This window comes from Ruegeria sp. BHSC029 (assembly GCF_059613085.1).
In genome coordinates this window covers 1-56766 of record NZ_JBXWRU010000005.1, presented here as the reverse complement: position 1 = coordinate 56766, position 56766 = coordinate 1, and the positions used below count along the sequence as shown (strand labels likewise).

The following is a 56766-nucleotide window of genomic DNA, read 5'->3' as shown; positions in this document are numbered from 1 at the left end:
ACGGGGCAAAGCTTACCGTCAGTCACCCGGTCGCCGTGGATCCTCCGCAACGGGCCGCAGTCCAAAAAACAAGACGAGGCCGGGGCATGGAACCCACCCTATTCGCGTTCATCTGGAAACATTCCAAGAAACAGCAGTTCATTCTTCTGCTGTTGACCGTACTTTCGTTTCCGTTTCTCTATGCCTCGCTTGAATTGCCCAAGCAGATCATCAACGACGCCATCGGCGCGACCGGAAACACGGTAACGCTGTTCGGCACGAAGGTGACCCAGGTCCAATACCTGCTGATCCTGTGTTTTGCGTTCTTGGGAACCGTCCTGGCTGGCGGCCTCATGAAGATGCGCATCAACACCATGAAGGGGATCCTGGCCGAACGCATGTTGCGTCGGCTCAGATTCACCCTGATCAGCCGGATGCTGCGCTTCCCCAAACCGTATTTCTCGACCACAAGCCAGGGCGAGCTGGTGTCGATGATATCGTCCGAAGCGGAACCGATGGGTGGACTGATGGGCGACGCGATCGCCCAGCCGGTTTTTCAGTTCGGTCAGATGATGACGATTGTCACTTTCTTGTTCATGCAGAGCGTCTGGTTCGGGCTGGCCTCGATCGCGCTGATTCCGCTGCAAGCCTGGCTGATCCCGCGCCTGCAGCGCCAGATCAACCTTTTGAACAAGGACCGTATTCAGGAGATCCGTCACCTGAGCACCGAGATCGGCGAAACCGCCGCCGGTATCAGCGACCTGCGCGCGAACGGTGGTTGGCGCTATCGGCTGGCGCAGTTCAGTCATCGTCTGGGAACCTTGTTCGATATCCGGGTCCGGATCTACAACAAGAAATTCTTCATGAAGTTCCTCAACAACCTGATCACGCAGATGACGCCGTTCCTGTTCTATTCGGTCGGTGGCTATCTCGCTATCACGGGCGAAGTGACAGTCGGTGCGCTGGTTGCGGCGCTGGGGGCGTACAAGGACCTCAGCGGCCCTTGGCGCGATCTGCTGACCTATTACAATCAGGTTCAGGACATGTCGTTGCGCTGGCAGGTCGTCACCGAACGGTTTGCACCCGAGAACATGATCCCCGAAGAACTGTTCTATGGCGAACCGGAGAGCATCCCGCACCTGCAGGGCGACATCGAATTGCGCAATGTCACGGTGCGCGACGAGGACGGCAAGCTGATCCTTGAAGACATCGACCTGACGATCCCAAAGGGCGCTCGGGTCGCCATCAAGGCCTCGCACGACTCGGAAAGACAGGCGCTGGCCCAGTTGCTGATCCGCGAGATTCTGCCGGTTCAGGGCGAGGTCCTTCTGTTTGGGCACAACCTTCGCGAACTCCATCAGGCGGTGATCGCCGCCCGTGTCGGCTATGCCCACTCGCGACCCTACTTGTTCAACGGCACGCTTGGGGACAACCTGCTGATGCCTTTGCGTCCCCATCCCCAGCACGAGACCGAAGCTCTGAAGACTCCATCACGTTATCAGGTCGAAGCCGTGCGCGCCGGCAACTCCCCGGACCTGCTGGAGGACGAATGGGTCGACCCACGCCTTGCCGGGCTGCAGAGCATCGACGAGATCCGGGATTGGTGGTTCGAACTGGTCGAGGCGATGGGCATCGACGAATTCATGTTCCGGCGGACGTTGCGGTCGCAATTCGATCCCGAACTGCACCCCCATCTGGCCAAGGCGATCGTGGATGCGCGCGACAAGGTTGCAGCGCGTCTCAAGGAAAAGGGCTTGGACAAATACGTTTTCCGGTTCGATCCGGACCGGTTCAACCCGGCCGTACCTTTGGGGGGCAACCTTCTGTTTGCCTCACCGTCGCGCAACATCTCACCGGACATCCTGGCCGGGGACGCTCGATTTCTTGCCATGCTGCGGGCCCATGATCTGGACAAGGACGCCCTAAGCATCGCGACGGCGGTCCTCAGCACGCTGCGGAAAACATTCGGCCGAGAAGGGACGGATCACCCGCTGTTCCTGCGTTTGGGCATGTCCAAGGACATGTACCACCGACTGCTCGACATCGACGAACGCCGCATGTCGAAAGGTGAGGCAACCCTGTCCGAACGTGAAATGGCACTGTTGCTGACGGTGCCGTTCATGCTGACCGCCGAACAGATCGGCCCCAGTTTCCCCGAGGAGTACAAGGAAAAGATCCTTTCGATCCGGCGCACGCAGGCCCAAAACCTGCACGCATCTTTCGACGGGCTGTTCATTCCCGTGGCACCCGAAACCTATGTTCCGCGCCTGACCGTCATGGAAAATGCCCTGTATGGCCGCGTGTCGCTGATGGCCGGGGCACATGCCGAAGAGATCGAGGATGCCGTAGCCGAAGTCCTGATCGAGGCCAGTCTCACCCGTCGCCTGGCGGCTATCATCTACGATCTGCCGACCGGTCTTGGCGGGGCCAACCTGCCCACGGTTTTCCAGGAACGTGCCGCGTTTTCACGGGCAGCGATCAAGCGGCCCGACATCCTGATCCTGGACAAGGTCCTTGCCAGCCACGATTCGGAAAGCCGTCTGCGTACGCGCCTCAAGCTGCGTGAGTTGCTTCCTGACTCGGTCATGATCTTCATGGAAGATCATTTTGGCCATCCCGAAGCCTATGACATGTACGTGGAAATCAAGGACGGCCGAATCGACGGTGTATCGCGTTCCAAGGTCGAGGCGGATGACGAACAACCCGAAGACTTCAGCCGAAAACTCAAGATCATTTCGGCAACCGAACTGTTTTCGAGGCTTGACGGAAAACACCAGCGTCTGCTGGCCTTTTCGGCGCAATGGTACGACGCGGCGGCGGGGCAGACCATATTCTCGCGCGGGCAAACGCCCGACGCTGCCTATCTGTGCATCTCCGGGCAGGCGAGCCTGGAATGGACGATGCCGGACGGCGAAAAGCGCAACATCTCCGTCGTCGAGCCAGGCCGTCTGATCGGCGACCTGTCGATCATCACCGGCGCGCCTCGGCAACTTGACCTCGTTGCGATGACCGACTGTTCGTTCCTGCGGATCGGCGCGGAAGAGCTGCGCGCCGTGGTAGAGGGTGACGCGGCTGTTTCGATGCGCCTTCTCGAAACGGTGGCCGGGTATCTGACAACTGTCTCGGAACGACTGTTGCTGTCTAATACCCCGTTGACACCCGAAGCCGAGACCGGGGCGGGCGGTTAGGATGCGCGACCCGCAGCCACACCCGGCCTATGCCCCGCACGAAATCCTGGTGGCGCCGGCCAGGGCTTATCCCGAACTCTGGCGGCTGCTGCTCGGGTTCGCGATCATCACGGTCGTCGTGCTGGCACTGAATCTGGTTCTCCTGGCCGCTGTAACCGCCTTTGGTTCGGCCGAACTGGTGTCCGGTTTCGAAGACGGGTCCTCGGCCCTGGCGCTGCTGGTCATCCTTTCCAGTTTTGCCTTTGCCACATTGGGCGTCGGATTGGCCGTGCGACAGGTGCAGCACCGGAAACTGATCTCCGTGGTTGGGGCGCCGATTCTGACTGTACGGCAATTCTGGCGGGTTCTGCGGGCGCTGGTCGTGCTGGGTGCCTTGCTTTTTGTTCTGCCCCCATACGATATGGGACCGCCCTTGGAGCCAAACCTGCCGGTTTTCAGGTGGCTGCTGCTGTTGCCGCTGGCGCTGGTGGCTGTCCTTATTCAGGTCAGCGCCGAAGAGATTCTATTCCGCGGGTTCCTGCAACAATCGCTGGCCGCGCGGTTCAGGGCCCCGTGGATTTGGATGGGTGTACCCTCCCTGATTTTTGCTGCCGGGCACTACGCACCTCTTGCCTCCGGTGACAATGCTATCCTGATCGCAGTTTGGGCCTTTGTCTTTGGCCTTCTTAGTGCAGACATCACCGCCAGAGCAGGAACGCTGGGACCCGCAATCGCCATGCATTTTGCCAACAATGTAACGGCTCTGCTGATCGTATCGTTGCCTGACGGCCTGGGTGGGCTGGCCCTCTATCATCTTCCGTTCGAAACATCGGACACCGGTATCCTGCGCCAGTGGCTTGTCGTGGATTTCGCGGTGATGATCGTCAGCTGGCTGGTTGCGCGACTTGCGCTCAGGCGCTGATTGCATTTCCTTCCGTAGCGTCTTATTTGACTGCAACCCGCATCAGCAAGGTTCCGACATGAACTGGATCACAAACTACGTCCGCCCCCGGATCAACTCGATCTTCTCCCGCCGTGAGGTGCCCGAGAATCTCTGGCACAAATGCGACGAGTGCGGAACGATGCTGTTCCACCGTGAACTGGCGGACAACCAGAACGTTTGTACCCAGTGCGGACACCACATGCTGATCACCCCGCGCGAGCGGTTCAAGCACCTGTTCGACGGCGGCATCTTCACCGAAGTCGCAGTGCCCGCGCCCAAGGAAGACCCGCTGCAGTTCCGCGATCAGAAGAAATACCCCGACCGCATGAAGGCGGCCCAGAAAAAGACCGGCGAGAAAGAGGCGATGCTGGTCGCCACCGGCGAGATCGGCCGTACGCCGATCGTAGCTGCCGCGCAGGATTTCTCGTTCATGGGCGGTTCGATGGGCATGTATGTCGGCAACGCCATCATCGCCGCCGCGCAAGAGGCAGTGAAGCTCAAGCGCCCGCTGATCCTGTTTTCCGCGGCCGGCGGCGCCCGGATGCAGGAAGGCATCCTCAGCCTGATGCAGATGCCGCGCACCACAGTCGCGGTGGAGATGCTGAAAGAGGCCGGCCTGCCTTATATCGTCGTTCTGACCCATCCCACCACCGGAGGCGTTACGGCGTCCTACGCGATGCTCGGCGACGTGCATATTGCCGAGCCGAACGCCCTGATCTGTTTCGCTGGCCCCCGCGTGATCGAGCAGACGATCCGTGAAAAACTGCCCGACGGCTTCCAGCGCGCCGAATACCTGCTGGATCACGGCATGCTGGACCGCGTCACCAAACGGACCGAGTTGCGGGACGAGTTGATCACGATCATCCGGATGCTGATGGGTCTGCCCCCGGCGGTCAAAGGCGATCTGCCCGCCCCGAACGAGGACGCGGCCGAACAGCCTGACGCGCAGGCCAAGCCTACCGAAGACCAGCCCAAGAAATGACCGCACCCACATCCGACGTCATCCTCGACCGGATGATGGCGCTGCACCCCAAGATCATCGACCTGACCTTGGACCGTGTCTGGCGTCTGCTCGAAGCTTTGGGTAATCCGCAGGACAAGCTGCCGCCGGTGATCCACATCGCCGGCACCAACGGCAAGGGCTCGACCCAGGCGATGATCCGTGCCGGGCTGGAAGGGGCCGGGCTGACGGCCCATGCCTACACCTCGCCGCATCTGGCACGCTTTCACGAGCGCATCCGCCTGGCGGGCAAGCTGATCTCGGAACCCGACCTGACCGCCGTTCTGGATGAGTGCTACACCGCCAATGGCGGCGAGAACATCACCTATTTCGAGATCACCACCTGCGCGGCCTTGCTGGCTTTCTCCCGTGTACCTGCCGACTACACGCTGCTCGAAGTCGGACTTGGCGGACGACTCGACGCCACGAACGTAATCGCAAAGCCCGCGGTCACGGTCATCACCCCGATCTCGATCGACCACGAACAGTTCCTCGGCAACACGCTGGCCAAGATCGCCGCCGAAAAGGCCGGCATCATCAAGCGCGGCGTGCCCTGCATCGTCGGCCCGCAGCCGGACGAGGCGATGGAGGTCATCGAGGCCACCGCCGCCCGCCTCGGCGCACCCTTGCTGGCCCACGGACAGCACTGGCACGTCCACGAGGAACATGGCAGCCTGATCTATCAGGACGAAAACGGCCTGCGCGACCTGCCGCTGCCGAACCTGCTGGGCGCGCACCAAGTCCAGAACGCCGGCGCCGCACTGGCGGTCCTGCGCCACCTCGACCTCGGCGACGAGGCCTACGAGGCAGCTGTCACCCGCGCCGAATGGCCCGCCCGGATGCAGCGCCTGAAAACCGGCCCGCTGGTCGAACAGGCGCCCCAGGCCGAACTCTGGCTGGACGGCGGCCACAACGCCGCCGCCGGTGTCGCGCTGGCGGACGTCTTGGCCAAGCTGCCCCCGCGACCCACACACCTGATTTGCGGCATGCTCAATACCAAGGATGTAACCGGCTACCTCTCCCCACTGGCACAGGAAGCTGCCAGCCTGACCGCCGTTTCCATCCCGGGCGAGACCAACACGCTGAGCGCCGAAGAAACCGCCGCCGCCGCCAAATCGGTGAACCTGCCCGCGACGACCGCCAGCAGTGTGTCCCAAGCCCTCGACACCATCATCAAAGCCAACCCACAGGCGCGCGTGCTGATCTGCGGCTCGCTCTACCTCGCGGGCAACATCCTGCGCGAAAACGGCTGACCATTCATTGAGACACAGCTACGCCGGAGGCAACGTTCGCTATTGTCCCCAGTCCAGTGCCTGCATCTCCCGCAGGCGCGAGGCTGTGCGCTCGAACTCGAAAACACCTTCCCCCTCGACATACAGCATCTCAGGCTCGGCGGCCGCTGAACAGATCAACCGCACCTTCGCCTCGTACAGCGCATCGATCAACGTGACGAACCGCTTCGCCTCGTTGAAGTTGTTGCGCGACAGGCGCGGTATGTCCTCGAGCACCAGCACTTTTACCGCATCAGCAATGGCCAAATAGTCCCCCGGCCCCAACATCCGGCCGCACAGATCATAGAACGAGGCCCGTGCCACACCATTGCGAAAAGCGGGCAACACTACCTCGCGCCCCTTGACATGCAGGGTCAGGGGTTCGGCCGGCCCACCTGACAGGTCGGCCCAAACGGCCCGGATCTTCTCCCGCGCCTCGGGTCCGATGGGCGTGAAATAGACCGGCGAGCCCTCGAGCCGGTTCTGCCGGTAATCCGTGGGCGAGGTCAGTTCCCACACTTCGAGCTGCTGCTTGATGTGGTGGATGAAGGGCAGGAACAGCTGCCGGTTTAGGCCATCCTTGTACAGATCGTCGGGATGACGGTTGGAGGTGGTCACAACGACGACGCCACCCGCATGCAGCATGTCGAACAGCCGCCCGACGATCATCGCGTCGGTGATGTCGGTGATCTGCATCTCGTCAAAGGCCAGCAGGCGCACGGATTTCACGACCGAGGCCGCCACCGGCGCCAGTGCATCCTGCACGCCGGTTTCGCGCGCCTCATGCATGCCAGCGTGGATTTCCTGCATGAAGGCATGGAAATGGACGCGCCGGGCCGGAACTTCGCCCAGCGTTTCGACGAACATGTCCATCAACATGGACTTGCCGCGCCCCACGCCGCCCCACAGGTACAAGCCCTTGGGCGGCGGCGGTGCCTTGCGGAACAGCCCGCGTTTCACCGGCGCGGCCAGAGCCGCCCGGATACGCTCGAACTGGGGCAGAACGGCCTCTTGCGCGTCGTCGCGGTTCAGGGTGCCATCGGCAACGCGGGCCTCGTACAACGAGATCATGTCGGTCATGGCCCGAGCCATAGCGCCCGCCCGCGCCGTTGAAAAGAAGGCATCCTCCGGCACGCATCAATTTTGGTTAATCGTGACCGCAAAACTCCTGAATTGACGAGCGAGCCCAAGCGGATACTGTCGGCGGGCTGAACCCGGAGGCCCAATGACCCCAACCGCCCGTCTGCTCAACCCGGTGCTGATCGTCGGATGCGTGATCATCACGGTCAGCTTCGCCGTGCGCGCCTCGTTCGGCGTGTTCCAGATTCCGATCGCCGAGGAGTTCGGCTGGCTGCGCACTGATTTCTCGCTGGCCATCGCGATCCAGAACCTGGCCTGGGGCATCGGCCAGCCGATCTTTGCCGCCATCGCCGAAAAGATGGGCGACCGGCGGGCGATCATTCTTGGTGCGCTGACCTATGCGGCGGGGATGGTACTGTCGGCTTGGTCCGTTACGCCCTTCGGGCATCAGCTTTATGCCTGGCTGGTGGGCTTCGGTATCGCAGGCACGGGCTTTGGCGTCGTGCTGGCGGTGGTCGGGCGGGCCTCGACGGATCAGAACCGCTCGATGTCGCTGGCGATCGTAACGGCAGCGGGCAGCTTCGGGCAGGTGATCGGTGCGCCGACGGCTGAATGGATGCTGACCTTTCTGCCATGGCAGCAGGTGTTCATCATCTTCGCCATTGCCATTCTGGCCCTTGTGCTGACACTGCCCTTCATGCGCGCACCCGCGCAGGTCAGCAAGGCCGAATTGGAAGAAAGCATGGGCCAGATCCTGGGCCGGGCCTTCCGCGACCCGTCCTATGCGCTGATATTCTTGGGTTTTTTCAGCTGCGGCTATCAACTGGGCTTCGTCACCGCGCATTTCCCGGCCTTCGTGACCGAGATGTGCGGCCCGATCCAACCCGGCGGTGTCCTGCATGCGATGGGCATCACCACAACGTCTGCTTTGGGTGCGCTGGCGATCTCGCTGATCGGGCTCGCCAATATCGGAGGCACCCTTCTGGCCGGATGGGCGGGCAATCACTTCCCCAAGAAATACCTTCTGGCGGCGGTCTACACCGGGCGCACTATCGCGGCTGCGGCGTTCATCCTGTTTCCCATCACGCCTTTGACCGTGATCCTGTTCTCGCTGGTCATGGGGTCACTATGGCTGGCGACGATCCCGTTGACCTCGGGCCTCGTCGCGCATCTTTACGGCTTGCGCTACATGGGCACGCTGTATGGCATCATCTTCTTCAGCCATCAGGTCGGGAGTTTCCTGGGCATCTGGCTGGGCGGCCGAATGTATGACCTTTATGGCGATTACACAGTTGTCTGGTGGATCGGCGTGGCCATCGGCGCCTTCAGCGCGATCGTGCACCTGCCGATCCGCGAAAACCGCTCCGCGCAGCCCGCGGCCGCCTAGGATCAGGCGGCCTCGTCGGGGGAGAGCAGACCTTCGGCCACCAGCCTTTCGGCCCAGCCCTGCGGGCCGTCGAAATGGTGGGTCTGCCATCCACGCGCACGGGCGGTTTCGATGTTGTCGATCCGGTCGTCAGTGAACAGAAGCGTCTCGGGTGGCAGGCCGCAATCCTGTTCGACCATCTGGTAGATCGGGGCATGCGGTTTCACCATCTTCATCCGCCCCGAAACATAGTGCCGGTCGAACTCGTTCAGGAACGGATAGACGGTGGTGGCATAGTCAAAATTCTGCACCCCGAAATTGGTCAGCGCAAAGACCGGCACGCCCTTGGCCCGCAGCGCGCGCTGCAGCCGGACCGAATGCGGAATCTCGGGCGCGGCCAGTTCGATCCAGTTGTCGTGCCACATGCGGATCTCATTGCGCCATTCGGGGTATTTTTCGGCCCAGGCATAGATCGTTTCGGTGAAGTGATGCCCCTGATCGACCAAGTCGTTCATGCCGTGCAGGTCGACGGCCGAGAACATGGCTCGGCGACGGTCCTCGCCGATCATGCGGTCATAATACCGCTCGGGCTGCCATTCGATCAGAACGTTGCCGATGTCAAAAACAACCGCTTCTACGGGCATGGGATTTCCTGTTCGCTTGTGTTGCGTTCGGGGCCGACTGAACCAACCCGCCGGGCGTGATGCAAGGCCAATCTCAGCCGCGCAAGGCGGCGCGCATCTCACGCTCGAGCGCGTCCAGAAACCGCGACCGGTCGGCCTTTGAGAACGGTTTGCCACCGCCCCCGGCACCCAGCGGGTTGGCGGCGCGCAGATCCGCCATCAGATCGCGCATCGCCAGTTGCTGGCCGATATTTGCGGCGGTGAAGGCTTCACCGTTGGGACGCAGCACGCGCGCGCCGGTCTCGACGCATTTGGCGGCCAACGGGATGTCCGAGGTGATGACAATGTCGCCCGGGCCACTCCGCTCGGCGATCCACTTGTCGGCCTCGTCCGCGCCTTGCGCAACGGTCACGATCTGAACCAGCGGGTTGGCCGAGGGGCGCAGCCCGCCATTTGCGACCACCACCATCGGCACCTTGTGCCGTGTGGCGACGCGTTCGGCCTCGGCCTTCACCGGGCAGGCGTCGCCATCGACATACAGGGTCGTCACGCCTGCTTGGCCTTCTTGGGCGCCAACTTCGCTGGCTCGGGCGCATCGGATTTGCGCACCTTGAACTCGTCCGGGATCGGCATCCGGTTGAAGGCGTCGAGCCCGGCGATCTTGTAGGCCTCGGCCAGGGTCGGATAGTTGAAGGTGTTCTGCACGAAATAGTCCACCGTGCCCTTCAGGTTCAGCACCGCCTGGGCGATGTGGATCAGCTCGGTCGCGCCTTCGCCGACGATCTGCACGCCCAGCACCCGGCGGGTTTTCAGCGAGAACAGCATCTTCAGCATCCCATGCTCGAGCCCCATGATATGCCCGCGCGACGTCTCGCGGAACCGGGCCACCCCTACCTCGTAGGGAATACCACGTTCCTGCAGCTCTTCCTCGGACATGCCGCAGGTCGAGATTTCGGGCACCGAGTAGATGCCATAAGGGAACCAAGGGCTTTCGGGCAGGGTGGGGGTCTCGAGCGCGTGGCAGGCGGCCACGCGGCCCTGCTGCATCGACGTCGAGGCCAGCGATGGATGCCCGATCACGTCGCCGGTGGCATAGATATGCGGCACCGAGGTCTGATAGGTCTTGCGGTCCACCGAAATGCGGTTGCGGTGGTCGGTTTCGATCCCAACCGCACCCAGATTCAGCGCCGAGGTGTTGCCCATGCGGCCCGCCGCGAACAGCAGCATCTCGGCCCGGACATGGCGGCCGTTTGACATGGTGATTTCGACATGCTTGCCGGCGTCCTCGATCTTTTCCACGGCCGAGCCCAGCCGCAGGTCCACCCCGTTTTCGCGGATCTGGTGGGTGAATTCCTGGATCAGGGTCTTGTCGATGAAATCCAGAAAGGTCTCGCGCGGCTCGATCAGCGTCACCCGCACATCCAGCGCCGAGAACATCGTGGCGTATTCCACCCCGATCACGCCCGCGCCGATCACGCAGAGCGAGCGCGGGATCTCGGCCATTTCCAGGAACTCGTCGCCGTCGACGATGGTCTTGCCGTTGAAGGGCACGTAATCGGGGCGATAGGTTTTGGTCCCGGTCGAGATCAGGAATTTCGCGGCCGTCAGGCGGGTGGTGTCGCCCGCATCGGCTGTGACCTCGATCTCGTGCGGGCCGACAAAACGGGCTACGCCGTCCATGGTTTCAACGTGGTTGCGGTTGAACTGATGTTCCAGCACGTCAACCTCATAGTCCAGCGTCATGTGCAGCCGGGCCTTGAGGTCTTCGGCGCGTATCTGGTCCTTGACCCGGTACGAACGGCCGTAAAAGCTGCGCTCGCGCCAGCCCGACAGGTTCAGCACCGTTTCGCGGAGTGTCTTCGACGGGATCGTGCCCGTGTGCACCGATACGCCGCCCAACCGGTCACGGCGGTCAACCACCAGAACCTTGCGTTTCAGCTTGCCCGCCTGAATCGCCGCCGCGCGGCCCGATGGGCCCGAGCCGATGATGATCAGGTCATAGTCGTATTTGCTCATCCCTCAGTCTCCGTACAGGGCTTCGGCGTGGAAGGTGACGTGGTCCTCCATGAAGGTGGACACGAAAAAGTAGGAATGGTCATAGCCGGGCTGCAACCGGTTCGTGGCCTGTTGACGGCGCTCGGCGATGGCCTGTGCCAAGGCCTCGGGGCGCAGCAGGTCGATGAACTGGTCGTTGGTGCCGGTGTCGACCAGGATCGGGCCGTCAAAGCCCTTTTCCTTCATCATCAGAGTCGCGTCATGTTTGGCCCAGGCGGTCGGGTCATCGCCCAGATAGGCACTCAGCTGCTTGCGGCCCCAGTCGCTGGCCGTCGGGTTCGAGATCGGCGCAAAGGCCGAGACCGAGCGGAACCGGCCCGGCAGGTTCATCGCCAGCGTCAGCGCCCCGTGGCCGCCCATCGAATGGCCGGTGATGGCCTGCCGGTCGCCGTCGATGGCGAAGTTTTCAACCAGCAGCGCGGGCAGCTCGTCAGCCACATAGTCCCACATGTTGAAATGCGGCGCCCAGGGGGCCTGAGTGGCGTTCACATAGAACCCGGCACCCTGGCCTAGGTCGTAATCCTCGTGATCGGCGACCCCTTCGCCGCGCGGCGAGGTGTCGGGGAAGACCAGTGCGATGCCTTGTTCGGCGGCCCAGCCCTGCGCGCCCGCTTTGACCATCGCGTTTTCATGGGTGCAGGTCAGGCCCGACAGATACCAAAGGACCGGAACCGGGCCGTCCTTGGCCTCGGCCGGCAGGAACAGGCCAAAGGTCATGTCGCACTGGCACGCCGTCGAGGCGTGGCGGTACACGCCCTGCACGCCACCGAAACAGGCGTTTTCGGAAAGGGTTTCCATCTGGCATCATCCTTACGTTGGGTTCGTGCCATGGCTAACGGGCGAAGGCCCCGGCGTAAAGTCCGGGCACCAATGTTCGCACGCATTTTGAAGTCGCCGCGTCAGAATGCGGCAACCCACGCTATGACCACCGGCACGGTCAGAATGCTGACAATGGTCGACAGCAGAATGGCGGCAGATGCCCGGTGCGGCGCCACCCCATAGTGGGCCGCCAGCATATAGACATTGCCGGCCACTGGCAGGGCGGCGGCGGAGATCGCCACCGCCGCGGCAAAAGGATCAGTCGGCAGCAGCCACAGCAGCACCACGGCCACACAGGTCGGGTGCACGGCCAGTTTGCAAAAGCTGAGCCACAGCGCGATCTGAACCCGCTCGGCCGATTTGCTGGCCAGCGAGGCGCCGATGGCGAACAGCGCGCCCGGCGTGGCGGCGCCGCCCAGAATGGTCAGAAAATCGTTCAACGGGTCAGGCACCGGCATCTGCAGGGCCGACCAGATCAACCCGGCCGAGATCGAGACGATCATGGGGTTTTTCAGCAGCCCGACTCCGATGAGCCGCAGCGTCCCAACTGTCAGCTTTCCATCCCGCCCGCCGTTGATCAGGATCACGATCAGAGAGGAAAACACCACCAGATCGACCGTCAGAACCAGCATGACCGGCCCGATTGCGGCTTCGGAAAACAGCAGGGCCAACATTGGCAGACCCAAAAAGCCCACATTTCCGATGGCGGCGCATTGCGCCTCGACCGCGGCGGTGGGGATGTCGAGCCCGCGCAGATAGGCGACCAACGTGGCCAGCGCGTATACGCCCGCCGTGCCGATCAGATAGCCCAGCATCAGCCGCGCGTTGAAGATCTCGGCAAAGGGCAGCGTGGCGGCAAAGCGGAACAGCATCGCCGACAACGCGAAATAGAACACGAACTTGGTCAGATAGGCCGTGGCGTCTTCGGTGAAGAACCGGCTGCGCCCGGCCCAGTATCCCAGGCCGATGATCGCAAAGAAGGGCAGGGTGCGCAGAAAGATATCGACCATGCGCAGATTGGTAACATAGAATTACCACATCGCAAGCAGGGTCATCACCCGCTGCCGATCAATATCCCGGCTGCCAGCACCAGCGCTCCGCCCAAAACGACCTGAAAAGCGGCACGGAAGAACGGAGTTTCCATATAGCGGTTCTGAATCCACGCGATCGCCCACAATTCGAAAAACACCACGATGAATGCAATGATCGTGGCCGTCCAGAATTCCGGGATCAAATAGGGCAGGGCATGGCCCAATCCGCCGACCGTTGTCATCACGCCGGACGCCAAACCCCGCTTGACCGGTGATCCACGGCCCGACAGCTCGCCATCGTCCGATGCCGCTTCGGTGAAGCCCATGGAAATGCCCGCGCCCACAGACGCTGCAAGGCCCACAAGAAAGGTCGTCCAAGGGTCGTGCGTGGCAAAGGCCGTCGCGAAGATCGGCGCCAAGGTCGACACCGACCCATCCATCAGCCCGGCCAATCCCGGCTGGACCCAGGTCAAGATGAATTGCCGGTGCGAAATCACTTTTTCGGCTTCTTTTTCATCGTGATCCAAGTGAGCTTCTTCCAATTCGGCGGCCGCGGCTTGATGCCCTGCTTCGGCCGCAGCCAGGTCGCCCAGAAGTTTGCGTGTTGCTGCATCGGTCGTGCGACCGGCAGCCGCCAGATAGAAGCGCTCCGCGTCGCGCTCCATCATCTCGGCTTCTTCGCGGATTCGCTCGATTCCAAGATTCTCGACCAGCCAGATCGGACGGCGGGCGTAGTAACCGGCGACATGCTCGCGCCGAATCAGAGGGATCACCGGGCCGAACCGATCCTCGTGCAGAGCGATCAGGCGACGGCGGTGCTCGTCTTCCTCGGCAGCCATGCCATCGAAGATTTTGGCCGTCGCCGGATAGTCGGGGCGTAGCATTTCGGCATATGACCTATAGATCCGCGCGTCATCTTCCTCGGACGAAATCGCAAGTGCGATAACTTCCTGCTCGGTCAGATCCCTGAAGTGTTTGCGCTGAGTGAAAAACCGCATAGCCACCCTCGTTTTAGAATTATTCTAATCTACGCTGCGTAACGGAACTTTCAAGCCGAATTGAAAACCGTTGAAACTGAACTGACTGGTTTATAGATTTGTCGCAGCACCCAGCCAAGGAGACACCATGACCCAAGCCGCAACCATCGTGCGTACCGGACGGAAATTCGACCAGGTTCTGAACGGCGCCCGAGAGGTTTTCATGGCGGATGGGTTCGAAGGCGCCAGCGTCGATGACATCGCGCGCGCGGCGGGTGTGTCGAAGGCGACGCTCTACAGCTATTTCCCAGACAAACGACTTCTGTTTTCCGAAGTGGCGCAGACCGAGTGTTGCCGCATGGCGGAAAACGTGCTGGCCATGATCGACGAAACCAAGCCGGTACGCGAGGCGTTGATGATCACGGCAACCCATCTGACTCGGTTTCTGGTTTCGGATTTTGCGCAACAGGTGTTCCGCATCTGCGTGGCCGAGCGTGACAGGTTCCCGGAATTGGGCAAGGCGTTCTACGAAGCCGGCCCCGCCAACGGTCAGCGCCAGATGGCCGAGTATCTGGAAAAAGCCGTGGCCAAAGGTGAGCTGGCGATTGACGACGTGCATTTTGCCGCCGAGCAGTTCTCGGAATTGTGCAAGGTGCGCCTGTGGACGCTGGCGGCTTTGGGGATCCAAACCCGGTTCTCGGACGAGGAAATCGACGAAGTGGCCACCAACGCCGTTGACATGTTCATGGCGCGTTACGGCACTTGACGGACTGGCTCAGCCCGACAGTCCAACCAGCGCCACACCGCCCGCCATCAGAATGGCAGCCCCCAGCCTGCGCACCCAATAGCCTTCGTGCAGAAAGACAAACCCGATCAGGGCCGCAAAAATCACCGATGTTTCCCGCAACGCCGAGACCGCCCCCAGCGGCGCGAAATTCTTGGCATAGAGCACCAGCCCATAGGCCAGCATCGACACGAAGCCGCCCAGAATGCCGATCGCCCAGGTGCGCGCCGGAAGCTGTGTCAGAACCTGCCGCCTTCGCAGGCCCACGAATCCGGCAATGAACAGGTGCAGAAACGCACCCCAAGCCCAATAGCTGAGCGTGTTTCCAGACAGCCGCACCCCGATGCCGTCCACAACCGAATAAACCGAGATGCAAAGTCCGGTACCCATCGCAAACCCCAGCGCCGCGCCGCCGACGCCTTGCCGAAGCGAGCTCCAACTGCTGAGTTGGATGCCGAACGCGATAAGGCCGATGCCGATCCAGGCTTGCAGGGGCAGAACCTCATCCAGCAACAGATAGGCCCAAAGCGCCACCAACGCCGGAACGATGCCTCGTGCGATCGGGTAGACCACGCTGAGGTCGCCATGCTGATAGGCTTTGCCCAACATGAAGTAATATCCGAAATGCACCACGGTGGACAAAAGGATGTAAACAAAGCTGTCGCCGCCCGGAAAGGGCAGGACAAGGATCATGACGCTGGCCGGGATCACATGCCCGAAGGCCACAAGGCCCAGCGTCGTCGTCCGGTCGCCCGCGGTTTTGACGATGGCGTTCCAGACGGCGTGCAGGATGGCAGCCGACAGAATGATCGCGACGACGAATGGGCTCACCGGCGGTCCTCAGGTGATGGGGCGGCCCCAAGAAGGATCGGCCCGGCTGCAACTTTCTCGCACCGGGCTATCGCAAGGACTGCGTCGGTGGTCGAGTCCGGTTACATCGGATTGCCTTGCAGGCGCAAGGCTCCAAAGTCTGGAACCGGAAACGCCCATAGTCGTGTTGTGGGTCTTACGCCGTTGCACGCCTTCCGGCGTCGATGCCGGCAATCTTGTCCAACAGATCGATGATTTCACTTGTTCCGCTGCCGCTCCGCAGGTTGGTGAATACGAAAGGACGATCGCCGCGCATCCGGGCCGCATCGCGCTGCATCACCGACAGGTCCGCTCCGACATGCGGGGCAAGATCAATCTTGTTGATGATCAGGATGTCCGACCGGGTGATCGCGGGGCCGCCCTTGCGGGGGATCTCTTCGCCCGCGGCCACGTCGATCACGTAGATCGTCACATCCGCCAGTTCCGGGCTGAAGGTGGCCGACAGGTTGTCACCGCCGGATTCGATCAGAACGATCTCGACCTCGGGGTGACGGCGTACCATCTCGGCCACGGCGGCCAGATTGATCGAGGCATCCTCTCGGATCGCCGTATGCGGGCAGCCTCCGGTTTCCACGCCGATCACCCGGTCCTGCGGCAGGATCTGCATGCGCATCAGCGCCTCGGCGTCTTCCTGGGTGTAGATGTCATTGGTGATCACCCCGATCGAGTGAGTATCGCGCAGCGCGCGGGCGAGGGCGGCGGTCAGGCTGGTCTTGCCCGCACCGACCGGACCGCCGATTCCCACCCGCAGAGGGCCGTTCATGCTGCTCATGTGCGGAAAATCCTTGGCTGTTGGGTTTCATGTCGCATGGCCGCGATCTCGGCCAGAAAGGCGGTGCCGGACAGGGCCGACAGATCGGCCTCCACTGCCGCGTGCGCCTGAATTGCGCACAAGGGCGCCATGTCTCGGACCACCCCTTGCGCAGCGGTCTGGCCCAGGGGCATCAGCCGCTGCGCGGCCGAAACAAGATTGCTGATGAACGCATGCAGATACAGCCGCGCGGTTGGCTCCACCGGCAAATCGGCGTGGCGCGCGGCGCAGCCGACGGCAACGGGGTAGGTCAGATCCGCCAGTTCGATGCCCCAGACCGCAGCCGTCACACCGCAGAAGGCCGCGCCCTGTTGCGCGGTCTCGAACCTGCGCTCGAAGGGGCCGGCGAAGGCGCGGGCCATATCGTCAAGTTCGATCAAGGCCAGCTCGGATTTGGCGCGCCAAGCGGCGGTCAGAAACAGGGCATCCGACCATCCGGCACCGTGTTCCAGCACGTCCTGCAGCCAGTCCCGCAGGCTGGCCGCATCGTGCACCGCGCCCGTTTGAACCAGTCGTTCCAGCCCATGCGAATAGGCAAAAGCCCCCACCGGGAAGGCGGGTGACAGCCATTGCGTCAGCGTCAGCAGATCAAGGTCAGTGGCTGTGGCCATGCGTCCGTCCGTGCCCATAGGCGCCGCCTTCGGGGCTGAAGGGTGCGCGGATGTCCTGGACCGTCGCGCCAAGCTTCAGCAGCATGTCGCGGATCACATGGTCGCGGCGGATCATCAGGCGGGCGGGCTCGATCTGGCAGGGAGTGTGACGGTTGCCGATATGCCAGGCCAGCCGGGTCAGATCGGGGCCAGTGACGGCGAACAGATCCTCTTCGGCGGCGACCACCTCGATCAGGCGGCCATCGGCCAGTTCGAACGCATCCCCCCCGTCCAGCGAGGTCGTCTGCGACAGATCCACCAGGAACTCTTCATTCTGTGCGGTGCGCAGCATCCGGCGGCGCAGAAAGCGGTCTTCATAGTTTAGCGTCACGGTGCCATGGGTTTCGTCCCACTGCCCGTTGCGGCGGATTTTCTGTGATGTGGCAAGCATCAGGGCGTCCCTTCTCAGAACAGGAAATAGCGTTGCGCCATGGGCAGGGTTTCGGCGGGCTGGCAAGTCAGCAATTCGCCGTCGGCGCGCACCTCGTAGGTTTCGGGGTTCACCTCGATCTCGGGCAGGGCATCGTTCAGCCGCAGGTCGCGCTTGCCGATCGCGCGTGTGTTGCGCACGGCTACGGTCTGCTTGGCCAGGCCAAGACGCGCGGCGATGCCGTCCTCCTGCGCGGCTTCCGATACGAAGGTCGCCGCGCTCTGTTCGACCGAGCGGCCATAGGCCCCCCACATCGGCCGGGAATAGACCGGCTGCGGCGTGGGGATCGAGGCGTTCGGGTCGCCCATCTGCGCACAGGCGATGGTGCCGCCCAACAGCACCATCTCGGGCTTCACGCCGAAAAAAGCGGGGCTCCACAGCACCAGATCGGCGCGTTTGCCCTCCTCGATGCTGCCGATATGGGTGCCAAGCCCGTGCGCAATGGCCGGGTTGATCGTGTATTTCGCGATATAACGGCGCACGCGGAAATTGTCGTTTTCGCCTGTTTCCTCCGGCAGGCGCCCGCGTTGTTTCTTCATCTTGTCGGCGGTCTGCCAGGTGCGGATCAGCACTTCTCCCACGCGGCCCATCGCCTGGCTGTCGGAGGCGATGATGCTGAAGGCGCCCATGTCGTGCAGAATGTCCTCGGCCGCGATGGTCTCGCGCCGGATGCGGCTTTCGGCAAAGGCCACGTCCTCGGGGATGGATTTGTCGAGATGATGGCAGACCATCAGCATGTCCAGATGCTCTTCGACCGTGTTCACGGTGAAAGGCCGGGTCGGGTTGGTCGAGGAGGGCAGCACATGCGCCTCGCCGCAGATCTTGATGATGTCGGGGGCGTGGCCGCCGCCCGCGCCCTCGGTATGGAAGGCGTGGATCGTGCGGCCCTTCATGGCGGCCACGGTGTTTTCGACAAAGCCGCTTTCGTTCAGCGTGTCGGTGTGGATCATCACCTGCACGTCCATCTCGTCGGCCACCGACAGGCAGCAATCGATGGCCGCCGGGGTGGTGCCCCAGTCCTCGTGCAGTTTCAGGGCGCAGGCCCCGGCCAGGACCTGTTCGCGCAGAGCCGCCGGTTGCGAGGCGTTGCCCTTGCCCGCAAAGGCCAGGTTCATCGGAAAGGCATCGGCCGCCTGCAGCATGCGCCCGATATGCCAGGGGCCGGGCGTGCAGGTGGTGGCCAGCGTGCCATGCGCCGGGCCGGTGCCGCCGCCCAGCATGGTCGTCAGGCCGGAATGCAGCGCATCCTCGATCTGTTGCGGGCAGATGAAATGGATGTGGCTGTCGAACCCGCCAGCGGTCAGGATGCGGCCCTCGCCCGCGATGGCCTCGGTGCCGGGGCCGACGATGATATCGACGCCGGGCTGCGTGTCGGGGTTGCCCGCCTTGCCGATCTTGGCGATGCGCCCATCCTTGAGGCCCACATCCGCCTTGTAGATGCCCGTCCAGTCTACGATCAACGCATTGGTGATGACGGTGTCCACCGCCCCTTCGGCGCGGGTGGCCTGAGACTGGCCCATGCCATCGCGGATCACTTTGCCGCCGCCGAACTTGACCTCTTCGCCATAGGTGGTCAGGTCGCGCTCGACCTCAATGATCAGGTCAGTATCGGCCAGCCGAACCTTGTCGCCCGTGGTAGGGCCGTACATGGCGGCATAGTCGGAACGTTTGATCCGGGCTGGCATCAGAGGTCTCCCATGACTGCGCCGTTGAACCCGAAGACGCGCCGCGCGCCGGCGATCGGGATCAGCTGCACCTCGCGCCTTTGGCCGGGCTCAAACCGCACGGCGGTTCCGGCGGCGATGTCCAGCCGCATGCCGTGGGCGGCGGCCCGGTCGAAATCCAGCGCCGGATTGGTTTCGGCGAAATGATAGTGCGAGCCCACCTGCACGGGGCGGTCACCGGTATTGGCCACCATCAGGGTGATTGCAGCCGCGCCCGCGTTCAGCTCGATCTCGCCGGGGGCGGGGATGACCTCTCCGGGGATCATTTGCGCGCCTTCAGCCAGATCGCGACGCCGCCGATCGCCAGCAGCAGGACCAGCACCAGCCAGGTGCCCGAGTCATGCGGGTGTAAATGCGGCCCTTCATGCGCCATCGCGGGCGCGGCCATCAGGGCGAAGGGCAGGGAAGCCAGGTGTTTCATCGTCATCTCCTTCAGCGGATGGGGTTGTGGACGGTGACCAGCTTGGTGCCGTCGGGGAACGTCGCCTCGACCTGCACCTCGTGGATCATCTCGGGGATGCCGTCCATGCACTGGTCGCGGGTGATGACCTGCGCGCCGGCCTCCATCATGTCAGCGACCGAGCGGCCGTCGCGGGCGCCCTCGACCACGGCATCGGTGATCAGCGCGATGGCCTCGGGGTAGTTCAGGCGCACGCCCCGGGCCAGGCGCTTGCGCGCCACCTCGGCGGCCATGGCGATCAGCAGTTTGTCTTTTTCGCGCGGCGAGAGTTGCATGTCAGATCATCCAGGGTCTTGGCAGGGAATTGCGGGTCAGCCGGTTCAGGATCGGCACAAGGGTCTGGCGCAGCGCGAAACCGTCGGGCGCCAGCAGGCGCATCAACAGCATGTCGTCACCCACAAGGCTGACGCCGCCGGTGTCAGGCAAGACTGCTCGGATCGGGTCCAGATGCGCAGCGGCATCCGAGCGGATCAGTATCAGGCTGCTGAGCGCGCCCGCGCCGTCGCCAACGCCCGGCCGGGCCATTTCCGCCGCCAGATCACCGATCAGGCGCAGCGCTTCCAGATGCGCCAGCCGGCCCGCACGCCAGATTTCGATGCGGTCTTGGAAGTGGGCCGCAGTAATCCGCTCGCCCATTGCGGCGCGTCCGAAGATCAGCGACTCCACCAGCAGCAGGCCGGCATCAGGGGCCAGATCGGCGCGCAGGCAGCGGTCGATCGAGCAACCATCGAAAAGGATCGTCTCCTGCGGCAGCCAGTTCAACTGGCCGCCTGCCGCCACGGTCAGATGCGTCCTAATCCGGCCCGGGGTTACTCCGGACGCGCGATAGGCGCGCTCGGCGGCCTGCGTGGTCAGGGTCAGATGTGCATCTGGCTGAGCGGTGGCGGAAAGGTCAAAACTGTCTCCGCCGGTGACGCCGCCGGCGGTATTGACCAGAACGGCCTGCATGTCCGAGCCATCACGCCGAGGAAACAGCAGCTTCAGCGACCCTTGCTGGCGCAGGTCCTGCAACTCGGTCCGGCCAGCGCGGCCAACCACGGACACAACACCCCGCCCAACAGCACGGGGAGGCGCGGCGATCGCTTGCGCGGGAGTTATTGCGGACAAAGAGGTTATCGGAAGCTCCGGGCAAAAGGACTGTCGGATGCGAAAGCACCACAGCCTTTTCCTGGTGTCAGTGCAGCGCGGCAGAGGCAATTGGTTGAGAAAACTCGTTCGCCCTATTTCTGAGCATTTTTTCCCCTATCGCCTGAAAAATAAGCATCCCGCCAATGCGTGTGATAATCCGGCCTTCAGCCACAAACCAAGAGAAAAGGGCGGCCAGATTGGCCGCCCGATCCGGTGTCTGTCGCCGGTCAGAGCGTGATGCGGAAGGCCGCGAAACCGTCGGCCCCGTCGCCTGCGTCTTCCAGCGCCAAACCTTTGACGTCGCTGATGTAATCGCGCGCCTTGGGACCAGTTTCGAACAGAACCGTGGTGTCGCCCAGCGGTGCGAAGGACCAGTTGCCGTCGGCCTTGGGGTCGATCGTGCCTTGCTCGACGATATAGCGCACGATCACGTCGCGGTTGGTGTCGGGGGCCTCGAACACGATGGTGTCGCCCATCGCGCCCGGGAACGATCCGCCGCCCGAAGCGCGGTAGTTGTTGGTGGCGATGATGAACTCCATGTCGTCGGTCACCGGGGCACCGTTGAACTGCAGGTTCACGATGCGCGCCGCATCAGGGTTGACCTCTTCGCCCTTCGGGCCAAAGCGCGAGGGCTGAGACAGGTCGATCTGATAGGTCACACCGTCGATCACGTCGAAATTGTAGGACGGGAATTCGGGGTTCAGCAGCAGCGCATCCTTGGCGCCCGGCTCGATCTGGTTGAACATCCCGGCCGAACGCTCCAGCCAGCCGCGCAGTTGCGCGCCGTTCACCCGCACCGCGCGCACGGTGTTGGGATAGAGATACAGGTCGGCCACGTTCTTGATCGCCACATCGCCCACCGGCACGTCGGTATAGTATTCCGGGCCACCCCGGCCACCGGCCTTGAACGGCGCCGCGGCCGACAGGATCGGCAGACCCTCGTGCTCGGTGCCTTTCAGCATCTCCTCAACATACCATTTCTGCGCGATCGACACGATCTGGACCGACGGATCATCGGCCACCAGCGCGAAATAGCTGTGCAGCGGGGCCGAGGTCTTGCCCACCGCGCGGCGCACATAGGCCAGCGTTTCCTCGTGGTCCTGCGCGACCGAGGCCAGCACCTTGGGGTCGTCCTCGACCAGCGCGGTGATCGAGCGGTCTTCGTTGCGCTTCGAGATCGGTCGCGCCTCGGAGGTGGTGGTGACCACGCGCCATTCGTTGCCGTCGCGTTCCAGCAGCAGGTCGAGCACGCCCAGATGCGACCCCCAGAACCCGCCCATGACGGCCGGCTTGCCCATCAGCGTGCCCTTGTCCACGTCAACGCCCGCGCGGTCGGCAAAGGTGGGCGAGGGGAAGACCAGGTGGTTGTGCCCAGTCACCAGTGCGTCGATGCCATCGACCCCGGCCAGCGGGACCGAGGCGTTCTCCATCCCGTCCGCGTGATCGGCCGCGCCGATGCCCGAATGCGACAGGGCCAGGATCAGATCGCAGCCTTGCTCTTTCATCTCGGGCACATAGGCCTTGGCGGTTTCGACGATGTCGCGGGCCTGCACGTTGCCTTCCAGGTGGCGGCGGTCCCAGTTCATGATCTGCGGCGGGGTGAAGCCGATGACGCCGATGCGGATCGGCTGCTTGCTGCCATCGCCCAGCTCGATCTCGCGATCAAGGATGACATAGGGCTGCACCAGCGTCTTGTCCGCGCGCGGGTTGGCGCCCTGTTCCTTGGCAATATTGGCCAGCACGATCGGGAACTGCGCCCCGGCCAGCGATTTTTCCAGAAAGCTCAGGCCATAGTTGAACTCGTGGTTGCCCAGCGTCGCGGCATCATAGCCCAACGTGTTGAACGCGTTGATGATCGGGTGGGTGTCGCCGTCGTTCATGCCACGCTCGTAAGCGATGTAGTCGCCCATCGGGTTGCCCTGAAGAAAGTCGCCATTGTCGACCAGCATCGCGTTGGTGGCCTCGGCCCGGATCTCGTTGATGATCGAGGCCGCGCGCGACAGGCCCACCGTATCGCGCGGCTTGTCGGCGTAGTAGTCATAGGGAAAGACGTGAACGTGAATGTCGGTCGTTTCCATGATCCGCAGATGCGCCTGGTTGCTTGCGGCGGCGGCGGAGAACGGGTGCAGGGAAACCATGGCGACGCCGGCCGTGGTGGTGGCCAGAAATTGACGCCGCGACATCGCGAATTTGCTGGATAGGGTCATGAGGCACCTCTCGAAATAAATTGGTCGACGCATCATCTGAACGTTTATGACGACAATGATGTGACAGCGCGGCCCGAGGGGATCACCCGGCGCGCCGATGGTTCAGACTGACCGCTTTTGACACCCGAGTAAAGCGTCCTCCCGGCCATTGACCCGCGCTTGGGCCGTGCGGCGCCCAATGTGCTGTTGTGCGGGCCCGGGCTAGGGAGCCCGGGCCGCGGCTTCAGTCCTTTTTCACGTCACCGGCAAACCGCGCGGCGTTCTCCCGCGCAAAGGCGCTGGCATCAGCCGAGGCATCCCAGAACTGCGGATTGGCCTTGGGAATGGTCAGCGCCTTCTGCACTGCGGGGCGGGCATCGATGCGGTCGAACCATGCGTTCAGATGCGGAAGGTCATCGACCTGAACCCGCGCCCAGACATAGGCCCGGGCCCATGGATACAGCATCATGTCCGCGATCGTATATTGCCCTGCCGCGATCCAGTCGCGCCCATTCAGGCGATCATTCATCACCTCCATTAGGCGGCGGCTTTCGTCCACGTATCGGCGGATCGAGAACGGTTCGGTATGGCCATTGGGTGCAGCAATGTGCTGGAAAAACATGGCCTGGCCCATCATCGGACCCACATGCCCGACCTGGAACAGCATCCACTGCATCACCTCGGACTGCTGCATCGGATCTGAGGGCAGGAACTGACCGTATTTCTGCGCGAGGTGCCACAGGATTGCGCCGCTTTCGAAAATCGCGCGACCTTCGGCCCGGTCCTCGATCACCGGGATCTTGCCATTGGGGTTCAGCGACAAGAACGCGGGCGACTTTTGTTCCTGTTTGGAAAAGTCGATGGGCGTCAGGTCGTAGGGTACGCCTGCCTCTTCCAGGAAGATCACCGGTTTGTAGCCATTCATCGTGGCCGCGGTGTAGAGGTGAATTTCAGGCTGCGACATGCGCGATCTCCTCGAAAAGCTCTTTCAGATGCGCGTCGAACCGCTGGAAATCCTGTTCGATCCGGGGGTTCTTCATCACGTCGAAGGCCGCGAAGGTGGGCAGGGGCTGCATCGCCAGAAACTTGGCGTTCAGGTGCATTGGCCACAGCAGGTCATCGACGCTGGCCCCGGCAAAGAACGGCTCGGCCGGGTTGTCGAACGCCTCGCGCGGGGCGTTGAAGGTGACCGACAGCATGTATTTCGTCCCGTGCAGCAGGCCACCGGTGCCGTAATTGGCCTTGGGCGCCTCGGCGGTCCGGCCGTCGCCGGCCAGCAGCCGGCCGTCCATGCCCGCGGTGTAGACCTCGTCGAGGTACTTTTTGAACACCCACGGTACACCCATCCAATTCACCGGAAACTGCATGATGACCACATCCGCCCAGACATGGGCGTCGATCTCGGCATTGATGTCGTATCCTTCGGCAACCGTGGTCACGCGCACCTCGTGGCCCATGCCGGTCAGCGCGTCCTGCGCCCGTTGCACCAGCGACGCATTCAGGCGGCCAGGTGCGAATTCATAAGGCTGCGTACCGTTCACGATCAGGATCTTGCTCATGTCCATATCCTTGGTTTTGAAACTGCTTGCCCCTTGACTTCGGTCGGGGTGAAACCGAACTTGAGAACAGTAGTGATGAATTGCAACCAGTTTACTTTTTGTAACCTGTGACTGGACTGGAGAAGGTGATGCGTGCCCGTATCGAACAGGACGACCAAGGCAAGCGGCAAGCAGTGGATGCGTGCAGCGAACCATGCCCCATCGAGCGCGGCATGCGGATCATTGGTGGCAAGTGGACCGGGTCGATCCTGTGGCATCTCAAAGACGAGCCGGTACGATTCAATGACTTGGCCCGGATGATCGGTGGCGCCAGCAAAAAGATGATCGCCGAACGCTTGCGCCAATTGGAGCAACAGGGCCTGGTGCACCGCCAAGTGCTCGAAACCTCACCGGTTTCGGTGCAGTACTCCGTGACCGACCGTGGACGCACCGCGCTGGGTTTTCTGGACGAGCTGCGGAAGTGGAGTGAGACCTTGCCGGATACGCGCGCCTGACTCGTCAGCGGTCCTTCTGCAGCGGCCCCGTGGTTTCCCGTGCGATGAACCGGGCTGAAACTTCGGACACGATTACCGGCATGTCAGGGTCTTTTATCCTGTCCAGCAGAGTACGTGCGAGCTTGCGGCCCAACCGCTTTGGCGAAACCGCCATGGTACTGAGCGCGGGAATTGCGACCGAGGCATCCTCGGTATCGTCAAATCCAACAATCGAAACATCCCGCCCCGGCTGCAACCCAGCCCGCATCAGGCCGAAACACGCCCCCAAAGCGACCATGTCGCCATTGCAGACCACCGCCGTGACCTCAGGATGGGCGTCGTGCAATCTCAGCATCTCCTGCATACCCGCACGCTTGGTGTCAGGTGAGGGCCAGATGATCGGCGGCCCCAAAGACAAGTCCTGCAGCGTACGCTCATACCCGGCTATGCGCTGCTTTCGAACGGGGTTCATGCCGATGCCGCCGAAGAATGCGATGTGCCTGTGCCCCAGTTCCGCCAGGTGATTGGTCGCGGTCGCGGTCGCTTCGGCATTTCTGATGCCCACATGATCAAAATCAGGGCTGACATGGCGCAGAAAGGTCACCGTGGGCAAACCATGCGTGCGCAAGAGTTGAAGGGTTTCTGCCGTGGTCTCCAGCGCAGGCACCCACAGCAGGCCGCCGCGCCCGTTGCGGATGAAATCCCGCAATTGCTTGCCCTGCCGGTCCGCGTCGTCGCGCGTGTCCAAGATCGAAACCAGATACCCCTCGGCCTCCAGCAACTCGACCGCGCCGCTGACGACTTCGGCATTGAACGGGTTTGCGAACTGGTTCAGAACGAATCCGATTTCCCGGTTCTCGCCTGATCGCATCGACGCCGCCCGCGAGTCCGTGACATAGTGCAAGGCCTCGGCCGCCTGCAGCACTTTCTTACGGGTCTGCTCGGAAATCCGCCCAGTGCCGCGCATCACCTGGCTGACCGTCGGGATCGAGACTCCGGCGGCTTTGGCGACACTGGCGAGGGTGGGTTTGGCGGGCATTTCTCGGACTTCTGATATATCGTTGCATCATCAAAATGCCCAACTCACTAGGGCATTGCAACGAGCAATTCCCACAACTTACTAAAGTTCGGGCCAATCGATTGGAAAATATTCATTGACGGAAGATATATCGTTATACCATGCTAATGGTATCGCCTGGGGTGAGTCGCCGCACGACAAGCACAGCAAACCGACCCCACCGGGCAGAACGGGCAAAAGGCCCAATCGAAACTCTGGGAGGAGTCCATGTCAATTCAATCCAAGCTGGTCGGTGCCGCATCCGGCCTTGTTCTGGCCCTGGTCACAAACGTGGCGCAGGCCGAGGTTCTGTTCTGGTCGACACAGGCCAAGCCGGTCGAAGAGGCGCAGGCTATGCGCGAACAGGTTCTTTCAGGCTTCGAGGGTGGCGTGGATTACCAGCCCAATGACGGCGGCCCCTGGCTGACGCGTCTGCAAGCCGAATTGCAGGCCGGCTCGGGCACGATCGGCGTTCTGGGCGCGCTGCATGGTGATTTCTCGGCCATGAACCCCGATGACCTGGTCGACCTGGATGATCTGGGCATCGCCTCGGCCTCGGACACGTTCAACGAACTGGCGACGCTGGGAGCAGGCAGCCTGCAATACATCCCCTGGATGCAGGCCAGCTATATCATGGCGGCCAACAAAGAGGCGTTGCAGTACCTGCCCGAAGGCGCAGACATCAATGCATTGACCTATGAGCAGCTGATCGAATGGGCCGCCAACGCCCATGAGGCAGCGGGCGAGCCAAAATTCGGCTTTCCGGCCGGGCCCAAGGGCCTAAAGCACCGCTTCTTCCAGGGCTATCTGTATCCGTCCTATACGAACGGCGTGGTGCGGACCTTTGCCAGCGACGATGCCGTGACCGCGTGGGAAAAATTCCGCGAGCTGTGGACGCATACCAACCCGGCCTCGACCAACTTCTCGTTCATGCAGGAACAGCTGTTGTCGGGCGACGCCTGGATCGTTTTCGACCACACCTCGCGTCTGGCGCAGGCCTTCAACGAGCGGCCTGATGACTTCGTGGCCTTCCCGGCCCCGGCGGGCCCAACCGGGCGCGGCTTCATGCCGGTTCTGGCTGGGGTTGCGATCCCCAAAACCGCACCGGACAAGGAAGCCTCGAAGGCTCTGGTCGCCTATATGATGAAGCCGGAAACCCAGATCGCCACGCTGCGCGCGACGAACTTCTTCCCGGTCGTCGCGGTTGACCTGCCCGCCGACCTGCCGCCGGCCGTCAAGGCCGCAGGCGACGCGGTCGCCAAGATGAGTGGCTCGGCTGATGCCAACCCCGGGCTGCTGCCCGCGGGACTGGGCGACAAGGGCGGTGACTTCAACCGTGTTTATACCGATGCGTTCGAGCGGATCGTACTGGGCGGTCAGGACATCCGTACCGTGCTGGACGATCAGAAAGGCGCGTTGGAGGCGATCATGCAGGAGACCGGCGCGCCCTGCTGGGCTCCGGATGCACCCTCGGACGGTCCGTGCCCCGTCGAATAAGGGTCTGACCCGATCCCGACACCGGGCTTGACGAAGGCCCGGTGTCTCCGAACTCTCTGCCCGAAACCACCGGAACTTCCGCAAGGAAAGGAGCGATCTGATGAACGCTCGTGTGTTGCCCTATGTGCTGATCCTGCCCGTGACGGCGTTTCTGTGTCTGTTCTTTCTGTATCCTTTCGTCCTGGTCGCCAAGCAGGCCTTCAGCACCGGCGGCGGATTCACGCTGGACAATTTCCGGCAGGTGGTCGGGTACTGGAAATTCCCGATCTCGTTGCAGAACACGCTATTGCTGGCGGCGGCGGTGGTTCCGGTGCAACTGGCGCTGGCGCTGCTGATGGCTACGATGGTCAACAAAATGCAGCGTGGGCGCGACCTGGTGCTGTATGTCTGGACCATCCCACTGGGTATCTCGGATCTGGCCGCGGGCATCATCTGGCTGGCGATCTTCGAACAGTCGGGCTTCCTGAACTCCATGCTTTCTGGGCTGGGCGTAGTGGACCGGCCGGTGAATTTCCTCAGCTATCAGCACCCCGGCGTGGTGTTCCTGGCCATCGCCCTGGCCGAGATCTGGCGCGCCACCGCGATTATGCTGGTCATCCTGGTCGCAGGGATCGGCCTGATCCCCAAGGAATATTACGAGGCGGCCGAGGTCTTTGGCGCCTCGCCCTGGAAACGCTTCACCCGCATCACGCTGCCGCTGCTGCGCCCGTCGCTGCAAACGGCACTGGTGCTGCGCGTGATCCTGGCCTTCGAGGTCTTCGCCGTGGTGCTGGCCCTGGGCGGCACCCTGTTCCCCGTCCTCATGAGCGAAACCTACGCCTATCAGTTCGACCTGCTTGACAGCGGCGCGGCGGCGGCGATGGCGCTGATCATCCTCGCCATCTCGATCGGGTTCACCCTGATCATACTGCGCGCCCTGCGTGTCCCGAAAGGAGCCACGATATGACAACCGTCACGACCGATGTCGCCGCGCCCGATACACGCCGGGCCGGACGCTATGTCTACATCGCCGCGGTGGTGCTGCTGTGCGCCTGGGTGCTGGTGCCGCTGTATTTCCTGCTGATCAACACGCTGTCCTCGCCGGAAACGGTGAACAGCTTTCCCAAGCCGTTCCTCCCCGAATTCGACCTGGGCAGCCTGGGGTTCTTTGCGGGCTTCGCGGGCATCCTGACCGCGCTCAAGAACTCGATCCTGGTGGCGGGTCTGACGATGATCATGTCGATCCTGATCGGCGCGCCGGCAGGCTATGCCCTGTCGCGGTTCGACTTTCACGGGAAAGAGGCGTTCCGCCTGCTGATCCTGCTGACCCGCGCCTTTCCGCTGCCGCTGCTGGCACTGCCCTTGGCGGTGATGTTCATCCAGACCGGGCTGGATGACACGGTATTCGGCCTGTCGCTGGTGCACACCACGTTGGCCATCCCGTTTGCGGTGCTGATCACGTTCTCGCTGTTTTCCGGCATCCCGCTGGAACTGGAAGAGGCCGCCTGGACGCTGGGCTGCACCCGGCTGACCGCCTTCACCAAAGTGGTGCTGCCGTTGATCCTGCCGGGGATCACGGCCTCGGCCATCTTCGCCTTCGTGATCTCGTGGAACGAGGTGTTCGCCGCCGCCGTCCTGACGATCGAGAACCGGACCCTGACGGCCTTTTTGCTGCAGAACCTCGACACCTCGCCGCTGCATCTGAAATTCGCGGGCGGTTTCATCCTTGTCGTTCCGGCACTGATCTTCATCTTCGCCGTGCGCAAATACCTGTTCGCCATGTGGGGCATCGCCAACCGCTGACAGCCCCAAGGAGTTGGAATAATGGCAGAAATTCAAATCAAGAATGTCGCGAAACGCTTTGGCAGCTACCAGGCGCTGCACGACATCAACCTGACCATCCAGGACCAGGAATTCATGGTTCTGCTGGGGGCCTCGGGCTGCGGCAAGACCACGCTGCTGCGGATCATCGCCGGGCTGGAGACCGCGACCGAGGGCGAGGTCTGGATCGGCGGGCGCCGGGTGGATCACCTGCCGCCCAAGGATCGGGGCATCGCCATGGTGTTCCAGAACTATGCCGTATTCCCGCATCTGACCGTGTTCGAAAACATCGGGTTCGGCCTGCGGATGCAGAAACTGCCCAATGACGAGGTCAAGCGCCGGGTCGAGCGCACGGCGGGTCTGATGCATATCGACCAGCTGCTGGGGCGCTATTCGGGCGAGCTGTCCGGCGGTCAGCGCCAGCGCGTCGCCGTGGCCCGCGCCCTGGCGATGGAGCCCGACGTGATCCTGATGGACGAGCCCCTGTCGAACCTGGACGCGCTGCTGCGGATGGAGATGCGGGCCGAGCTCAAAGGCGTTCTGGCCGAAAGCAACACCACCGCCATCTATGTCACCCACGACCAGGTCGAAGCCATGAGCATGGCCGACCGGATCAGCGTGATGCATCAGGGCAAGATCGTTCAGGCGGCCTCGCCGATCGAGGTCTACCGCAACCCGGCGGCCGAGTTCGTGGCCGGATTCATCGGCAATCCGCCGATGAACTTCCTGCCCGCCACTCCGAGCGGAGATGGCAAATGGACCGTTGCGGGCCAGATCCTCGACGGGCCGTCCCGGACCACGCCGCTGCATTTCGCCATCCGCCCCGAGGATCTGCGCCCGGCCGATACGGGCCTGGCCGCCACGGTCAAAGTGGTCGAACCGCTGGGCGCGCACCTCCTGGTCACCTGCAGCGTGGATGGCGCCCTGTTCCGCGCGGTTCTGGACAGCGATCTGACCGTCCGCCGCGGCGACACCCTCACCCTGGCCCCGCAGCCCGACCGGGTGCGCTGGTTCGACCCCGAAACAACGCTGGCCGTGGCCTGAGGAGCGCGCAATGAAACAGGATCTGATCGAACAGGCCCGCGCCGTTCTGGCCCGAAACGACCGGGGCGACTACACGGTGCCCACCCACGGCCTCTATCCGTTCCAGTGGAACTGGGACAGCGCGCTCAGCGCCCTTGGGTTCTCGCATTTCGACGAGGCCCGCGCCTGGCGCGAGATCGAGACCTTGTTCCGGCATCAGTGGGATGACGGCATGGTGCCGCATATCATCTTCCACGAGATGAACGACGGCTATTTCCCGGGGCCGGATGTCTGGGCCACCGGCCGCGCGGTTCCCACCTCGGGCATCACGCAGCCGGCGGTGGCCGGGTTCGCCGTGCGGCGGATCCATGCGCGGGCGAAGAACCGGGGGCTGGCCGATGCGCAGGCCCGCGCCCTGCTGCCCAAGATCCACGCCTGGCATCAATGGTTCTTCACGAACCGCGACCCGCAGGGTACCGGTCTGGTCGCCATCATTCACCCGTGGGAATCGGGGCGCGACAACTCGGTCGATTGGGATGCGGCGCTGGCCCGGGTCCCGACCGAGGGCGTGGCTCCGTTCCAGCGTCGCGACGTAGCCCATGCCAACCCGGCGCACAGGCCGACCGACGAAGAATACCGCCGCTATATCTGGCTGGTGCAACATTTCCGCGACCTTGGTTGGGACAATTCCAAGCTGCATGATGCCTCGCCGTTCCGGGTCGTGGACCCGGGATTCAACGCGATCCTGATCCGCTCGTGCCTTGACCTTGCTGCGCTGGCCGACGACTTGGGCGAGGCCGAGATCGCCAGCGCTTCGCGCGCCTTTGCCCAGGCGGGCATCGCGGCGATGGACGCCCTGTGGAGCGAGACCCGCGGGCAATATCTGTGCTTTGATCGGGCCACCGGGGCGCTGATCGACAGCCCCTCGATCGGCGGCTTGTTGGCCGCGTTCTGTCCCATCCCCGAGCACCGCGCGCAGGCCATCGCCCAGCGGTTGGACGCCATCGGAGCCGCAGTCCCGTATCTGGTGCCCAGCCACGACCCGGCGGCCCCTGAATTCGACGGACTAAGGTACTGGCGCGGGCCGGTCTGGCTGATCGTGAACTACATGATCGCCGATGGTCTGAAACGCGCGGGCCAGACCCGGATCGTGCAGCGGATCGTCGACGACAGCCTGCGCCTGATCGAGCAAAGCGGCTTTGCCGAGTATTACGACCCAGTCACTGCCGAACCCTGCGGCGGCAGCAGCTTTACCTGGACGGCCGCGATGGTGATCGAGATCCTGAACGCGGAAACCACCCCGGCATGAACGGCGCTGCACCGGTCCCCGCCCAATGGATACCGGACTGACCGATGGCGGGACCGTCCATTGTTTCCGCCCCCGGGCAAGCGGACTGGGTCGAGCAAGCCCTTCTTGCGGAATTGCGGGCCACTGCGCCCCAAGGGGTCAATGACAGCATCACGCTGATTGCGCAGGACGGCGAGGGCCGGGTTGGCGGCCTGCATGGCGCCACCTCCTATGGGTGGCTGCTGATCAAGACCTTATGGATCGACCCGGCCCATCGACGCCGCGGTTTGGGTCGGCAGTTGCTGGACCACGCCTTTGACGAGGCGCGCCGACGAGGGTGTCATTCTGCGTGGCTGGACACATCCAACCCGGCCGCCACACGGTTCTATCAGGCTTCGGGCTTCGAGCCCTTTGGTCGCCTGGCCAACACGCACACGCAAAACCCGCCCGGACATTGCCGCTGGTTCTTGTGGCGCCCCTTGCCGTAGCCGTGGCCACGCCGCCCTCACAACCGTTTGGCCGGGTCGAACACCTGCTGCCACCGCTGTGCATAGCGGGATCTATCAGCCTTGGGCGCCAGGACGGGAACCACCGGAGGCGTGCCCGCCAGAACCGCCTCGATCGACTTGCGCCACGCCTTGGGATCGGACCCGCACGGGATCACGCCGCTTGCCCCGATCCGGTCACGCAGACCGTCGACCATGCTGACGATGACCGGACGCCGCGCCGCGCGCGCCTCATCCGCCACCAGCCCGTAGGCCTCCCATCGCGAGGGCATCGCCACCACGTCCACGACCCGATAGGCTTCGGCCGGGTCGTCGGCGTGGCCCCGAAACTCGATCCGCCGGTCACCTGCGGCCAAGGCTGCAAGGCGGTCGCGCTGGCTGCCTTCGCCAAAGATCACAAGCCGCGCATCGGGGTTGGGGCACATGCGAAACCCTTCGATCAGCAGATCGAAGCCTTTCTGCGGCTCGAGCCGTCCGATCGCACCGATGACCCGGGCCGCCTCGACCGGCCCGGCTGCGCGCGCAACTGCGCTCAGGTCAACCTGCGGCGAGATCACGCTCAGCTTGGATGCGGGCGCCAACCGACGTTCCGCCATCCAACCGGCCTGCGCCTTGCTGACGGCGATGACCTGATCGAACAACGAATAGGTCACGCGCAGCATCGCAAAGAACCGCCGCTTGTGCGGCACGTTCAAGGCGGTGAAAGACCGGGTATAGCTGTGTTCGACATGCACCAGCCGCGTGGTGGGATGCATCGCCCGCAGGGCCGAGAACGCCGGCAGGCAACGCCAGCCGGGGGCGATGTGGCACACGATGACATCGGCGTCGAAATTGCCCCAGCTGAAGGCGGTCCGCTTGACCGGGCGAACCTCTTGGTGGACTTCGTCGGCCAGTTCGGGCAGCTGCGAAAGATGGTCGAGCATACGCATGACCCCACCGGCCGTGGTGTCATCAACAAGGTGAAGAACGGTGATCTTGGACATTTGGAAACCTCGGTTCAGATGGAAGTCTGGCGGCGCATGAGGCGACCGGCTTGAACAACAGGCGCCGGCCCGACCGCGCGCAGGGCTGCAGCCGCGATGATGGTGGTCAGCGTTTTGGCGGGTTCTTCGATCAGGGGCCGGGCGCTGGTTGAAACCGACCGCTGCGCAAGCTCCCAGGCCTTGTGCGCATCCAGATTGCTGACCGCGCGGCGCGCAAGATAGCGCAGCTGATAGGCGCGCGCCGCCGCCTCGTGCCGGGCAAAAAATTCGGGGTTCAGCGGACGCAGCTTGTCAACCATCCGCTCCCACGCTTGCAACTGCCGGTCCAAGGCCGCCGACAGGCCGGTCGCATGGATCCGGTAGCGGGTCAGCAACCCCTGCACGCCTGCGATTTGCCAATCCGTCGTCAGCATCAGCCGCAGCCAGCATTCGATGTCCTCGGACTGGCGAAAGGTTTCGTCAAAGACCCAGTCGCGCTTGGTTTCGAACGCCGGGCGGTAGGCCAGATCGAGCAAGGCCGATTTGCGCATTACCGCTGCCGATCCATTGCCGATCGGGTTGCGTTTCAGGACATGCGCCGCCGTCACGTCCCGCAGGCGCGGCGACTGGCGGACGCGCATCAACCGACCACCCTCGTCGACCATGGCACTGCCGGAATAGCTGATCGCAACGTCGGGTTCGGCCTGCAGGTGGCGCACATGGGTGGCCAGCTTTTCGGGCAGCCACAGATCGTCGGCGTCGCAAAAGCCAACGAACTCTCCCCGCGCGGCCGCGATGCCGGTATTGCGCGCCCCGGCGAGGCCGCGGTTTTCCTGCCGGATCACCCGCACTGTTGGGTCGGTCGCATGGGCGCGGGCAATGGCGTGGGTTTCGTCCTGCGAGCCGTCATCCACGATGATGATTTCGAAATCATCATGGGTCTGCGACAGAAGCGAGGCCAGAGTCTCGGCCAGGGTCGCGGCGGTGTTGTATGCGGGAACGATGATGGATGCCTGGGGCATTTTGGGTCTCCTGGTTGGGATCAGCGGGCAAACAGCGCCTGACGGATCGGGCGCGGCAGGGCTGGGGCCAGTGCCGCCCCAAGTGCAGTGGGCACACCGCGCCGGATTGGGTTGAGAAAGCTGCGCGCGCTCAGCGCCAGTCCGGCGCGGGCATAGGCGCGGGCCATCGACGGTTCCGCGCCCAGACGCAGCGCGCGCCGGGCCAGATACCGCAAATAGATCGCCTCGGACGCGGGCGACGGCGCGACGCCGTAGTGGGCCGCCGTTGCAACCGCCCGTGCGCGCCCGGCCCGCATCGCCTCGAGGTCCGAAGACAGACCGCTGCCGCTGGTCCGGTACCAGACCTGCAGGCGATCAACCCCGGTGATCACGTGGCCTTCGCCCGCCAAGCGGATCAGCAGCTCGAGATCTTCGTTGTGGACCGCTGCCGGGTTCAACCCGCCGACGGCAGCGAACACCTGGCGGCGCACTGCAAGGTTCGACATCGTGCACACCGCATTTTCCGCCAGCAGGTCCGGAATGGTCAGGGGATCGGTGGGAACCGTCGAGCGCGTCGGACAATCGCCGGGGGTTTCGGAAAAGAACCCGATCTGGCCAAAGGACGCATCAATGCTGGTATCCGCAAACAACCGGTCCAGTTGGGCCAGCTTGTGGGTGACCCACAGGTCATCCGCGTCGCAGAACGCGAGGATGTCGCCCGAGGCCACTGCCGCACCATGGTTGCGCGCAGAGCTGGGACCGCGATTAGGATTGGCCTCAACCCGCACCCGGGTGTCCCGCGCGCAGAATTGCCGGACAACTTCGGTCGTCTGGCGCGAGGGCTTGTCGCCCACGCAGATGAGTTCGAAATCCGAAAAGCTCTGCCCAAGTAGGCTGTTCAGGGTGGCGACAATAGTTGCCGCGTCATTGTGGAAGGGAACGATGATGGAAAACCGGGTCATTGGGCGCGTGCCTCCTGGGTGATTGCAGAACCCCGCGGCAGCAGCGCCCAGGATGCGGCCAGCATGATGGCGGTGCAGGTGCAGACATACCCGACGGCGACGGGCATCAGGCCCAGCGGCGCCATCAGGGCGGTATTCGCGATCAGGCCCACGGCCAGAACCGTGCTGACCCGCAATTCCGTGACGGGGCGGTTTTCCGACCGCAGCCATCCGGCGACCGCCGACCAGATCACCGTCGGCAGGGCCGCCAGGCACAGAACCGACACCACCGGGGCGATCTCGGCCCAGCCCTGTCCCAGAAGCAGCGGCACATAGACCGGGGCCAGCGCCGCCTGCAGCAAAACCAGCGGCGTCAGGATCAGCAGCGACAGGCCCAGCCCGTGGCGCAGCGCCCCATGCTTGTCCTCGGCCGCGCACAGATGCGGGAACAGAACGACCGAGAAGGCTTGCGTGAACGAAGTGGCCAGCCCAAGCCCCGCATTGAAAGCCATGAAATAGATGCCAAGCGCCTCTGCGCCCATCATCGCGCCCACCACCAGCTTGTCTGCCTGCAGGCGCAGAACCTTGACCAGTTCGACGCCCAGAACGGCCCAGCCGTAGACCACGAAAGGTTTCAAGGCTGCAAACCCGGCCTGACGATCAGGCGACCACCGACGCAGGCGGCGCATCAGCACCAGCCAGACAGGTGCAGTCAGCAGGCGCGGAAGGACCAGCGCCAGGGGCGAAGCCCAGACCACCGCCAGCAGCGCCGTCAGGGCGTTGGCCCCCACGACTTGCCCGCCGGCGATCGCGGCGGTCTGCTGCAGCTTGCCCTCGCGCATTGCCAGTGCGGCCTGAACCAGGCCCGCCGGCATGAACAGGTATTCCCCGGCCAGCACCGCCAGCAGCATCGCCAGCATGGTGTGGCCCATGATGAACAGCGCCGCCGCGACCGCCAGTTGCAGCAGGCACAGCCCCGCGCACCAGACCCAGAAGATGCGGTGCGCCGTGTTGCACCGCCGCGCCAACTCCTCGGACGGAGCCTGAATGATACGCTGGTTCACCCCATTCTCGGTCAGCGCCTTGAGGATGTCGCCCGCCGCCAGAGCTGCTGCGGCCAGACCGATCGCTTCGGGGCTGAGGGTACGGGCAACGGCCACCACGACGACCAGGCGCGACGCCTTGGCCGCCACTTCGGAGGCGGTGTAGGCCAAAAGATGCTGTAGGAAGCCTGATCGTGCAAAGCTGTGCGTCATGACGCCGTTATCCCGAAAAACAGTTGTTGGTTCTGTTGTACGGGTGGCCAGGGTCTGTGTCCCGGACGCGGTCGGACGGGGCAGGGGACCGTTCGGAGAGGGACCTATCCGAATGGGACAAACCGCCATCCCGATGCCGGACTGACGCAGGGCGCGCGGCGCGGTTTATCTTCTGTGACAGATCAGGAGATGAAAATGACCATGGATTTCAAGACCTTCCTTATTACGGCCGTCAGCGCCTCAACCCTGCTGGGGTGCAGCAGCATGCAGACCCCGCGCAACATCGAAGCCGTATCGCGCGGCGAAAGTTATCAGGCGCAATATCGCGAACCCGGACGTCGGCGGGGCGATACGCCATTGCTGCAGGCCGCCGCGATGAACGGCCAGACCTGCATGCCGCAGGCCAGCGATCAGGGCGCGAATGCCTATGCGAAATGGTCGCAACCGGGACTCAGCCCCTTGCTGGGCGAGAAACTGTCGCGCAACGACATGGTCCAGATCACCATTGAAGGGGACGACCTGCTGAGCGACGCTTATGTCGTTTCGCGTGACGGAGACCTCAAGCTGCCCTACCTGCCGCCCGTGCGCGCCCAGGGCCGCACCACCGAGCAAGTCGAACAAGAGGTGGCCCGCGTTCTGGTTGCGGCCCAGTTCTATGACGCCGAACCCCGCGTGACCGTGCGAGTCAGCGATTTCGCCTCAGTGACAGTGGGTGTCCGCGGCGCGGTGTTCGAGCCGCACTCGGTCGAGATCGGCGGAGTTCCGGGCGACTCCCTTGACCGTCGGCGCCAGGGCGCGCTGGGGGCCTCGACCGAGGGCCGCAACCTTTCGGTGGCGCTGCGGGCCGCGGGCGGGGTGCGGCCGGATGCCGATCTGTCAGCGGTCGAACTGCACCGCCAGGGGCGCATCTATCGCATGGATCTGCGCGGCGTGTTCGAAGGATCGGACCCGACCGACATCATGCTGCTGACCGGCGACCAGATCGTGGTCAACAGCCGCGGCTGCTTCCAGGACGCGCTGATGCGCCCCAGCCCGATCAGCCCGCCCGGCGTGACGCTATACATGTCGAACCTGACCCAACCGGCCGCGGGCAATGCAGAATCCGCCATCGGGCGCGACGTGCGTGAAGTGCCTTATGGCACCCGTTTCCTGCAGGCCGTGGTCGACAGCAACTGCGTCGGCGGGTCGAAGACGACAAACGCCAACCGCAGCGCAGTGTTGTTCACGCGCAACCCAGTGACCGGATCCTCGGTCGTGATCGAGCGCAATATCGAAAAGCTGCTGCGGCGCGGAGACCGTGACGACTTCGACCCCTATGTTCTGCCAGGTGATGCCGTGGCCTGTTACGACAGCAAGGTCACCGGAGTGACCGAAATCGCCCGGTCGCTGGGCATCGTCGGGGCCGCCGCGCTGCTCATCCCTTGATCGCACCGGGGGCGGGCAACGCAGCCTTTGCCCGCTCCCAAACCTCGGGCAGACCGTTCAACAGAAGGGCGACCTGCTGACGTTCTGCTGATTTTGCGGCGATCTCGATCGCAATCAGCGCATCGCGGAACCCCATCGCACCAAAGGTCGCCGCGCTTCCCGCCAGCCTGTGACACTCCTGCGCGACCTGGTCCAGATCTGCTTCACCGGCCTCCAACTGGGCAAGCTGAGCGACGACGGCATCCCCTTCGGACAGGTACTTGCCAAGCAACCGGTCAAAGACGTCGGCGCCGAGGCTGACGCGCAGATCTCCGATATGATCCGTTTCGTCCTCGGACCGGGTCGAAGCTCCGAGGTTGGTGACCACCGACAAGGCCTTGCGCAAGGCATCCAGGGCAATCGGCTTGCCGACAAAGGCGGTCATACCGGCGGCGCGGAACGCGTCGACCGCATCAGGCAGCACGTTGGCCGAAACGGCAATGATCGGTATCTCTGCCGAAGGCCCGCCCCCGCTGCGGATGTGGCGCGTGGCCGTCGGACCGTCCATGACCGGCATGCTGATATCCATCAGGATCACGTCGAACCGATGCGCAGCCGCCGCGTCCACGCCCAGTTGGCCGTTCTTGGCAACCGTCACCCGGTGACCGTCCAGTTTCAGCATGTTGCAGATCACCTCGCGGTTGATCTCGTTGTCTTCCACCACCAGCACGTCCAACGGCTGGACGTGCTGAACCTCTGGCTGGTCACTGTCAAGGTTGGCGTCCAATTCCGCGTCCTGCAGCGGCAGACGAACCCAGAACACGCTGCCCTCGCCGGGTGTGCTTTCAACGCCGATCTCGCCGCCCATGGCCCGAGCAAACCGACGTGCGATGCCCAGGCCCAGACCGGTGCCGCCGGCGGCCCGACCGATGCTTGGATCGCTGGTGTGAAAATCGTCAAAGATGACGTCGACCTCATCAGGGCCGATACCGATACCCGTGTCGATGATGCGGAATTCAAAGATGTTGACGCCGGCCGTTGGGCCAGGCTCGGTTACTTCGACCTCGATCGAGATCCGGCCGTTTTCGGTGAACTTGATGGCATTGCCCACAAGGTTCAGAAGAATCTGCCGTAACCTTTGGGCATCGGCGGCGACGCAGGGGCGCGCATCGCCCACCCATTGCCACGAGATGGAGTTCCCCCGCGAGGCAGCGTTGCCGCTTTGACCGTCCACAATCTCTTGCAGGATGTCGTTCAGGTTCGAGGGCTGCAACGCCACCGACAGTTTGCCGGCCTCGAACCGGGCGATGTCCAGAACGGTGTCGACGTGGCTCAGGAGGATCTGGCCCGAGATTTCCATGTTCTCGACAAACCGTGCCTGTTCCCGGGTCGTGCGGGTGTTTTTCAGCAGCGTGAGGTTGCCCAGCAGCCCGTTCAGCGGCGTGCGGATCTCGTGGCTCATCACGGTCAGGAAATCGGCCTTGGCCTTTTCGCCGGCAAGGGCCTGGTCGCGGGCATGGATCAGTTCCTGCTGCGCCGCCACCTGCTGCGAGATGTCGCGGACAAAGCCGATGACGATTTCCTGATCGCCCGCCCGGGCCGACTGCAGCGCCAGTTCGACCGGGAACTGCTCGCCATCCGCGCGCATCGCCTCCAACTGGACACGGCCTTTGCCGACGACATGACGTTCTCCACCAGACTGCATTCGCACCATGCCGGCGCGATGTGCCTCACGCAGATGCGGCGGCACGATCAGGTCACCGATCGAGCGCCCCCGGGCCTGATCCGCCGTATAGCCGAATATTGCCTCGGCGGCTGGGTTGAACTCGATCACGTCGCCCTTGGCATCGACCACGATCACCCCGTCCAACGAGGTGGAGAGGATCGTGTTCATCCGTTCATTCGCCTGCCGCAGGGCCCGGCCGCGCCGCGTGGCGCGCCGGTTGACCACCAGAAGATAGGCGCTGACAGCACCCAGGGTCAGAAGCAACGCCCCCGACAGAATCGCCAACCGCAGCAGGTTTGCCGCCGTCTGGGTGCGCTGCTGGTCTGACTCGGTGGCAAAATACGAGATGCCCGAAACGGCCAACGTGCGGACATGCGGACCGATCTCAAGGGCGGCGCGTTTCAGATCGTCCAGTTGTTCGGACAGCTCGGCATCCGGCGCGTCGATCAACGGGATTGCGGCGTTCAGGTGCCGGGTCACCCGCTCCAACGGCAGGCGGAACCGGTCATCCTGGCGCAACGGCTGGAATACGCGTGATTGGGCCAGCGTATCGACACGGCTGTAAAACAGATCGAACCGCCGGCGCACCAGATCCAACGTGCCATTTTGCGCGTCCTGCGCCGCCGACGCGGTTTCCAGAGCGTTCAGGTATGACAGATAGTCGACCTCGACCTGCGACAGCGTCCATTGGACATTGTCCGAAGGCGCCGCTCGCCGGTCGTTGAAATCGGTAAACACCTGCGCCGACAACCACGCCACCGTGACCAGACCCAACAAAACGCCGAAGCCGATGAGCCCGAAGACCCATCGGCGGCGCAAAACCTGCGTATCGGTATCGCTCAATCCGAGCCTCATCGATTGTTCACTGCGCTTTACTCATTACTGCACTCATTCCGGTTGCAAGCTATTTAACGACCTCAAGACGATCGAGTTGCCAGATGCTGCGCGAATAGGTCACCTCGGTCTGGTATTTCGGGTCGCTGTCATAGGGGTAGACGATCCACAGCGGGCCCTTCTGCCGGCGCGACATCTCGGCGCCGTCCATCTCATAGGCCACAATCGGGTCGCTTTCGGTGACCGAGTCCATGGGGATTTCGACCGCATAGTCGTTGATCGCCGTGGCGCGGATCATGCTTCCATCGGCACCGACTGCTTGTAACACCACCGACAACGGTACGCCGACAAAGGTGTTCTCACCTTCAGTCCAGATCGTCGAGGTCGCAAAAGTCCGCGCGGGCAAGGATTTCAACATGTCCATGTCGAACCGCGCACCATCCTCGGCTCCGGACTGGGTCAGGTTGCCGGTGATCGTCAGAACCACGTCTCCGGTGGGTTCGGCCAGATCCTGGGCCTGTGCCTGGCCCAAGGTCAGAATCATTGCCAGGGCTGCAAGTAAAATCCGCATTTCATTCTCCTAGTGTCCAACTGCACAAGATCAGAAAGCGTGACCGGGCAACAGTCGGGCATCGGGATAAGCACCTATCCAAACGGATAGGTGCCCGCCGTTACGCGGCCGGGCGCAGGTGGCCCATGCGCTGTGCCATGATCCGCTCAAACCCTTCGCGCAGCTCTGACCGCTGCAGGGCAAAGACCGCGGTGGCCTCAAGATATCCGGCGACCGACCCGCAGTCGAACCGTTCACCCGCGAAGGCGTAGCCCGAGCAGCCAGCGGTTTCGATATCCGCAGCGATGGCGTCGGTCAGCTGGATTTCATTTCCCGCACCCGGTGCCTGGCCGGCCAGACGATCAAAGATCGACGGCTGCAGGATATACCGCCCGACGATGCCGTAGTTCGACGGCGCCTGCTCGGGGCTGGGCTTTTCGACCAGGCCGCGCAGCTTTTGCACACGCCCGGCCTGCAGGGCGATATCGACGACGCCGTAGGACCCGATCCTGTCGGACGGCACGGATTGGGTCGCAACCATGTGGCCGCTCTGGTCACAATAGCTTTGGACCATCTGTGACAGGGCCGGGCGTCGGGCGCTGATGACGTCATCGGGCAGGATCACCGCAAACGGCTCATTGCCCACACACTCGCGCGCCAGCGACACCGCATGGCCCAATCCACGGGGCGCGTCCTGCCGGACAAAGCAGTATTTGCCATCCTCCAGATCGGCGCAGCGCAGGTTGTTCAAAAGCTCGGTCTTGCCACCATCCTTCAACTTGCGTTCAAGCGCCGTATTCCGCCCGAAATAGGCCTCGAGCGCGGTTTTCTCGGGTGACGTGATGAAGATGAATTCTTCAATCCCGGCCGCGCGCGCCTCGTCGACGGCATATTGGATCAGCGGGCGGTCGATCAGGGGCAGCATTTCCTTGGCCACGGTCTTGGTCGCGGGCAGAAACCTTGTGCCCAGTCCGGCGACAGGAAAGACGGCTTTGCGAATCTTGGTCATATCAATTCTCCTTGGGTTTTCTCAGTAGGCGCCGCGGCCGGACACGACGGCCCGCACGGTCATGGCAATCAGCATCAGATCCAGAAGGGCCGAGCGGGACCGCACATAGGCCGTGTCCAGGTCGATCATCCGGTCAAAGTCGATGGCAGCCCGGCCCGACACCTGCCAGAGGCCGGTGATCCCGGGGCGGACGGCCAGGCGTTCAAGCGCGCGGGGCGGGTATTTGGCGACCTCCTCGGGCAGGGCAGGGCGCGGTCCGACGATCGACATGTCGCCCTTCAACACGTTGAGGATCTGCGGCAACTCATCCAGCGAAAAGCGGCGCAGAACCTTGCCCACCCGTGTGACACGCGGATCGTGACGGGCCTTGAAGCACACGCCTGCGCGGTCGGACTGCGCCAGCAGGCTGGCCCTTTGCGCTTCGGCGTCTGTGGTCATCGAGCGGAACTTGTAGACGGTGAAAGGCACCCCGTTCCTGCCCACCCGCGTCTGCCGGAACAGGGCCGGGCCGCGGCTGTCCAGCCGGACAAGGGCGGCAATGGCCAGCATCGGCAGGGCCAGAACCGTCATGGCTGCCAGCGCGACGGTCAAGTCAAGAATACGGCTGGGCGTCAGCCCGCCGAGAGCTTTGGCGACGCACCGTCCCAGAAATTCGAAATTTCCGATCAGATAGCGGCGGGCCATGCGGCGTGGCTCCATCGCCAACCGCCACGCCCATTCCATCCGAACCCGCCGTACGATCCCGGGAGCCCGCCGGACGTTGCCCGCCAGAAAGTCGAACAACGCGCCGACACCCAGCACCAGGTTCGGGTTCAGCCGTGCGCGGTGCCGCGCAATCCACAGTTCTTGCAACGGAACGCCCATGGCCACCAGCAGGATGTCTGCGCCGGACTGGTTGATCTCGTCCAAGGCTTCGTCCGTCCGTTCGATGCCCCCAAACCCGTCGCGGCAACCGGCAATCCTCAGGCCGGGCGCCATGTCTTGCAGGCGCGCTGCCGCGGCCTGTGAGGTGCCGGGCGTTCCGCCCAGCAGATAGACCGTCTGGCCCAGCTTGGCCGCGCGCCGGACCAGGCGCGGGACAATGTCGGTTCCGTTCAAGTTCTCGGCCAGGTGTTCGCCCTGCATCGCGGCGGCAAGCTCGACCCCGATCCCGTCGGGCAGGACGAGGTCGGCTTGCGTCAGGGCTGCTCGATATTGGTCATTCTTTGCCCGGACATTTGCGCAATGGGCGTTCAGGAAAAAGACGGTCCGGCGGTGACCATCCAAAAGCGTGGTGATGACCGGCCCGGATTCTGCATTCACCACCGGTTGCCCGAGGATTTCGGTGATCGGCAGCGCGGTGCCGGGCGTGGTGTGTGCGCCGTCGAAAAGGGCGTGAGCGGCTTGAAAGTGCATGGAACTCTCCGAACATGAACTGAACTGTTGCTCTGAACCTGCCCGCTGTGCCGGGACCGCAACAGACGAGCATCGGGAGAGCACGCGGAGAAATCGGCTGACTGACACGGCCCGGATGCGGCACCGCGTGGAAATCGGGCCAGTTGCTCCTATCCGATCGGGTATCGGCCTGTCCGTTCGGTAGGCTTCACCGCCAATCATCAATGGTTTATTAACCTTTTCAGGTCTGGGTGGAGGCACATGGAGTTCATTGATGAAAGTTCTTATCGCCGACGATCACGAACTGGTTCTGGACACGCTCGTCGCCTTCATCGAGGCCGCGGGCGGGATCGAGCCCACCACCGCGCCGGATTTTGCGACGGCAAAAGCCAAGATCGAATCCGAAGGTCCATTTGATCTGGTTCTGCTGGATCTGAACATGCCCGGCATGAACGGGCTGAGCGGGTTGGAAACCTGCATTGGCATGGATCGCGCGCGGCATGTGGCGCTGTTCACCGGCGATGCCTCGCGCGATCTGGCTGAACGTGCGCTCGAGCTGGGGGCAGCCGGGTTCGTGCCCAAGACCCTGCCGGCCAAGTCTCTGGTAAACGCCATCCGTTTCATGGCCATGGGTGAGCAATATCTGCCCGTCGGTTTCATGAGCGCCGAGCAACCGAACGACACCCACCCGATGGCCAAGAAACTGACCGAGCGCGAGCGCCAGGTCCTCAAAGGTCTGACCGAGGGCAAGTCGAACAAGGAGATCGCCCGCGATCTGGACCTGTCCGAGCCCACGATCAAGCTGCATGTGAAAACGCTGTACCGCAAAGTGGGTGTCAGCAACCGTACTCAGGCCGCGATGGCCGCGCGCGAGGCGGGCCTGTTCTGACCCGCGCCCATCCTTTCGGATAGGGGGCCTGTCCCAACCCGCCCCGGCCTAACCCCTTGCGCAGCGGACAGCCCAAGCCGCATCCGTATATCAATCCTGTAAGAGAGGATTTGATATGCCGAACCAGATTTCCGACAACAAACAAACGCTTGCGCCAAACCGCCCTTGGGACTGGGCGCGCATCAGCCGCACGGACATCCGGTCGCTGGGATGGCGCCGCGTTCTCAAGGGCGGGCGGCTGACCGATGCGGGACGGCTGCCGCGATACGTTGCGTTGTTTCTTCTGGGATCCAGCTGCATCTGGGCCCCGATCAGCGGGTATCTGGCAACCGCGCCGGTCAAATACGCATCCCACGCCTCGTTGATCCTGCCGGGGTCGGGCGCGTCGGCCTCGGTCAATCTGGCCAATATCGGGCAGGCCTCGTCCTACGCCAATTCGGCCTTTGCCAACGGGTCGATCAGCCCCACCGAAACCTACAAGCGGCTGTTATCGGCCGATCGCATTCTGGATGCGGCCGCACGCGCCGTCGGGGCTGAGCGCGATGCGTTCGGCAAGCCGCGCATCCGCCTGGTGGACCAGACCAGCTTGATCCATATCGAAATGGAGGCCGCCAGCCCGGGGGGCGCGCAACGCCACGGCGATGCCCTTGTCGCTGCGTTCTTTGCCGAGATTGACGCCTTGCGCGCGGACGAGATCGCCACGCGCGAGGCCAGCAACAGCGGCGCAATCGACGCCTATCAGCGCTCGGTTCGTGAAACCCGCGCTGCGATCGAGCAGTTGCAGCGGCAGAGTGGGCTGCTCTCGGCCGCCCAATACCGTGAGCAGGTGGCCGCGAATGACCGCGCGCGCCAAACGCTGCGGGCCGAGGAAAGCACGCTGGCCCGGCAGGCCGAGCGGGTCGCCGCGCTTGAGGTCGCGCTTGATCTGCCGCCGGATGCCGCCGCGGTCACGCTGAAGCTGTACGCCGACGCGCAATACTTGTCATTGCTCAAGGATGTTTCGGCCGGCGCGGCCAAGCTGGCGCAGGCCGATGCCAATTACGGGCCGCGCCATCCGGTCTATCGCGCAGCGCGGGACGAATATGAAGGCGCACGGAAGGTTGCCGTCCAACGCGCGGCCGAGGTGACCGGCCTGTCGGTCGAGCAGCTCTCGGGTCTGGACCGCGCCCCCGAGGGAGAGCGTGCGCAGTTGCTGAGCGAGCTTGTCCGCGAAAACGCCCTGCGCGCGGGGCAGGAAAAGCACGTAAAAACCCTCGCCGCACAGGTCACGGCCGAAACTGCGCGCCTGTCCGCGCTGGCGTCGATGGCGGCTGAACTTGAAGACCGCCAAAGGGATTTTGCCGTGGCCGAAGCCGTCTTTGCCTCGGCCATCGCCCGGTCGGAATCGAAAAAGACCGATGTCTACGCCTCGTACCCGCTGATCCAGGTGCTGGAAAATCCGTCGCTGCCGGAACGGCCGTCTTCACCCAACAAGAAGCTGTCGATCGCGGCAGGGATTGCCGCCACGTTGATGCTTCTGATCGGGCTGACGCTGGCATGGGTCCGCAACCCGCTGATCTCGCGGCTGTTGAAAGACGCAGGCGAGAACAAGGCATGAGCCAGGCCGCGCCGCAGAACCCGGCCGAGCGGCTTGTCTGGCGCGCGCTGGTCTGGACATGGCCGTTCTATGCCATCGGCGCGCTCTATGTCGTCGGGCCGGTACTGGGATGGTCCCTGGCGGGGTTGGCGGTGTTGGCTTTGTATCTGGGGCCGGCGATTCGTCCGGAGCTGCGGGCCACGGGGCCGGTTCCGGCGCTGGCTTGGCTGTGGATGGCCGGCATGTTGTTGATGCTGTTTGCACTGTGGGCCGGCCATCTGGATTGGGGGCTGGGGCTGGGCAAGACCATCAAGTCCTCGATCGGCTGGGCCAAGGGCTGGGCGCTTATTCCATTGTTCATTCTGGCCGGGGCCGTGCTGCCGATCCGGCGCGAGGTTCTGGTGCGAGGCCAGTGCAAGCTGGGGCTGTGGACCCTGTGCCTTGCGCCCCCGCTGTTGGCTGCACCTTATCTGGGCCTGCCCAGCCAGATCTTCACCTCACCGCTCAAGGCGGTCGGTGGGCCGGGCCCCGAGTATTTCTCGGTCTATCTCTACACAATCGACCCGGCCAGTTGGACGCCCCGGTGGCAGTTCTTCGCGCCGTGGTCACCATTTGCCGCCCTGCTGGGGGTATGCATGGTCCTGTTCGCGCTCGAAGAACGGCACCGGGGATGGATGGCCGTCGGGCTGAGCGCGGGTATTCTCATGATCTTGGCGTCGAAATCCCGCATGGGGCTGGTCGGGCTGATGGCCTGCACGCTGGGGCCACGCCTTTTGCCGCTGGTGGCGCGCAGCATCGGATGGTTTCTGGTGTCGGCCGTGGCGACGGCGTCCGCGGCGTGGGGGGCCGCCGCGATCGATCTTGGCAACCAGGCACTGCAGAATTTCAAATCGGCCCGCGCCGACAGCACCCGCGTGCGCGAAACCCTGCAACGCATCGCCTATGAGCGCTGGCAATCCGACGCGGTGCTGTTTGGTCACGGAACCGTTAAGCCCGGTGCGCATTTGGTCGAGTACATGCCCATCGGAAGCCACCACACCTGGTACGGACTTCTGTTCGTCAAGGGCATCACCGGCTTCGTGGCTTTTATTGTCCCCTTCGCCGTGCATTTCGGCGTAGTGATCACCGACGCGGTCCGCTCGGCGCGTGGACGCTTGCCGCTGGGCCTGCTGATGACCCTGCTGCTGCTGACCTTCGGCGAAAACATCGAGATCGAGGCCTATCTGCTCTGGCCGGCGCTGCTGATGCTGGGGTGCCATCTGCGCGAAATGGCAGGGACCGGTGCTCAGCCGAGCGCGTAACCGGCCCCGCGTACGGTGCGGATCGGGTCATCCCCCCCACGCACCGTCAAAGCTTTGCGTAAACGCCCGATATGCACGTCGACGGTCCGGGTATCCACGTAGATGTCGCGCCCCCAGACCCGGTCGAGCAATTGTTCGCGACTCCAGACCCGGCCTGGCTTTTCCATGAAGGTCGACAGCAGCCGGAACTCTGTCGGGCCCAGCTTGATGTCCTCGTCCCTGCGGGTCACCCGGTGCGTCTCGGCATCCAGGACGATGTCCTCGTATTCCAACCGCTCGCCCACGGCTGCGGGGCGGGTCCGCCGGAACTGGGATTTGACTCGGGCCATCAGCTCGATCACCGAATAGGGCTTGGTGACATAGTCGTCGGCACCTGTCTCCAGCCCGCGCACCTTGTCGACCTCTTCGGATTTTGCCGAGAGCATGATCACCGGAATGGCACGGGTCGCGGCCGTCATCTTCAGTTGGCGGCAAATTTCGATCCCGGAAACGCCGGGCAGCATCCAGTCCAGCAGGATCAGATCGGGCGGCACTTCCTTGATCTGCAACAACGCCTCGTCACCGGTTTCAGCCTGGCGCACGTCAAAGCCTTCGGCCTCGAGGTTGTAGCAGATGATCTCGCGCTGCGCGGGCTCGTCTTCGACGACAAGGATCGATGGCGTTGGCATCACAGGACCTCGGTGGTTTCCGTTGGTGTCTTGTCGAGGCGCGGGCGGTCATCATCAGGCAACTGCCCACTGACAAGGTAGATGGTCTGCTCCGCGATCCCGGTAGCATGATCACCGATCCGCTCGAGGTTTTTGGCCACGAAATGCAGATGCATGCCCGGGGTGATATTGCCCGGGTTCTCCATCATATGGGTCAGCAGAGCGCGAAACACGTTATTGTACATCGCATCCACATCAGCGTCACGTTCACGGATGGCCTGGGCCTTGTCCGCGTCCCGCTGGATGAAGCAATCCAGGGCATCCGCAATCATACTCTGCACCAGCTGGGCCTGACGCGCTATGGCCGATTTGACTTCGTCCAAACTCGCCGAGTCCGCCAGGGTCACGGCACGCTTGGCGATGTTTTTTGCATGGTCCCCACTGCGCTCGAGCTGGTTGGCGATGGTGAAGGTCGCCAGGACCACGCGCAGGTCGATGGCCGTAGGCGCGCGCCGCGCGATGATGTTAGCGCTGTCGTTCTTGACCATCTCTTCCAACTCGTCGATGGCGCGATCGGCCTTGACGGTGCGCGCGGCGAGTTCGACATCCTTGTCGCACAGTGCCCGGATCGCGTCCGACAGGCAGCTCTCGACCAACCCACCCATGCGCATCAGATGCGCCTGAACAGACTCGAGTTCCTGATCAAAAGATCGGACGATGTGCTTGTCCTTCATGGCGTCCTGGGTCATCCGATTCTCCCGGTGATGTAGGATTCCGTGCGCGGGTCTTCGGGATTGGTGAAGATGTGCCCCGTGTCCCCGTATTCCACCAAGCTGCCGAGGTGGAAGAACGCCGTTTTCTGGCTGACCCGAGCCGCCTGCTGCATCGAGTGCGTGACGATCACCACCGAGAAGTTCAGCTTCAACTCGTCAATCAGTTCCTCGACCTGGGCGGTCGCGATCGGATCCAAAGCCGAGCACGGCTCGTCCATCAACAGGACCTCGGGTTCAGTGGCAACCGCGCGCGCGATGCAAAGGCGTTGCTGCTGGCCACCGGACAGGCCGGTGCCGGGCTCGTGCAGGCGATCCTTCACCTCATCCCAGATGGCCCCACGGCGCAGGGATTTCTCAACGATCTCATCCAGATCGGCTTTGGTTCTGGCCAGTCCGTGGATCCGGGGACCATAGGCTACGTTGTCGTAGATCGACTTGGGGAACGGGTTCGGCTTCTGGAACACCATACCCACCTTGGCACGCAGCTGCACCGGGTCGATCCGTTTGTCGTAGATGTCTTCGTTGTCGATCCGGATGTCACCTTCGACCCTGCAGACGTCAATCGTGTCGTTCATCCGGTTCAGGCAGCGCAGGAACGTGGACTTGCCGCATCCGGACGGGCCGATGAAAGCGGTTACCGTCTTGTCGAGAATGTCGACGGATACGTCCTTGATTGCCTGGTTGTCGCCGTAAAAGACCTGGACGCCCTTCGCCTGAATCTTGATGGCGTCGACGGCGGTACTCGGCTCGATCTTGCTCATGTCGTTCATCATGATGACCCCTTTGCGCTTACCAGCTGCGCTCGAATTTGTTGCGAAGATAGATCGCGATTGCATTCATCGTGACCAGGAACCCCAGCAGCACCAGGATCGCGGCCGAGGTCCGGCTGACGAAGCCGCGCTCGGGGCTGTCAGCCCAGATGAAGATCTGCGTGGGTAGGGCGGTGGCACTGTCGAACGGGCCAGCCGGGGCCGAGGTGATGAACGCGTTCATCCCGATCAGCAGCAACGGAGCAGTTTCCCCCAAGGCCTGCGCCAGCCCGATGATCGTACCGGTCAGGATGCCGGGCATCGCCAGCGGCAGCACATGACCGAACACCACCTGGTGCTTGGACGCACCGATGCCCAGGGCCGCCTCGCGGATCGACGGCGGCACGGCCTTCAGCGCCGCGCGGGTGGCGATGATGATCGTCGGCATGGTCATCAGCGCCAGCGTCATGCCACCCACGAACGGGGCCGAGCGCGGCAGCCCGAACCAGCCGATGAACACCGCCAGCGCCAACAGGCCGAAAACGACCGACGGCACCGCGGCCAGGTTGTTGATGTTGACCTCGATGAAGTCACTGACCTTGTTCTTGGGCGCGAATTCCTCAAGGTAGATCGCCGCGCCGATGCCCAGCGGGAAGGAAATCACGAAACACACGAACAGCGCCCAGAACGACCCGATCAGCGCGCCCTTCAGGCCCGCCAGTTCGGGGAACCGGCTGTCGGCATTGGTGACCAGGCCGGTGTTCAGCGGCTTGCTGATCACGCCTTCGGCCTTGAGCTGATCGAACCACGCAATCTCGGCATCGTTCAAGCGGCGGTTCTGTTCGGGCGTGTCGCGGTCGATGGTGCCCTTGTTCAGCTGGTCATACGGGTCAGATACCGGCACGGTCATCGTGATGGTCTGACCAATCAGCGCAGGGTCGGCCACCACCCGGTCGCGCAGATCAAACTGCGCTCCGTTGGACAGAATGCCTGACAGGGCCTTTCGGGTAGCCCGATCGCTGGTGTCCACCTCGGGCAGCAACTCGGACAGCGAGGCTTGCAACACGTCCTTGAAACCGCCCCTCGGCAGCTTTTCGGGCTCGATCTCCTCGGGGTCGACATAGACCTCGAGCGTGATCTTGGTCTGGGTGAACGCCTGGTATCCGGATGACACCAGCGAGGCCACCAGGATGAACAGCATCAGAAATGCAAACCCAATCGCGCCCAGGCCAAGGCCCTGCAGTATCTTCTGCTTGCGGTTGCGGCGGGCTAGGCCGGCGCGCACGGCGTCGGCGGTGTCTCCGCCTTTGGGCGAGTTGTTTTGTCCTGCAGTCAGGTCAGCCATGATTCTTGGCCTCAGTCATAGGCTTCGCGGTACTTGCGCACGATGCGCAGCGCGAAGACGTTGATGATCAGGGTGACGACGAACAGCATCATGCCCAAGGCAAAGGCTGCCAGCGTCTTGGGGTTGTCGAACGAGGTGTCGCCGATCAGAAGCGTGACGATCTGCACGGTCACCGTGGTCACGCTGTCCAGCGGGTTGATGGTCAGCGAGGCGATCAGGCCCGCCGCCATCACAACGATCATGGTTTCCCCGATCGCGCGGCTGACGGCCAACAGGATGCCACCGACGATGCCGGGAATGGCGGCGGGGAACAGCACGTTCAGAACCGTCTCGGCCCGTGTCGCACCCAGCGCCAGTGCTCCGTCACGCAGAGATTTCGGCACGGCTGACAGGGCGTCGTCGGTAAAGGACGAGATAAACGGGATCAGCATGATGCCCATCACGCTGCCTGCGGCCAGCGCCGTGTTGGGCGAAACCGGAATGCCCAGTGAGGCTCCGAAACTGCGCATGGCCGGGGCCACGACCAGGATCGCGAAAAAGCCATAGACCACGGTCGGCACGCCGGCCAGAATCTCCAGCACTGGCTTGGCCACCGCCCGCAAGCGGTCGGGCGCGAATTCGTTCAGGTAGATGGCCGACAGCAGGCCCACCGGCACCGCCAGGAACAACGCGACCACGGTAATGACGATCGTGCCGAGGATGACCGGAAGCCAGCCAAAGGCACCTTCGGCCGCAATCTGGTCCTCGCGCAGAGGAATCTGCGGTTCCCAGTTCAGGCCGAAGAAGAACTCGGTGATCGGCACCATCTCGAAAAAGCGGATGGATTCGAACAGCAGCGCGGCAATGATGCCGACGGTCGTAAAGATGGCGACGGTCGAACAGAAGATCATCAGGCCGGAAACGATGCGTTCCACACTGTGGCGGGCGCGGAATTCGACACCGACGCGCGACCGGGCAAATGCCACGATGGCCAGTGACAAAATGACAACGATCGACAGCAGAACCCATCCCGACATCTGATGCAGTTCAAGATACCGCTGGGCCGCGTCCATCTTCCATTGTTCCGGCTCGCCGAAAATCTGCCCCCGCGAGATCGACTTGATCTCAGCCAGCACCAATTGACGCCCGCCAGTGTCCAATCCGTCAAGGCTGCCGGCAGGCAGGCCCGACATGACCACATGGTCGATCACCGGCCCCTGCAGGATCAGCCAAAGTACGATCAGCACAAAGACCGGAACCAGCGTGGACAGAAAAGAAAACAGCCCGTGATAGCCGGGCAGGGAGTGCAGGGACGTCCCATCTGCGCGCAGACCGGCCGCAGCCCGTCTGTTCAGCAAATATCCAAGGATACTGACGCCCAACAGCGCCGCAAACACGAAAGTAGTCATCTGCCCCCCAGGCACAAAAATGGGCTGCCCGGTTTCGCGGCCGGACAGCCCTGTTAATTGCAAGTCTTACGACTTGGGTTCCATGTTCTGGCCGTCCAGGATTGCGTCCTGCAGCGCTTCACGGCGCTCGTCGGACAGGCCAACCAGACCACGTTCGGCCAGGTAGCCGTCGGATGCCAAAGCATCATCCGACATGTATTCTTCCAGGAACTCGTCCAGGTTCGGGATCACGCCGCGATGCGCGTTCTTCACATAGAAGTACAGCGGGCGGGACACCGGATAGGACTTGTCGGCGATGGTGTCGGCATTCGGCTCGACGCCTTCGATCTTGACCGGCTTCAGCTTGTCAAGGTTCTCGTACAGGAACGAGTAGCCGAAGATGCCCACGGCGTTCGGGTCCGCCTCAAGGCGCTGAACGATCAGGTTGTCGTTCTCGCCTGCTTCGACGAAGGGTCCATCGGTACGCATGCGCGAGCAGTTTTCCTTGACCCATTTCTTGTCGAAGTCACCGCTCTTGACGAAGTCCAGCTCTTTGCAGCCTTCATGCATGGCCAGCTCGACGAACGCGTCGCGGGTGCCCGAGGTCGGCGGCGGTCCATAAGCCAGGATTTCCACGGCCGGCAGGTCGGGGTTGATTTCATTCCAGGTCTTGTACGGGTTGTCCTTCCACTCGCCATCAACCGGCACCTGGGCGCCGAGAGCCATGTAGATGTCGGCCAGCGACAGGTCCCAATCCTGTTCATTGCTGCGCGAGATGGCGATCGACAGGCCGTCGAAACCGATCAGAGCTTCAGAGATGTCGGTCACGCCGTTCTTTTGGCACAGCTCGTATTCCGAGGCCTTCATGGCACGCGATGCGCCGGTGATGTCGGCAGTGTTTTCGCCGATGCCTTCGCAGAAGATTTTCATGCCGCCGCCGGTACCGGTCGATTCGACGATGGGCGAAGCAGCGCCCGTGTTGTTGGCGAACTGCTCGGCCACGGCTTGGGTGTACGGGAATACGGTCGACGATCCGACGATACGGATGGCGTCGCGCGCCGAGGCAGCGGACGCGGCGATCGCGGTGATTGCCAGAACCGAAGCGGTCAGTTTGATGGTGGTCATGGTCACTCCTGAGAATCAGCTTTGGCCGCCCCCTGCGGCCTTGTTGAGTGCAGTAGTCCGGGCGTGCGAAGCTTATGTAACGCTTTCGTAACAGTTTTATGACAACCCACCCGGGGCGGTTCAAAAACTCGTCTGATCCAGATGCGCGGCTTTCGGCAGCCGTTTGTGCACGACCTCAAAACACCAGTTGCGACAAGGTTTTGCGTCAAACGAACAAGTGAATGGACTCGGGGTCTGTTTCAGGGAATCGTTTAGTCCGATCTTTTTTCTTGCTGCCACGGCAAGGCGATTGGAGGTGCAGACATGCTGACCAGAAGACATTTTGTTGCGACTTCGCTTGCTGTTTTCTCGCAACCGATTCTTGGCGCGACATCGGCCGAAGCGTCGACCGCATCTCAATGGGCGGCTTGGGACAGGCAGGTGACGCCGGCCAACTATGACCCGGCCACCTCGAACCCTTGGGGGTTGAATCCCCGGTTTCTGCCGCAACGGGTCGAAACCAATCGGTCGCTGGTGCCCGGTGACATTCACGTGGATGCGGTCGCGCGCTACTTGTATTTCATCGAAGAGGGCGGAACCGCGATGCGATACGGCGTGGCGATCGCCCGTGGCAATCTCTACGAACCCGGGACCTATACCATCCGGCGCAAGGCCAAATGGCCGCGTTGGACCCCAACCTCGGACATGATCAAACGTGATCCGCAAGACTATGCGCAGTTTGCCGACGGAATGCCCGGCGGACCCAACAACCCCTTGGGCGCACGCGCTTTCTACCTATTTCAGGGCAATCGCGACACATATCTGCGCATCCACGGAACACCCTATTCCCGGTCTATCGGCGGGCGGGCAAGCTCAGGGTGTGTGCGCATGGTCATGGCCCATATCATAGGCCTGTATGACCGGGTGCAGCCGGGTGCGACGGCTCATCTATACCCACCCGAAAGATTTGCGACTGCCAGCAGCTGATCCGTCACGCCCGGGCACAGATCGGGCGGCCATCGGCGGTTCTCAGCGGTAGGTATGTCGTTTCGACCGGACCCACGTAACGGTACCAGTAACAACCGTCTTCGGGCATGATCCGAACGGCGGTCAGGTCCTGCCCCGGAGCGGCGATTTCGACCACGCCCTCGGGCACTTTGGCAAGATCACCGGGGGCTTTGTCGCCGGACATCGACGTGGTCTCGGTGCAGGCGGCAATCAGGGACAGCGCGCATAGCCCAATCAATGCTTTCCTCGTTGTCATGCCGCACCTTTCCGATTCCCAAGTGATTCTCTTTGCGTGATACCCTCGCATCCAAGCGATTCCGCTTCAATTCACCAAGGATCCGTCGCCATCCATCGTTGCCCTGTTGCCGACGGAGCACAGCCGCAACCGCTCTTGCCCTGACGGGATGGTTTGCTTGGTGTGCAGGGATATTCCGCAGAGGGCCTTGACCTTCCACTTGCTGGAACCCTTATGTACAGGGTCGACCGGATAATCGTGGTGACGACATGGCCAATATTTCACATGCCAAAATTCAGGTTCAGGGGATGAGTTGCGCGTCTTGCGTGGCCCGGGTTGAGCGTGCGCTCAGCGCGGTTCCGGGCGTCGACTTGGCTGCAGTAAACCTGGCGAATGAGAGCGTCCAGGTGGATTTCCATGCTCCGGCTGATGTCAAATCCATCGCACAGGCGATGGAGGCGGCGGGCTATCCAGCCGTAACCGAGACCGTCACGCTCAACATCCAGGGCATGAGCTGTGCTTCATGCGTCGGCCGGGTCGAGAAGGCTTTGCTTGCCGGGCAGGGGGTGCTGGCGACATCGGTCAACCTCGCCTCGGAAAGCGCGACCGTCCAGTTTGCAGCGGGCGCCACGACACCCGAAGCGATTGCTGCATTGGCCAACGCGGCCGGGTACCCGGCGACGCCGCGCAACTCGGCTCAGGCAGCGGCGCAGGATCGCAAAGCTGACGAAATCCGCATACTGGCACTGCGAACGGGATTTGCGGCAATCCTGGCCTTGCCGGTTTTCATCCTTGAAATGGGCGCGCATGTCATTCCCGGCATGCATCATCTGATTGCAAGCACCATCGGTCTGCAAGCCAGCCACTACATTCAGTTCGTCTTGACGACACTGGTCCTGTTCGGGCCCGGTCTTCAATTCTACACCAAGGGCTTTCCAGCACTTGCCAAAGGCGCACCAGACATGAATTCGCTGGTCGCTTTGGGCACGTCGGCGGCTTATTGGTTCTCGCTGATCTCGACCTTTGCGCCCGAAATCCTTCCGACCGGCACGGCCAATGTCTATTACGAGGCGGCCGCGGTCATCGTGGTTCTGATCCTGCTGGGCCGCTTTCTTGAAGCACGCGCCAAAGGCCGAACCGGCGAGGCGATCCGCAAGCTGGTCGGCCTGCAGGCCAAAACCGCGCGGGTCGAACGGGAGAACCGCATCGTCGAACTGCCTATTGATCAGATCGCAGTGGGCGATCTGGTTCACGTGCGGCCCGGCGAAAAGATCCCGGTCGATGGCTCGGTGCTGGGCGGCAGTTCGTATGTTGACGAAAGCATGATCACGGGTGAGCCCGTTCCGGTCGAGAAATCCTCTGACGCAACCGTCGTAGGCGGCACCGTGAACGGTACCGGAGCGTTGACCGTCCGTGCCGAAAAGATCGGAGCGGATACGATGCTGGCGCAGATCATTCAGATGGTCGAACAGGCTCAGGGCGCGAAGCTGCCCATTCAGGGCTTGGTTGACCGTATCACCCTTTGGTTTGTTCCCGCGGTGATCGCGGTGGCGGTCGTGACAGTCCTTGTTTGGTTGCTGTTCGGACCGGACCCGGCACTCAGCATGGCTCTGGTTGCCGGGGTCGCGGTGCTTATCATTGCCTGCCCCTGCGCAATGGGTCTGGCTACGCCGACATCGATCATGGTGGGCACGGGGCGCGCTGCGGAGATGGGCGTTCTGTTCCGCAAGGGCGACGCGCTGCAGATGTTGCAGGAAACCACTGTTGTAGCGGTGGACAAGACCGGCACCCTGACGGAAGGCCGCCCAGAACTGACTGATCTTGTGGTTGCCCAAGGGCTGGATGAGGGCACCATCCTGCGGCTGGTCGCAGCCGTCGAGGCCACTTCGGAACATCCGATCGCCACCGCCATCGTGCGCGCGGCCGAGACACGCGGCCTGAATCTGCCGAAGCCCGAGGATTTCAAGTCGATCACCGGCTATGGGGTTCAAGCGGTCGTCGAAGGGCACAGCATCCTCATCGGTGCCGATCGTCTGATGGAGCGCGAAGGCATCGACATCAGTGCGCTGTCAGATCACGGCGCGTCGCTGGCCGCCAAAGGAAGAACACCGCTCTACGCCGCAATCGACGGAACCGCTGCCGCCGCAATCGCGGTGGC

General features: G+C 63.1%; 54 protein-coding genes. 19 read left to right on the top strand and 35 right to left on the bottom strand.

Annotated features, from left to right (window positions below; translation table 11 throughout):
- Positions 1-86 precede the first annotated feature (86 nt).
- Genes AC2FML_RS13310 through AC2FML_RS13295 form a run of 4 tightly spaced genes read left to right on the top strand, consistent with a single transcriptional unit; the run spans position 87 to position 6342 of the window.
- Positions 87-3167 carry an ABC transporter transmembrane domain-containing protein gene (locus AC2FML_RS13310; RefSeq protein WP_496783525.1) on the top strand — a complete coding sequence of 1027 codons (3081 nt, stop codon included), beginning with the start codon at positions 87-89 and terminating at the stop codon, positions 3165-3167.
- Between the two features lies 1 nt (position 3168).
- Positions 3169-4068 carry a CPBP family intramembrane glutamic endopeptidase gene (locus tag AC2FML_RS13305; RefSeq protein WP_496783523.1) on the top strand — a complete coding sequence of 300 codons (900 nt, stop codon included), beginning with the start codon at positions 3169-3171 and terminating at the stop codon, positions 4066-4068.
- 58 nt (positions 4069-4126) lie between these two features.
- Positions 4127-5071 (top strand): acetyl-CoA carboxylase, carboxyltransferase subunit beta, encoded by a 945-nt coding sequence (gene accD / locus AC2FML_RS13300; RefSeq protein ID WP_496783521.1) that lies wholly within the window; start codon positions 4127-4129, stop codon positions 5069-5071.
- Positions 5068-6342, top strand: coding sequence for a bifunctional folylpolyglutamate synthase/dihydrofolate synthase (locus tag AC2FML_RS13295; RefSeq protein ID WP_496783520.1), 1275 nt, complete (start codon positions 5068-5070; stop codon positions 6340-6342). The genes accD and AC2FML_RS13295 overlap by 4 nt, the downstream gene beginning before the upstream one ends.
- Before the next feature lie 39 nt (positions 6343-6381).
- Here AC2FML_RS13295 and zapE read toward each other — a convergent pair whose 3' ends face one another.
- The gene (gene zapE, locus AC2FML_RS13290) at positions 6382-7440 is read right to left on the bottom strand and encodes a cell division protein ZapE (RefSeq protein WP_170372579.1); all 1059 of its coding nucleotides are present in this window, start codon (positions 7438-7440) and stop codon (positions 6382-6384) included.
- 145 nt (positions 7441-7585) lie between these two features.
- Between zapE and AC2FML_RS13285 the strand changes: the two genes are divergently transcribed.
- A complete protein-coding gene (locus AC2FML_RS13285; protein ID WP_170441191.1) occupies positions 7586-8827 on the top strand; it encodes an MFS transporter in 1242 nt (413 codons plus the stop codon).
- 2 nt (positions 8828-8829) lie between these two features.
- On the opposite strand, the gene AC2FML_RS13280 is transcribed toward AC2FML_RS13285, so the two are convergent.
- The 6 genes from AC2FML_RS13280 to mbfA all read right to left on the bottom strand — a co-directional run bounded on the left by AC2FML_RS13280 (position 8830) and on the right by mbfA (position 14332).
- Positions 8830-9450: an HAD family hydrolase gene (locus tag AC2FML_RS13280; protein WP_260066484.1), complete on the bottom strand. Its 621-nt coding sequence runs from the start codon at positions 9448-9450 to the stop codon at positions 8830-8832.
- A gap of 73 nt (positions 9451-9523) precedes the next feature.
- Complete coding sequence (locus AC2FML_RS13275) at positions 9524-9979, bottom strand: YaiI/YqxD family protein (protein ID WP_480637934.1); 456 nt, start codon at positions 9977-9979, stop codon at positions 9524-9526.
- Positions 9976-11445, bottom strand: coding sequence for a Si-specific NAD(P)(+) transhydrogenase (gene sthA, locus AC2FML_RS13270; protein WP_093963338.1), 1470 nt, complete (start codon positions 11443-11445; stop codon positions 9976-9978). Before sthA ends, AC2FML_RS13275 begins: the two co-directional genes overlap by 4 nt.
- Before the next feature lie 3 nt (positions 11446-11448).
- The gene (fghA, locus tag AC2FML_RS13265; RefSeq protein ID WP_496783517.1) at positions 11449-12282 is read right to left on the bottom strand and encodes an S-formylglutathione hydrolase; all 834 of its coding nucleotides are present in this window, start codon (positions 12280-12282) and stop codon (positions 11449-11451) included.
- Positions 12283-12383: 101 nt separating this feature from the next.
- Positions 12384-13313 (bottom strand): AEC family transporter, encoded by a 930-nt coding sequence (locus tag AC2FML_RS13260; protein WP_170365823.1) that lies wholly within the window; start codon positions 13311-13313, stop codon positions 12384-12386.
- 44 nt (positions 13314-13357) lie between these two features.
- Positions 13358-14332 carry an iron exporter MbfA gene (gene mbfA / locus AC2FML_RS13255; RefSeq protein ID WP_170365821.1) on the bottom strand — a complete coding sequence of 325 codons (975 nt, stop codon included), beginning with the start codon at positions 14330-14332 and terminating at the stop codon, positions 13358-13360.
- A 127-nt stretch (positions 14333-14459) separates the two neighbouring features.
- Between mbfA and AC2FML_RS13250 the strand changes: the two genes are divergently transcribed.
- Entirely contained in the window at positions 14460-15077 is a 618-nt protein-coding gene (locus AC2FML_RS13250; RefSeq protein ID WP_170435732.1) for a TetR/AcrR family transcriptional regulator, read from the top strand.
- 9 nt (positions 15078-15086) lie between these two features.
- On the opposite strand, the gene AC2FML_RS13245 is transcribed toward AC2FML_RS13250, so the two are convergent.
- The 12 genes from AC2FML_RS13245 to AC2FML_RS13190 all read right to left on the bottom strand — a co-directional run bounded on the left by AC2FML_RS13245 (position 15087) and on the right by AC2FML_RS13190 (position 24913).
- Positions 15087-15926 (bottom strand): EamA family transporter, encoded by an 840-nt coding sequence (locus AC2FML_RS13245; RefSeq protein WP_496783515.1) that lies wholly within the window; start codon positions 15924-15926, stop codon positions 15087-15089.
- Between the two features lie 175 nt (positions 15927-16101).
- Complete coding sequence (gene ureG / locus AC2FML_RS13240) at positions 16102-16737, bottom strand: urease accessory protein UreG (protein ID WP_170359481.1); 636 nt, start codon at positions 16735-16737, stop codon at positions 16102-16104.
- The gene (locus tag AC2FML_RS13235; RefSeq protein ID WP_496783513.1) at positions 16734-17387 is read right to left on the bottom strand and encodes an urease accessory protein UreF; all 654 of its coding nucleotides are present in this window, start codon (positions 17385-17387) and stop codon (positions 16734-16736) included. Before AC2FML_RS13235 ends, ureG begins: the two co-directional genes overlap by 4 nt.
- Positions 17371-17817: an urease accessory protein UreE gene (locus AC2FML_RS13230; protein ID WP_170359485.1), complete on the bottom strand. Its 447-nt coding sequence runs from the start codon at positions 17815-17817 to the stop codon at positions 17371-17373. Before AC2FML_RS13230 ends, AC2FML_RS13235 begins: the two co-directional genes overlap by 17 nt.
- Before the next feature lie 14 nt (positions 17818-17831).
- Positions 17832-19541, bottom strand: coding sequence for an urease subunit alpha (gene ureC, locus AC2FML_RS13225; protein ID WP_170369299.1), 1710 nt, complete (start codon positions 19539-19541; stop codon positions 17832-17834).
- On the bottom strand, positions 19541-19846 hold the full coding sequence (locus AC2FML_RS13220; protein WP_170391510.1) for an urease subunit beta: 306 nt from the start codon (positions 19844-19846) through the stop codon (positions 19541-19543). The genes ureC and AC2FML_RS13220 overlap by 1 nt, the downstream gene beginning before the upstream one ends.
- The gene (locus AC2FML_RS13215; protein ID WP_496783511.1) at positions 19843-20001 is read right to left on the bottom strand and encodes a hypothetical protein; all 159 of its coding nucleotides are present in this window, start codon (positions 19999-20001) and stop codon (positions 19843-19845) included. Before AC2FML_RS13215 ends, AC2FML_RS13220 begins: the two co-directional genes overlap by 4 nt.
- An 11-nt stretch (positions 20002-20012) precedes the next feature.
- On the bottom strand, positions 20013-20315 hold the full coding sequence (locus AC2FML_RS13210) for an urease subunit gamma (RefSeq protein WP_005976933.1): 303 nt from the start codon (positions 20313-20315) through the stop codon (positions 20013-20015).
- Between the two features lies 1 nt (position 20316).
- Positions 20317-21078, bottom strand: coding sequence for an urease accessory protein UreD (locus AC2FML_RS13205; protein ID WP_170407665.1), 762 nt, complete (start codon positions 21076-21078; stop codon positions 20317-20319).
- A 317-nt stretch (positions 21079-21395) separates the two neighbouring features.
- Complete coding sequence (locus AC2FML_RS13200; protein ID WP_496783509.1) at positions 21396-23375, bottom strand: bifunctional 2',3'-cyclic-nucleotide 2'-phosphodiesterase/3'-nucleotidase; 1980 nt, start codon at positions 23373-23375, stop codon at positions 21396-21398.
- A gap of 223 nt (positions 23376-23598) precedes the next feature.
- Positions 23599-24318, bottom strand: a complete 720-nt coding sequence (locus tag AC2FML_RS13195; RefSeq protein WP_496783507.1) for a glutathione S-transferase family protein — start codon at positions 24316-24318, stop codon at positions 23599-23601.
- Positions 24305-24913 carry an NAD(P)H-dependent oxidoreductase gene (locus AC2FML_RS13190; RefSeq protein WP_496783505.1) on the bottom strand — a complete coding sequence of 203 codons (609 nt, stop codon included), beginning with the start codon at positions 24911-24913 and terminating at the stop codon, positions 24305-24307. The genes AC2FML_RS13195 and AC2FML_RS13190 overlap by 14 nt, the downstream gene beginning before the upstream one ends.
- Positions 24914-25041: 128 nt before the next feature.
- On the opposite strand from AC2FML_RS13190, the gene AC2FML_RS13185 reads away from it, so the two are divergent.
- Positions 25042-25407 (top strand): winged helix-turn-helix transcriptional regulator, encoded by a 366-nt coding sequence (locus tag AC2FML_RS13185; protein ID WP_170359492.1) that lies wholly within the window; start codon positions 25042-25044, stop codon positions 25405-25407.
- Positions 25408-25411: 4 nt separating this feature from the next.
- Here AC2FML_RS13185 and AC2FML_RS13180 read toward each other — a convergent pair whose 3' ends face one another.
- Positions 25412-26425, bottom strand: coding sequence for a LacI family DNA-binding transcriptional regulator (locus tag AC2FML_RS13180; RefSeq protein ID WP_496783503.1), 1014 nt, complete (start codon positions 26423-26425; stop codon positions 25412-25414).
- A 246-nt stretch (positions 26426-26671) separates the two neighbouring features.
- On the opposite strand from AC2FML_RS13180, the gene AC2FML_RS13175 reads away from it, so the two are divergent.
- From AC2FML_RS13175 to AC2FML_RS13150, 6 genes are all read left to right on the top strand, one after another.
- Positions 26672-27940 carry an ABC transporter substrate-binding protein gene (locus AC2FML_RS13175; RefSeq protein ID WP_496783502.1) on the top strand — a complete coding sequence of 423 codons (1269 nt, stop codon included), beginning with the start codon at positions 26672-26674 and terminating at the stop codon, positions 27938-27940.
- A 100-nt stretch (positions 27941-28040) separates the two neighbouring features.
- Positions 28041-28886 (top strand): carbohydrate ABC transporter permease, encoded by an 846-nt coding sequence (locus AC2FML_RS13170; RefSeq protein WP_496783501.1) that lies wholly within the window; start codon positions 28041-28043, stop codon positions 28884-28886.
- The gene (locus tag AC2FML_RS13165) at positions 28883-29722 is read left to right on the top strand and encodes a carbohydrate ABC transporter permease (RefSeq protein WP_496783499.1); all 840 of its coding nucleotides are present in this window, start codon (positions 28883-28885) and stop codon (positions 29720-29722) included. The genes AC2FML_RS13170 and AC2FML_RS13165 overlap by 4 nt, the downstream gene beginning before the upstream one ends.
- Positions 29723-29743: 21 nt before the next feature.
- Positions 29744-30784 carry an ABC transporter ATP-binding protein gene (locus AC2FML_RS13160; protein ID WP_170391516.1) on the top strand — a complete coding sequence of 347 codons (1041 nt, stop codon included), beginning with the start codon at positions 29744-29746 and terminating at the stop codon, positions 30782-30784.
- A 10-nt stretch (positions 30785-30794) separates the two neighbouring features.
- The gene (locus AC2FML_RS13155; RefSeq protein ID WP_170407683.1) at positions 30795-32072 is read left to right on the top strand and encodes an amylo-alpha-1,6-glucosidase; all 1278 of its coding nucleotides are present in this window, start codon (positions 30795-30797) and stop codon (positions 32070-32072) included.
- Between the two features lie 44 nt (positions 32073-32116).
- A complete protein-coding gene (locus AC2FML_RS13150) occupies positions 32117-32539 on the top strand; it encodes a GNAT family N-acetyltransferase (RefSeq protein ID WP_170529897.1) in 423 nt (140 codons plus the stop codon).
- Between the two features lie 17 nt (positions 32540-32556).
- Here the strand turns inward: AC2FML_RS13150 and AC2FML_RS13145 are convergent, their stop codons facing one another.
- Genes AC2FML_RS13145 through AC2FML_RS13130 form a run of 4 tightly spaced genes read right to left on the bottom strand, consistent with a single transcriptional unit; the run spans position 32557 to position 36717 of the window.
- On the bottom strand, positions 32557-33540 hold the full coding sequence (locus AC2FML_RS13145) for a glycosyltransferase family 4 protein (RefSeq protein ID WP_496783498.1): 984 nt from the start codon (positions 33538-33540) through the stop codon (positions 32557-32559).
- A 14-nt stretch (positions 33541-33554) separates the two neighbouring features.
- The gene (locus AC2FML_RS13140) at positions 33555-34541 is read right to left on the bottom strand and encodes a glycosyltransferase family 2 protein (protein ID WP_496783496.1); all 987 of its coding nucleotides are present in this window, start codon (positions 34539-34541) and stop codon (positions 33555-33557) included.
- Positions 34542-34561: 20 nt separating this feature from the next.
- Positions 34562-35482, bottom strand: a complete 921-nt coding sequence (locus AC2FML_RS13135; protein WP_496783494.1) for a glycosyltransferase family 2 protein — start codon at positions 35480-35482, stop codon at positions 34562-34564.
- Complete coding sequence (locus tag AC2FML_RS13130) at positions 35479-36717, bottom strand: oligosaccharide flippase family protein (protein WP_170435756.1); 1239 nt, start codon at positions 36715-36717, stop codon at positions 35479-35481. Before AC2FML_RS13130 ends, AC2FML_RS13135 begins: the two co-directional genes overlap by 4 nt.
- 195 nt (positions 36718-36912) lie before the next feature.
- Between AC2FML_RS13130 and AC2FML_RS13125 the strand changes: the two genes are divergently transcribed.
- Entirely contained in the window at positions 36913-38142 is a 1230-nt protein-coding gene (locus AC2FML_RS13125) for a polysaccharide biosynthesis/export family protein (protein ID WP_496783492.1), read from the top strand.
- On the opposite strand, the gene AC2FML_RS13120 is transcribed toward AC2FML_RS13125, so the two are convergent.
- The 4 genes from AC2FML_RS13120 to AC2FML_RS13105 form a co-directional block, all read right to left on the bottom strand.
- Entirely contained in the window at positions 38132-40690 is a 2559-nt protein-coding gene (locus AC2FML_RS13120) for a hybrid sensor histidine kinase/response regulator (protein ID WP_496783491.1), read from the bottom strand. The two genes, AC2FML_RS13125 and AC2FML_RS13120, sit on opposite strands and share 11 nt — an antisense overlap.
- Positions 40691-40751: 61 nt before the next feature.
- On the bottom strand, positions 40752-41252 hold the full coding sequence (locus tag AC2FML_RS13115; protein WP_254429016.1) for a putative pterin-binding protein: 501 nt from the start codon (positions 41250-41252) through the stop codon (positions 40752-40754).
- 100 nt (positions 41253-41352) lie between these two features.
- Entirely contained in the window at positions 41353-42240 is an 888-nt protein-coding gene (locus AC2FML_RS13110; protein WP_170372608.1) for a UTP--glucose-1-phosphate uridylyltransferase, read from the bottom strand.
- A gap of 21 nt (positions 42241-42261) precedes the next feature.
- Entirely contained in the window at positions 42262-43635 is a 1374-nt protein-coding gene (locus AC2FML_RS13105) for a sugar transferase (protein WP_496783489.1), read from the bottom strand.
- A gap of 253 nt (positions 43636-43888) precedes the next feature.
- Here AC2FML_RS13105 and AC2FML_RS13100 point away from each other — a divergent pair, with 253 nt between their 5' ends.
- The 3 genes from AC2FML_RS13100 to AC2FML_RS13090 all read left to right on the top strand — a co-directional run bounded on the left by AC2FML_RS13100 (position 43889) and on the right by AC2FML_RS13090 (position 47380).
- The gene (locus AC2FML_RS13100) at positions 43889-44503 is read left to right on the top strand and encodes a response regulator transcription factor (protein WP_170341595.1); all 615 of its coding nucleotides are present in this window, start codon (positions 43889-43891) and stop codon (positions 44501-44503) included.
- Between the two features lie 115 nt (positions 44504-44618).
- Positions 44619-46100 (top strand): GumC family protein, encoded by a 1482-nt coding sequence (locus tag AC2FML_RS13095; protein ID WP_496783487.1) that lies wholly within the window; start codon positions 44619-44621, stop codon positions 46098-46100.
- A complete protein-coding gene (locus tag AC2FML_RS13090) occupies positions 46097-47380 on the top strand; it encodes an O-antigen ligase domain-containing protein (protein ID WP_496783485.1) in 1284 nt (427 codons plus the stop codon). The genes AC2FML_RS13095 and AC2FML_RS13090 overlap by 4 nt, the downstream gene beginning before the upstream one ends.
- On the opposite strand, the gene phoB is transcribed toward AC2FML_RS13090, so the two are convergent.
- The 6 genes from phoB to AC2FML_RS13060 all read right to left on the bottom strand — a co-directional run bounded on the left by phoB (position 47365) and on the right by AC2FML_RS13060 (position 53386).
- Positions 47365-48048: a phosphate regulon transcriptional regulator PhoB gene (gene phoB, locus AC2FML_RS13085; RefSeq protein ID WP_496783483.1), complete on the bottom strand. Its 684-nt coding sequence runs from the start codon at positions 48046-48048 to the stop codon at positions 47365-47367. The two genes, AC2FML_RS13090 and phoB, sit on opposite strands and share 16 nt — an antisense overlap.
- The gene (gene phoU / locus AC2FML_RS13080) at positions 48048-48776 is read right to left on the bottom strand and encodes a phosphate signaling complex protein PhoU (protein WP_244952437.1); all 729 of its coding nucleotides are present in this window, start codon (positions 48774-48776) and stop codon (positions 48048-48050) included. Before phoU ends, phoB begins: the two co-directional genes overlap by 1 nt.
- Complete coding sequence (gene pstB / locus AC2FML_RS13075) at positions 48773-49570, bottom strand: phosphate ABC transporter ATP-binding protein PstB (RefSeq protein WP_093963750.1); 798 nt, start codon at positions 49568-49570, stop codon at positions 48773-48775. Before pstB ends, phoU begins: the two co-directional genes overlap by 4 nt.
- A 19-nt stretch (positions 49571-49589) precedes the next feature.
- Positions 49590-50894, bottom strand: coding sequence for a phosphate ABC transporter permease PstA (pstA, locus tag AC2FML_RS13070; RefSeq protein ID WP_170341579.1), 1305 nt, complete (start codon positions 50892-50894; stop codon positions 49590-49592).
- A gap of 11 nt (positions 50895-50905) precedes the next feature.
- Positions 50906-52282, bottom strand: coding sequence for a phosphate ABC transporter permease subunit PstC (pstC, locus tag AC2FML_RS13065; RefSeq protein WP_244952436.1), 1377 nt, complete (start codon positions 52280-52282; stop codon positions 50906-50908).
- Positions 52283-52348: 66 nt separating this feature from the next.
- A complete protein-coding gene (locus tag AC2FML_RS13060) occupies positions 52349-53386 on the bottom strand; it encodes a substrate-binding domain-containing protein (protein ID WP_496783481.1) in 1038 nt (345 codons plus the stop codon).
- A 303-nt stretch (positions 53387-53689) separates the two neighbouring features.
- Here AC2FML_RS13060 and AC2FML_RS13055 point away from each other — a divergent pair, with 303 nt between their 5' ends.
- Positions 53690-54352: a L,D-transpeptidase gene (locus AC2FML_RS13055; RefSeq protein WP_496783479.1), complete on the top strand. Its 663-nt coding sequence runs from the start codon at positions 53690-53692 to the stop codon at positions 54350-54352.
- Between the two features lie 4 nt (positions 54353-54356).
- On the opposite strand, the gene AC2FML_RS13050 is transcribed toward AC2FML_RS13055, so the two are convergent.
- Positions 54357-54629 carry a hypothetical protein gene (locus tag AC2FML_RS13050; RefSeq protein WP_170341585.1) on the bottom strand — a complete coding sequence of 91 codons (273 nt, stop codon included), beginning with the start codon at positions 54627-54629 and terminating at the stop codon, positions 54357-54359.
- 248 nt (positions 54630-54877) lie between these two features.
- Between AC2FML_RS13050 and AC2FML_RS13045 the strand changes: the two genes are divergently transcribed.
- Positions 54878-56766 (top strand): heavy metal translocating P-type ATPase (locus AC2FML_RS13045; RefSeq protein ID WP_496783478.1); only part of this gene is annotated, 1889 nt, incomplete at its 3' end.

Coding starts and splice junctions, on each gene's coding strand:
- AC2FML_RS13310 (WP_496783525.1), top strand. CDS start 87: ATGGAACCCACCCTATTCGCGTTCATCTGGAAACATTCCAAGAAACAG.
- AC2FML_RS13305 (WP_496783523.1), top strand. CDS start 3,169: ATGCGCGACCCGCAGCCACACCCGGCCTATGCCCCGCACGAAATCCTG.
- accD (WP_496783521.1), top strand. CDS start 4,127: ATGAACTGGATCACAAACTACGTCCGCCCCCGGATCAACTCGATCTTC.
- AC2FML_RS13295 (WP_496783520.1), top strand. CDS start 5,068: ATGACCGCACCCACATCCGACGTCATCCTCGACCGGATGATGGCGCTG.
- zapE (WP_170372579.1), bottom strand. CDS start 7,440: ATGACCGACATGATCTCGTTGTACGAGGCCCGCGTTGCCGATGGCACC.
- AC2FML_RS13285 (WP_170441191.1), top strand. CDS start 7,586: ATGACCCCAACCGCCCGTCTGCTCAACCCGGTGCTGATCGTCGGATGC.
- AC2FML_RS13280 (WP_260066484.1), bottom strand. CDS start 9,450: ATGCCCGTAGAAGCGGTTGTTTTTGACATCGGCAACGTTCTGATCGAA.
- sthA (WP_093963338.1), bottom strand. CDS start 11,445: ATGAGCAAATACGACTATGACCTGATCATCATCGGCTCGGGCCCATCG.
- fghA (WP_496783517.1), bottom strand. CDS start 12,282: ATGGAAACCCTTTCCGAAAACGCCTGTTTCGGTGGCGTGCAGGGCGTG.
- AC2FML_RS13260 (WP_170365823.1), bottom strand. CDS start 13,313: ATGGTCGATATCTTTCTGCGCACCCTGCCCTTCTTTGCGATCATCGGC.
- mbfA (WP_170365821.1), bottom strand. CDS start 14,332: ATGCGGTTTTTCACTCAGCGCAAACACTTCAGGGATCTGACCGAGCAG.
- AC2FML_RS13250 (WP_170435732.1), top strand. CDS start 14,460: ATGACCCAAGCCGCAACCATCGTGCGTACCGGACGGAAATTCGACCAG.
- ureG (WP_170359481.1), bottom strand. CDS start 16,737: ATGAGCAGCATGAACGGCCCTCTGCGGGTGGGAATCGGCGGTCCGGTC.
- AC2FML_RS13235 (WP_496783513.1), bottom strand. CDS start 17,387: ATGGCCACAGCCACTGACCTTGATCTGCTGACGCTGACGCAATGGCTG.
- AC2FML_RS13230 (WP_170359485.1), bottom strand. CDS start 17,817: ATGCTTGCCACATCACAGAAAATCCGCCGCAACGGGCAGTGGGACGAA.
- ureC (WP_170369299.1), bottom strand. CDS start 19,541: ATGCCAGCCCGGATCAAACGTTCCGACTATGCCGCCATGTACGGCCCT.
- AC2FML_RS13220 (WP_170391510.1), bottom strand. CDS start 19,846: ATGATCCCCGGAGAGGTCATCCCCGCCCCCGGCGAGATCGAGCTGAAC.
- AC2FML_RS13215 (WP_496783511.1), bottom strand. CDS start 20,001: ATGAAACACCTGGCTTCCCTGCCCTTCGCCCTGATGGCCGCGCCCGCG.
- AC2FML_RS13210 (WP_005976933.1), bottom strand. CDS start 20,315: ATGCAACTCTCGCCGCGCGAAAAAGACAAACTGCTGATCGCCATGGCC.
- AC2FML_RS13200 (WP_496783509.1), bottom strand. CDS start 23,375: ATGACCCTATCCAGCAAATTCGCGATGTCGCGGCGTCAATTTCTGGCC.
- AC2FML_RS13195 (WP_496783507.1), bottom strand. CDS start 24,318: ATGTCGCAGCCTGAAATTCACCTCTACACCGCGGCCACGATGAATGGC.
- AC2FML_RS13190 (WP_496783505.1), bottom strand. CDS start 24,913: ATGAGCAAGATCCTGATCGTGAACGGTACGCAGCCTTATGAATTCGCA.
- AC2FML_RS13185 (WP_170359492.1), top strand. CDS start 25,042: ATGCGTGCCCGTATCGAACAGGACGACCAAGGCAAGCGGCAAGCAGTG.
- AC2FML_RS13180 (WP_496783503.1), bottom strand. CDS start 26,425: ATGCCCGCCAAACCCACCCTCGCCAGTGTCGCCAAAGCCGCCGGAGTC.
- AC2FML_RS13175 (WP_496783502.1), top strand. CDS start 26,672: ATGTCAATTCAATCCAAGCTGGTCGGTGCCGCATCCGGCCTTGTTCTG.
- AC2FML_RS13170 (WP_496783501.1), top strand. CDS start 28,041: ATGAACGCTCGTGTGTTGCCCTATGTGCTGATCCTGCCCGTGACGGCG.
- AC2FML_RS13165 (WP_496783499.1), top strand. CDS start 28,883: ATGACAACCGTCACGACCGATGTCGCCGCGCCCGATACACGCCGGGCC.
- AC2FML_RS13160 (WP_170391516.1), top strand. CDS start 29,744: ATGGCAGAAATTCAAATCAAGAATGTCGCGAAACGCTTTGGCAGCTAC.
- AC2FML_RS13155 (WP_170407683.1), top strand. CDS start 30,795: ATGAAACAGGATCTGATCGAACAGGCCCGCGCCGTTCTGGCCCGAAAC.
- AC2FML_RS13150 (WP_170529897.1), top strand. CDS start 32,117: ATGGCGGGACCGTCCATTGTTTCCGCCCCCGGGCAAGCGGACTGGGTC.
- AC2FML_RS13145 (WP_496783498.1), bottom strand. CDS start 33,540: ATGTCCAAGATCACCGTTCTTCACCTTGTTGATGACACCACGGCCGGT.
- AC2FML_RS13140 (WP_496783496.1), bottom strand. CDS start 34,541: ATGCCCCAGGCATCCATCATCGTTCCCGCATACAACACCGCCGCGACC.
- AC2FML_RS13135 (WP_496783494.1), bottom strand. CDS start 35,482: ATGACCCGGTTTTCCATCATCGTTCCCTTCCACAATGACGCGGCAACT.
- AC2FML_RS13130 (WP_170435756.1), bottom strand. CDS start 36,717: ATGACGCACAGCTTTGCACGATCAGGCTTCCTACAGCATCTTTTGGCC.
- AC2FML_RS13125 (WP_496783492.1), top strand. CDS start 36,913: ATGACCATGGATTTCAAGACCTTCCTTATTACGGCCGTCAGCGCCTCA.
- AC2FML_RS13115 (WP_254429016.1), bottom strand. CDS start 41,252: ATGCGGATTTTACTTGCAGCCCTGGCAATGATTCTGACCTTGGGCCAG.
- AC2FML_RS13110 (WP_170372608.1), bottom strand. CDS start 42,240: ATGACCAAGATTCGCAAAGCCGTCTTTCCTGTCGCCGGACTGGGCACA.
- AC2FML_RS13105 (WP_496783489.1), bottom strand. CDS start 43,635: ATGCACTTTCAAGCCGCTCACGCCCTTTTCGACGGCGCACACACCACG.
- AC2FML_RS13100 (WP_170341595.1), top strand. CDS start 43,889: ATGAAAGTTCTTATCGCCGACGATCACGAACTGGTTCTGGACACGCTC.
- AC2FML_RS13095 (WP_496783487.1), top strand. CDS start 44,619: ATGCCGAACCAGATTTCCGACAACAAACAAACGCTTGCGCCAAACCGC.
- AC2FML_RS13090 (WP_496783485.1), top strand. CDS start 46,097: ATGAGCCAGGCCGCGCCGCAGAACCCGGCCGAGCGGCTTGTCTGGCGC.
- phoB (WP_496783483.1), bottom strand. CDS start 48,048: ATGCCAACGCCATCGATCCTTGTCGTCGAAGACGAGCCCGCGCAGCGC.
- phoU (WP_244952437.1), bottom strand. CDS start 48,776: ATGACCCAGGACGCCATGAAGGACAAGCACATCGTCCGATCTTTTGAT.
- pstB (WP_093963750.1), bottom strand. CDS start 49,570: ATGAACGACATGAGCAAGATCGAGCCGAGTACCGCCGTCGACGCCATC.
- pstA (WP_170341579.1), bottom strand. CDS start 50,894: ATGGCTGACCTGACTGCAGGACAAAACAACTCGCCCAAAGGCGGAGAC.
- pstC (WP_244952436.1), bottom strand. CDS start 52,282: ATGACTACTTTCGTGTTTGCGGCGCTGTTGGGCGTCAGTATCCTTGGA.
- AC2FML_RS13060 (WP_496783481.1), bottom strand. CDS start 53,386: ATGACCACCATCAAACTGACCGCTTCGGTTCTGGCAATCACCGCGATC.
- AC2FML_RS13055 (WP_496783479.1), top strand. CDS start 53,690: ATGCTGACCAGAAGACATTTTGTTGCGACTTCGCTTGCTGTTTTCTCG.
- AC2FML_RS13050 (WP_170341585.1), bottom strand. CDS start 54,629: ATGACAACGAGGAAAGCATTGATTGGGCTATGCGCGCTGTCCCTGATT.